This window comes from Acinetobacter haemolyticus (assembly GCF_900406815.1).
Lineage (GTDB): Bacteria > Pseudomonadota > Gammaproteobacteria > Pseudomonadales > Moraxellaceae > Acinetobacter > Acinetobacter haemolyticus_A.
The window spans coordinates 1-52,271 of record NZ_OVCN01000022.1; the positions used below are offsets into that span (position 1 = coordinate 1).

General features: G+C 39.8%; 49 protein-coding genes. 25 read left to right on the plus strand and 24 right to left on the minus strand.

Going from position 1 to position 52,271, the window contains the following annotated elements:
* Positions 1-271: 271 nt before the first annotated feature.
* Positions 272-1,504: a tyrosine--tRNA ligase gene (tyrS, locus tag DK207_RS13905; RefSeq protein ID WP_109441697.1), complete on the minus strand. Its 1,233-nt coding sequence runs from the start codon at positions 1,502-1,504 to the stop codon at positions 272-274.
* A 61-nt stretch (positions 1,505-1,565) separates the two neighbouring features.
* Here tyrS and DK207_RS13910 point away from each other — a divergent pair, with 61 nt between their 5' ends.
* A complete protein-coding gene (locus tag DK207_RS13910; protein ID WP_109441698.1) occupies positions 1,566-2,699 on the plus strand; it encodes an anhydro-N-acetylmuramic acid kinase in 1,134 nt (377 codons plus the stop codon).
* A 55-nt stretch (positions 2,700-2,754) separates the two neighbouring features.
* Here DK207_RS13910 and erpA read toward each other — a convergent pair whose 3' ends face one another.
* The 4 genes from erpA to DK207_RS13930 form a co-directional block, all read right to left on the minus strand.
* Entirely contained in the window at positions 2,755-3,090 is a 336-nt protein-coding gene (erpA, locus tag DK207_RS13915) for an iron-sulfur cluster insertion protein ErpA (RefSeq protein WP_005086061.1), read from the minus strand.
* Between the two features lie 122 nt (positions 3,091-3,212).
* Positions 3,213-4,217, minus strand: coding sequence for a putative solute-binding protein (locus tag DK207_RS13920; protein ID WP_109441699.1), 1,005 nt, complete (start codon positions 4,215-4,217; stop codon positions 3,213-3,215).
* A gap of 289 nt (positions 4,218-4,506) precedes the next feature.
* Entirely contained in the window at positions 4,507-5,517 is a 1,011-nt protein-coding gene (locus tag DK207_RS13925; protein ID WP_109441700.1) for a putative solute-binding protein, read from the minus strand.
* Positions 5,518-5,658: 141 nt separating this feature from the next.
* Positions 5,659-6,660, minus strand: coding sequence for a putative solute-binding protein (locus DK207_RS13930; RefSeq protein ID WP_109441701.1), 1,002 nt, complete (start codon positions 6,658-6,660; stop codon positions 5,659-5,661).
* A gap of 229 nt (positions 6,661-6,889) precedes the next feature.
* Here DK207_RS13930 and abc-f point away from each other — a divergent pair, with 229 nt between their 5' ends.
* Both abc-f and DK207_RS13940 read left to right on the plus strand, forming a co-directional pair.
* Positions 6,890-8,818, plus strand: a complete 1,929-nt coding sequence (abc-f, locus tag DK207_RS13935) for a ribosomal protection-like ABC-F family protein (RefSeq protein WP_109441702.1) — start codon at positions 6,890-6,892, stop codon at positions 8,816-8,818.
* Positions 8,819-9,150: 332 nt separating this feature from the next.
* Positions 9,151-9,708: a VTT domain-containing protein gene (locus DK207_RS13940; protein ID WP_109441703.1), complete on the plus strand. Its 558-nt coding sequence runs from the start codon at positions 9,151-9,153 to the stop codon at positions 9,706-9,708.
* 83 nt (positions 9,709-9,791) lie between these two features.
* Here DK207_RS13940 and gyrB read toward each other — a convergent pair whose 3' ends face one another.
* The 4 genes from gyrB to dnaA all read right to left on the minus strand — a co-directional run bounded on the left by gyrB (position 9,792) and on the right by dnaA (position 16,087).
* The gene (gyrB, locus tag DK207_RS13945) at positions 9,792-12,260 is read right to left on the minus strand and encodes a DNA topoisomerase (ATP-hydrolyzing) subunit B (RefSeq protein ID WP_109441704.1); all 2,469 of its coding nucleotides are present in this window, start codon (positions 12,258-12,260) and stop codon (positions 9,792-9,794) included.
* A 49-nt stretch (positions 12,261-12,309) separates the two neighbouring features.
* The gene (gene recF / locus DK207_RS13950) at positions 12,310-13,404 is read right to left on the minus strand and encodes a DNA replication/repair protein RecF (protein ID WP_109441705.1); all 1,095 of its coding nucleotides are present in this window, start codon (positions 13,402-13,404) and stop codon (positions 12,310-12,312) included.
* Positions 13,405-13,431: 27 nt separating this feature from the next.
* A complete protein-coding gene (gene dnaN / locus DK207_RS13955) occupies positions 13,432-14,580 on the minus strand; it encodes a DNA polymerase III subunit beta (protein WP_109441706.1) in 1,149 nt (382 codons plus the stop codon).
* A 112-nt stretch (positions 14,581-14,692) separates the two neighbouring features.
* Positions 14,693-16,087 (minus strand): chromosomal replication initiator protein DnaA, encoded by a 1,395-nt coding sequence (gene dnaA / locus DK207_RS13960; RefSeq protein WP_109441738.1) that lies wholly within the window; start codon positions 16,085-16,087, stop codon positions 14,693-14,695.
* Between the two features lie 671 nt (positions 16,088-16,758).
* Between dnaA and rpmH the strand changes: the two genes are divergently transcribed.
* The 7 genes from rpmH (at position 16,759) to DK207_RS13995 (ending at position 22,660) form a co-directional block, all read left to right on the plus strand.
* Complete coding sequence (gene rpmH, locus DK207_RS13965; RefSeq protein ID WP_000831329.1) at positions 16,759-16,893, plus strand: 50S ribosomal protein L34; 135 nt, start codon at positions 16,759-16,761, stop codon at positions 16,891-16,893.
* Positions 16,894-16,920: 27 nt separating this feature from the next.
* Positions 16,921-17,316 carry a ribonuclease P protein component gene (rnpA, locus tag DK207_RS13970; protein ID WP_109441707.1) on the plus strand — a complete coding sequence of 132 codons (396 nt, stop codon included), beginning with the start codon at positions 16,921-16,923 and terminating at the stop codon, positions 17,314-17,316.
* A 9-nt stretch (positions 17,317-17,325) separates the two neighbouring features.
* Positions 17,326-17,649, plus strand: coding sequence for a membrane protein insertion efficiency factor YidD (yidD, locus tag DK207_RS13975; protein WP_005086077.1), 324 nt, complete (start codon positions 17,326-17,328; stop codon positions 17,647-17,649).
* Positions 17,650-17,651: 2 nt separating this feature from the next.
* Positions 17,652-19,412, plus strand: a complete 1,761-nt coding sequence (gene yidC, locus DK207_RS13980) for a membrane protein insertase YidC (RefSeq protein ID WP_109441708.1) — start codon at positions 17,652-17,654, stop codon at positions 19,410-19,412.
* Positions 19,413-19,503: 91 nt separating this feature from the next.
* Complete coding sequence (gene mnmE / locus DK207_RS13985; protein WP_109441709.1) at positions 19,504-20,859, plus strand: tRNA uridine-5-carboxymethylaminomethyl(34) synthesis GTPase MnmE; 1,356 nt, start codon at positions 19,504-19,506, stop codon at positions 20,857-20,859.
* A 166-nt stretch (positions 20,860-21,025) separates the two neighbouring features.
* Positions 21,026-21,835 carry a DUF2310 family Zn-ribbon-containing protein gene (locus DK207_RS13990; RefSeq protein WP_109441710.1) on the plus strand — a complete coding sequence of 270 codons (810 nt, stop codon included), beginning with the start codon at positions 21,026-21,028 and terminating at the stop codon, positions 21,833-21,835.
* 126 nt (positions 21,836-21,961) lie between these two features.
* The gene (locus DK207_RS13995) at positions 21,962-22,660 is read left to right on the plus strand and encodes a DsbC family protein (protein WP_109441711.1); all 699 of its coding nucleotides are present in this window, start codon (positions 21,962-21,964) and stop codon (positions 22,658-22,660) included.
* A gap of 53 nt (positions 22,661-22,713) precedes the next feature.
* Here DK207_RS13995 and DK207_RS14000 read toward each other — a convergent pair whose 3' ends face one another.
* The 3 genes from DK207_RS14000 to guaD form a co-directional block, all read right to left on the minus strand.
* On the minus strand, positions 22,714-22,965 hold the full coding sequence (locus tag DK207_RS14000; RefSeq protein WP_109441712.1) for a GlsB/YeaQ/YmgE family stress response membrane protein: 252 nt from the start codon (positions 22,963-22,965) through the stop codon (positions 22,714-22,716).
* Between the two features lie 223 nt (positions 22,966-23,188).
* Positions 23,189-23,716, minus strand: coding sequence for a hypoxanthine phosphoribosyltransferase (gene hpt, locus DK207_RS14005; RefSeq protein ID WP_109441713.1), 528 nt, complete (start codon positions 23,714-23,716; stop codon positions 23,189-23,191).
* A 226-nt stretch (positions 23,717-23,942) separates the two neighbouring features.
* Entirely contained in the window at positions 23,943-25,259 is a 1,317-nt protein-coding gene (guaD, locus tag DK207_RS14010) for a guanine deaminase (protein WP_109441714.1), read from the minus strand.
* A 179-nt stretch (positions 25,260-25,438) separates the two neighbouring features.
* On the opposite strand from guaD, the gene DK207_RS14015 reads away from it, so the two are divergent.
* Complete coding sequence (locus DK207_RS14015) at positions 25,439-26,044, plus strand: nucleotidyltransferase family protein (RefSeq protein ID WP_109441715.1); 606 nt, start codon at positions 25,439-25,441, stop codon at positions 26,042-26,044.
* 46 nt (positions 26,045-26,090) lie between these two features.
* Here the strand turns inward: DK207_RS14015 and DK207_RS14020 are convergent, their stop codons facing one another.
* Together DK207_RS14020 and DK207_RS14025 are read right to left on the minus strand one after the other, a co-directional pair.
* On the minus strand, positions 26,091-27,041 hold the full coding sequence (locus DK207_RS14020) for a TerC family protein (protein ID WP_109441716.1): 951 nt from the start codon (positions 27,039-27,041) through the stop codon (positions 26,091-26,093).
* A 298-nt stretch (positions 27,042-27,339) separates the two neighbouring features.
* Positions 27,340-28,266, minus strand: a complete 927-nt coding sequence (locus tag DK207_RS14025) for a LysR family transcriptional regulator (RefSeq protein ID WP_109441717.1) — start codon at positions 28,264-28,266, stop codon at positions 27,340-27,342.
* Positions 28,267-28,371: 105 nt separating this feature from the next.
* Here DK207_RS14025 and DK207_RS14030 point away from each other — a divergent pair, with 105 nt between their 5' ends.
* From DK207_RS14030 to DK207_RS14045, 4 genes are read left to right on the plus strand one after another with little or no spacing between them, the layout of a single operon-like run.
* Positions 28,372-29,604: an acyl-CoA dehydrogenase family protein gene (locus DK207_RS14030; RefSeq protein WP_162540241.1), complete on the plus strand. Its 1,233-nt coding sequence runs from the start codon at positions 28,372-28,374 to the stop codon at positions 29,602-29,604.
* 12 nt (positions 29,605-29,616) lie between these two features.
* A complete protein-coding gene (locus tag DK207_RS14035; protein ID WP_109441719.1) occupies positions 29,617-30,738 on the plus strand; it encodes a phosphotransferase family protein in 1,122 nt (373 codons plus the stop codon).
* Complete coding sequence (locus DK207_RS14040) at positions 30,735-31,433, plus strand: histidine phosphatase family protein (protein ID WP_109441720.1); 699 nt, start codon at positions 30,735-30,737, stop codon at positions 31,431-31,433. Before DK207_RS14035 ends, DK207_RS14040 begins: the two co-directional genes overlap by 4 nt.
* A 19-nt stretch (positions 31,434-31,452) precedes the next feature.
* Complete coding sequence (locus DK207_RS14045) at positions 31,453-32,196, plus strand: SDR family oxidoreductase (protein WP_109441721.1); 744 nt, start codon at positions 31,453-31,455, stop codon at positions 32,194-32,196.
* Positions 32,197-32,673: 477 nt separating this feature from the next.
* Here the strand turns inward: DK207_RS14045 and mpl are convergent, their stop codons facing one another.
* Both mpl and DK207_RS14055 read right to left on the minus strand, forming a co-directional pair.
* Positions 32,674-34,035, minus strand: coding sequence for a UDP-N-acetylmuramate:L-alanyl-gamma-D-glutamyl-meso-diaminopimelate ligase (mpl, locus tag DK207_RS14050; protein ID WP_109441722.1), 1,362 nt, complete (start codon positions 34,033-34,035; stop codon positions 32,674-32,676).
* Between the two features lie 139 nt (positions 34,036-34,174).
* Positions 34,175-34,702: a hypothetical protein gene (locus DK207_RS14055; RefSeq protein WP_109441723.1), complete on the minus strand. Its 528-nt coding sequence runs from the start codon at positions 34,700-34,702 to the stop codon at positions 34,175-34,177.
* Between the two features lie 72 nt (positions 34,703-34,774).
* Between DK207_RS14055 and DK207_RS14060 the strand changes: the two genes are divergently transcribed.
* The 4 genes from DK207_RS14060 to DK207_RS14075 all read left to right on the plus strand — a co-directional run bounded on the left by DK207_RS14060 (position 34,775) and on the right by DK207_RS14075 (position 38,802).
* On the plus strand, positions 34,775-35,131 hold the full coding sequence (locus DK207_RS14060; RefSeq protein WP_265735797.1) for a DMT family protein: 357 nt from the start codon (positions 34,775-34,777) through the stop codon (positions 35,129-35,131).
* 138 nt (positions 35,132-35,269) lie between these two features.
* The gene (gene purE, locus DK207_RS14065; protein ID WP_005055397.1) at positions 35,270-35,782 is read left to right on the plus strand and encodes a 5-(carboxyamino)imidazole ribonucleotide mutase; all 513 of its coding nucleotides are present in this window, start codon (positions 35,270-35,272) and stop codon (positions 35,780-35,782) included.
* A gap of 11 nt (positions 35,783-35,793) precedes the next feature.
* Entirely contained in the window at positions 35,794-36,915 is a 1,122-nt protein-coding gene (locus DK207_RS14070) for a 5-(carboxyamino)imidazole ribonucleotide synthase (protein ID WP_109441725.1), read from the plus strand.
* Positions 36,916-37,503: 588 nt separating this feature from the next.
* Positions 37,504-38,802: a lytic murein transglycosylase gene (locus DK207_RS14075; protein WP_109441726.1), complete on the plus strand. Its 1,299-nt coding sequence runs from the start codon at positions 37,504-37,506 to the stop codon at positions 38,800-38,802.
* 43 nt (positions 38,803-38,845) lie between these two features.
* Here DK207_RS14075 and DK207_RS14080 read toward each other — a convergent pair whose 3' ends face one another.
* The 4 genes from DK207_RS14080 to DK207_RS14095 form a co-directional block, all read right to left on the minus strand.
* Positions 38,846-39,229 (minus strand): hypothetical protein, encoded by a 384-nt coding sequence (locus DK207_RS14080; protein ID WP_171293696.1) that lies wholly within the window; start codon positions 39,227-39,229, stop codon positions 38,846-38,848.
* Between the two features lie 102 nt (positions 39,230-39,331).
* Positions 39,332-40,135, minus strand: coding sequence for a matrixin family metalloprotease (locus DK207_RS14085; RefSeq protein ID WP_109441728.1), 804 nt, complete (start codon positions 40,133-40,135; stop codon positions 39,332-39,334).
* Positions 40,136-40,506: 371 nt separating this feature from the next.
* Positions 40,507-41,421 carry a matrixin family metalloprotease gene (locus DK207_RS14090; RefSeq protein ID WP_109441729.1) on the minus strand — a complete coding sequence of 305 codons (915 nt, stop codon included), beginning with the start codon at positions 41,419-41,421 and terminating at the stop codon, positions 40,507-40,509.
* A 432-nt stretch (positions 41,422-41,853) separates the two neighbouring features.
* Positions 41,854-42,765 (minus strand): matrixin family metalloprotease, encoded by a 912-nt coding sequence (locus DK207_RS14095; protein WP_109441730.1) that lies wholly within the window; start codon positions 42,763-42,765, stop codon positions 41,854-41,856.
* Positions 42,766-42,929: 164 nt separating this feature from the next.
* On the opposite strand from DK207_RS14095, the gene DK207_RS14100 reads away from it, so the two are divergent.
* Entirely contained in the window at positions 42,930-43,814 is an 885-nt protein-coding gene (locus DK207_RS14100; RefSeq protein ID WP_109441731.1) for an MBL fold metallo-hydrolase, read from the plus strand.
* 3 nt (positions 43,815-43,817) lie between these two features.
* Here the strand turns inward: DK207_RS14100 and DK207_RS15855 are convergent, their stop codons facing one another.
* The 4 genes from DK207_RS15855 to DK207_RS14115 all read right to left on the minus strand — a co-directional run bounded on the left by DK207_RS15855 (position 43,818) and on the right by DK207_RS14115 (position 47,828).
* Positions 43,818-43,994: a hypothetical protein gene (locus tag DK207_RS15855; RefSeq protein WP_171293697.1), complete on the minus strand. Its 177-nt coding sequence runs from the start codon at positions 43,992-43,994 to the stop codon at positions 43,818-43,820.
* A 104-nt stretch (positions 43,995-44,098) separates the two neighbouring features.
* Complete coding sequence (gene dnaK / locus DK207_RS14105; protein WP_005086107.1) at positions 44,099-46,042, minus strand: molecular chaperone DnaK; 1,944 nt, start codon at positions 46,040-46,042, stop codon at positions 44,099-44,101.
* A 187-nt stretch (positions 46,043-46,229) separates the two neighbouring features.
* On the minus strand, positions 46,230-46,775 hold the full coding sequence (gene grpE / locus DK207_RS14110) for a nucleotide exchange factor GrpE (RefSeq protein WP_109441732.1): 546 nt from the start codon (positions 46,773-46,775) through the stop codon (positions 46,230-46,232).
* Between the two features lie 159 nt (positions 46,776-46,934).
* Positions 46,935-47,828, minus strand: a complete 894-nt coding sequence (locus tag DK207_RS14115) for a LysR family transcriptional regulator (protein WP_109441733.1) — start codon at positions 47,826-47,828, stop codon at positions 46,935-46,937.
* Between the two features lie 107 nt (positions 47,829-47,935).
* On the opposite strand from DK207_RS14115, the gene DK207_RS14120 reads away from it, so the two are divergent.
* The 5 genes from DK207_RS14120 to DK207_RS14140 all read left to right on the plus strand — a co-directional run bounded on the left by DK207_RS14120 (position 47,936) and on the right by DK207_RS14140 (position 51,885).
* A complete protein-coding gene (locus tag DK207_RS14120; protein ID WP_109441734.1) occupies positions 47,936-48,790 on the plus strand; it encodes an MBL fold metallo-hydrolase in 855 nt (284 codons plus the stop codon).
* 389 nt (positions 48,791-49,179) lie between these two features.
* The gene (locus DK207_RS14125; protein ID WP_005086115.1) at positions 49,180-49,410 is read left to right on the plus strand and encodes a hypothetical protein; all 231 of its coding nucleotides are present in this window, start codon (positions 49,180-49,182) and stop codon (positions 49,408-49,410) included.
* A 283-nt stretch (positions 49,411-49,693) separates the two neighbouring features.
* Positions 49,694-49,891, plus strand: a complete 198-nt coding sequence (locus DK207_RS14130) for a hypothetical protein (RefSeq protein ID WP_109441735.1) — start codon at positions 49,694-49,696, stop codon at positions 49,889-49,891.
* A 241-nt stretch (positions 49,892-50,132) separates the two neighbouring features.
* A complete protein-coding gene (locus DK207_RS14135) occupies positions 50,133-51,203 on the plus strand; it encodes an alpha/beta hydrolase (RefSeq protein WP_213066243.1) in 1,071 nt (356 codons plus the stop codon).
* Between the two features lie 127 nt (positions 51,204-51,330).
* Positions 51,331-51,885, plus strand: coding sequence for a peptidylprolyl isomerase (locus tag DK207_RS14140; RefSeq protein WP_109441737.1), 555 nt, complete (start codon positions 51,331-51,333; stop codon positions 51,883-51,885).
* The last annotated feature ends 386 nt before the right edge of the window (positions 51,886-52,271 follow it).

The window sequence follows — 52,271 nt, forward strand, 5'->3', positions numbered from 1 at the left end:
AACAGGTAATTTAGATATTTTTAAAACTTATCAATCAAACCAAAAATCCAACCACTAAAGCCAAATCCTTGTTTATCAACAAGTTTTTATCTGCATCACCGCCGATGGATGTGCATTCTACAGCATTTCATATCCAACACAACCCCATTTCTTATTATTTCCTTTCGCATGGTTCTTTTTTCTACAAAACTGATGTTTTCGTTGTTTTTATCATCTATTTACGTATAAAAAGCAGGCTCTGGGCCTGCTTTTTATTATTTTTATTTTTGATTTAGTCAGTGAAAGTCACTCGTGCAATCGCTTTTTTGCCTGACTGAATGATTAAAGTGACATTTTCTTTGACAGAGTAGCTCATATCGACCACATTCCAATCAACTTTAACCGCACCACGACCTACCGCATCTTTTGCAGCAGCTGCATTCGGGTTTAAGCCCGCAACACGTAAAATAGTTGCAATAAATAATTCGCCACCAAATTCAGCACGAGAAATGGTCACTTCAGGGGTATCTTCTGGCACTTCACCTTCAGTTACACGGTTTCCTGCACTCTTATGTGCATTCTCTGCTGCTTCTGCGTCATGGAAACGCTCAACTAGCTCAAGCGCTAAGATACGTTTGATTTCTTGTGGATTGCGGCCCGCAGCCATCTCATCAAGTAGAACTTTGATTTCGTCTAATGACTTAAAGCTAAGTAAGTCAAAATAACGCTCAATCAGACTATCTGGCATCGACAGGATTTTTTGATACATCGCACCTGGGGTGTCGAACACGCCAATATAGTTGCCTAAAGATTTAGACATTTTATTGACGCCATCTAAACCTTCAAGAATTGGCACCGTGATGCACACTTGTGATTCTTGCCCATAACGACTTTGTAAAGTACGACCCATTAACAAGTTAAAAGTCTGGTCCGTACCCCCTAACTCAACATCTGCCTCAAGCGCAATTGAGTCATAACCTTGAACCAATGGATAGAGGAATTCGTGAATCGCAATCGGCTGATGGTTGTTATAGCGCTTGGTAAAGTCATCACGCTCCAACATACGCGATACGGTTTGTTGACTCGCCAATTGAATCAAATCAGCAGCTGTTCTTTGATTAAACCATTCTGAGTTAAAACGGACTTTGGTTTTATTTGGATCAAGGATTTTAAAAACTTGTTCCTGATAGGTCTTCGCATTGGCAATTACTTGCTCTTGTGACAACGGCGGACGCGTTGCGCTTTTACCTGTTGGGTCACCAATCATTGCAGTATAGTCACCAATCAAGAACGTGACTTCATGCCCTAAATCTTGGAAGGTTTTTAATTTATTAATCAGAACCGTATGTCCTAAGTGTAAATCAGGGGCCGTTGGGTCAAAGCCAGCTTTTACACGGAGTGGACGATTCTCTTTGAGTTTTTTCAATAAATCTTCTTCAGAAATAATCTCATGCGTGCCTCGTTGGATGAGAGCAAGCTGTTCTTCGGCGGGCAAGAAATTTGACATCACAAAACCTAAACACATCAGTTATTCAATTTGTGCGATATACTAACATTTTTTCAGCATCTTGCAGGGGAAGTTGTTTATGAGCGCAATCTATATTGGTGTAATGACTGGCACGAGCATGGATGGTGTTGATATTGTTGCAACTTCATTCGAACCTTTAACTTTGCACGCGACACTCACAGTCCCATTTGATCCAGAATTACGTGATGAGTTAATGGCTTTAACGCTACCAGACGATAATGAAATTGATCGGATGGGCAAAGCTGATGTCGCTTTGGCACAAATGATTGGGCATGGTATCAATCAGCTGATTGAAAAGAACAATTTAGACCGATCACAAATCAAAGCGATCGGTTCACATGGGCAAACTATTCGCCATCGCCCTGAATATGGTTTTACCTTACAAATTGGCGATCCGAACATTATTACTGAAATTACTCAACTTCCTGTCATTTCAGATTTCCGTCGTCGTGATATGGCGGCTGGTGGGCAAGGTGCACCTTTGGTTCCGGCCTTCCACCAAGCATTGTTCCAACATGACAGCATTCACCGTGTAATTCTCAATCTAGGTGGGATTGCCAATGTGAGTATGTTGCCTGCTGACAATCCACAAGCCGTTTATGGTTTCGATACTGGCCCAGCCAATATTCTTATGGATGCTTGGTGCCAACGTCATACTGGAAATCCTTACGATGAGAACGGTGATTGGGCAGCGTATGGTCAACCTATTCGTTCACTTTTAGATCGCTTACAAAACCATGAGTTTTTTGCTAAAGAACCGCCTAAAAGCACGGGGCGCGAAGACTTTAATCTAGAGTGGCTCGATGATCAAATCAGTGATTGGCGTAATGATCTGGACTATGAGGAACTGGAAGATACTCCAGAGAATGTGCAAGCCACTCTCATGAAGCTCACCACACGTGCCATTAAAAAGGCTATTTATCGAAGTAAGGATTTAATGCCAACTGGTGAAGTGTATGTCTGTGGTGGTGGCGCTTATAATTCTCATTTGTTAGAACAATTGCGCTGGCGTTTACGTAAACATAACTGGTCAGTCCAAACTACGGATGTTTTGGGTTTAGCACCAACATGGGTAGAAGCAACAGCATTTGCTTGGTTGGCGATGCGTTTTACTCAGCAACTAAGTGGTAATTTACCTACCGTTACAGGCGCATCTGGTGATCGTATTTTAGGAACAATTACGGCGGTCTAAACATAAAAAAAGCCTCTCAGACTTTTTCATCGAGAGGCTTTTTAACACATCTATTTTAGATTGAAAACGATGAACCACAACCGCAAGTAGTTGTGGCATTCGGGTTTTGCACCACAAAACGTGAACCTTCCAGTCCTTCAAGATAATCAACCACTGAACCCACCAAGTATTGATAGCTTAGAGAGTCAACCAAAACTTTGACATCACCATTGCTAAATTCTGCATCATCTTCATTGACTGTTTCAGCAAAATTAAAACCGTAAGAAAATCCTGAACAACCTCCCCCCGTGACATAAACACGTAGCATTAGGTCATTATTACCTTCACTTTCGCGCAGTTGGCGAACTTTTTTAGCAGCATTATCTGACAATTCGAGAGCTTGGGCGGTCATGGATGTTCCTCAGACTTCAATACGTCTTTCATAAATAAAAAGACCCGATATTTAGTATAGCATACCTAATATCGGGTCGGTCTTTGAACTTTTAAAGTGTCGTTACAGACTTTTTCAAAAGATTATTTGTAATTTTCGTCCTGTAAAGCGCACTCGAAATTCTTGGCATCCTCACGGCAACGGAATTGCCATAATAACTTCATCATACGTTTATCGTAGATGCCACGTTTGGTTAAATCAATACGTGCCTCACGCATTAATTTTTGATAACCAGGCTTGTCAGAAGCAGGGATTTCCATCCAATACTTTTGTGGAATATCTGCTTTCATTTTGCCTAAAATATCAAAGGCCCGTGGTAATTGCGAACTTACCCATTGTCTGGATTTTTGCCCGTAACCTGCTGGGAATTTATCAGAACGGATAATAATATTTCCTGTTACTTGCAAAATTGGATAATTTACAATCGCGCCCTTGGTTCCCAAACCTTTATGTAATTCTAGCGGTTTGAATGCAGCAGCTGGCGCACCGATAATATCAACTTGGCCATTGTTAAATTTTGCCCCAAAGTTAGTCACATCTGAGCTTACCGCTTGTGCGCCTACTTGAGCTGCCATAATTTTCTGAGCATCATCGTAATCCAGTACGGCGATTTTCTTGCCTGCAGCTTTCGCTACCGTATTAATATTACGATCATTGACCATCAAGTAAGCATCACCCACTGGAATAACACCTACCACTTCATATTGACCATTCACCATTGCTTTAGCAAAAGTTGGACTAGCTAAGCCTTGCATGACTTTGACTGCAAATTTTAGGTCGGTAATCGCACCGATCGCGTCGAGTGATCCTGTAAACTGGTTAAACTGACGACCACGCATCCCTGTGATACTGACAGCATCACATTTGCCAGCTTTAAAATCTTCTGCAAGTACGGCTTCATTTTGTCCCACACGTAACTCAATGTCCGCACCCCATGATTTAGCAGCAATCTGATAGTCCTTCATTAAAGCATAGACATCACCATTTCGACCTACTAAGTCAAACACACAAAGAGTTTGCTTTGCTTGTGTAGCGGCAGAAACAGTGGCGATGCTTGACGCAAGTAAAATTGTTTTAAACCATTGCATGTTATTTTTTCCTTTGCATCTAGTTTGAGTGTTGTTGCATAACTTTAAGTTTTAGAAGAACAAATGAAGTTCATCTGATAAAAGCTTTCAAATGAATATATGTTTAAATTCGGTCTTGTTTTCATCATCCTGATCAAACATATTTTTAAATCATCACGATTTCATCTGATTTTTATAGCTCTATGATTACGTGATTATGTCATTAAGACAATGACCTTAATGACATAATCAAAAAAACAAAAAGCCTAGATAAATCTAGGCTTTAAGTATACTTTTTTGCAATTCCGGATTATTCACCAGGTAATGCACATTCAAAGTTTGCTTTATCAACTGAACAGCGTGCTTTTTTCAGAACTGACATCATGCTTGCATCATAGATACCACGCTTGGTCAAATCCATACGACCTTCACGTAATAATTTTTGATATTTAAGTTTGTCTTCAGCACTTAAATCCATTCTGTATTTTGCAGGAATTTCAGCTTCTAAACGCTTGATCATTGCAAATGCTTTTGGCAATTGTTTCACATGCCAATCACGTGACTTTTGACCAAAACCTGCTGGGAATTTTTCAGGGCGGATCACTAAGTCTGCAGTTACGTGCAATACAGGGAAATTAAACATCGCACCATTTGTACCTAAACCTTTGCTTAATTCTAATGGCTTATAAGCATAAGCAGGCGCGCCCACCATATCTACCTGACCATTATTGAACTTAGCAGCAAAGTTAGAAATATCTGAAAGTACTGCTTGTGCGCCTACACGTTGAACCATGATTTTTTGTGCATCATCATAGCCAAGTACAGCAAATTTCTTACCTGCAGCTTTTTCAATTGAATTAATATTCTTGTCACGTACAAAAATATACGCAGAACCTAAAGGTGCAATACCAGCAATTTCGTATTTGTTATTTCCTAAGTTGGTGGTCATTTTAGCAGCATTACGACCATCTAAAACAAAGGTAATCGCACGTTGCGCAATTTCATTACTCGTTACACCACCTAACGAATCAATCGAACCCGCAAACTTATTGTATGGACGAGCGCGCATCGAAGTCATCGCAACAGCATCACACTTACCAGCTTTGAAGTTATTATCTGCAACAGCTTCATCAGTCAATGCAACCAAGTTTACATCAGCGCCCCAACCCTTAGCAGCCAATGCCCAATCCTGCATCATTTTGAATGACTCACCAGATTTACCTAATAAGTCAAATACACATACGTCTACTTTGTTTGCTTGAGCTGACGCAGAAAAACCAACGATAGATGCGGTGATCGCAGCGAATGCAATTTTTTTCATTTTTTCTTCCTTCTACAAACTTATGTCTGTCTCCTTGTACAAGGCAAATATTAATCATGTTTTGTGGAAAAAAATAGAGCTAGTACTCTATTTTTTGTGTCAATATTGCTACATTTTGTCAATTTTTAACCAATATATTGCTTATTCACCGCTTAAAGAACACTCAAAATTGGTTCGTTCAACCGTACAGCGCGCACGTTTGAGTACGTTCATCATGGTCGCATCATAAACGCCATCTTTGGTTAAATTCATCCGTCCTTCACGTAACATTTTTTGATAACGAACTTTGTCTTCATTCGATAAATTGATACGCGCTGCATCCATACCTGCTTCTAAGCGTTGTACCATCGCAAAGTTACTTGGGAGTTTTCCAATGAACCACTGACGCGATTGAGCACCAAAAGAGGTAGGAAACTTTTCTGGGCGAATAATCAAATCTCCTGTGATGTTCACGACTGGAAAATTAAACAAAGCTCCATTTGCTAAACCTTTGTTAATTTCTAAAGGTTTATAGGCATAGGCAGGCGCAGCAATAGCGTCTACTTGTCCACGGTTAAATTTTTGCACGAAATCTGAAATATTGGATGGCACTGCCACTAGATCAATACTTTCTACAATTGCTTTTTGCGCTTGATCATAATGTAAATATGCGAATTTTTTGCCTTTGGCCTTTTCAATGGTATTAAGGTTTTTATCACGTACGAAAATATAGGCCAAACCGACTTGAATAATCCCTGCAACTTCAAATTTCTCACCATTGAAATTTGCTATTAAACGATGTTGATTACGTTTATCGAGCACAAATGAAATCGCTTTTTGTGCAATTGCGTTACTGGTCACTGCGCCTACAGCATCAATTGAACCTGCAAATTTATTATATTTTCGCGCACGCATAGAGGTCATATATACTGCATCACAGCGCCCTTGGTCAAAATCGCGTTCTGCTTTTTCTTCATCCTGATAAGGAATCAATTCAACATTTGCTTTCCAGGTTTGCGCAGAAAGGCGCCATTCTTCAAGAAGCTTATAAGACTCACCCGCTCTCCCCAATAAATCAAATACACAAACTTTTTGTTTTGCTTGTACTTGTGAGCTCATCGCAAATAAAGCCGCAGCCCCCAATAACCAAAGTCCTTTTTTCATCTTGTTTTCCCTTCTGTACTGTTCTGCATGTTTTTCCTTCACTGCAAAATCAATATAGTCAAATTTTGATCAAATTAACAGTATTTTTATATACATACATCGGATTATTATCAGTTTTAATCATATTCGTCACACTTTTTAAAAGCTGTTTTTTGATTGCTGTAGAAAAATTTGCATTCACAAGTAGAGCCCTTAAAATGCTGCTATCTATTCGCTATGCTGCATACCCATGATCCAGTTTGACCAAGTTTCATTACGCCGTGGTGGCCGAGTTCTATTTCAAAAAGCCTCTATGCAACTTCATCCAGGTTGGAAAATCGGTTTAACGGGCGTAAATGGCGCTGGTAAATCGACCTTATTTGCAGCGTTTTTAGGCGATTTAATGGCAGACGAAGGTAATTTAGTTCGTCCTGCGGTTTGGACAGTTGCTCACATGGCACAAGAAATTAAGGCGTTGGAAATGCCAGCACTTGATTTTGTCTTGTCAGGCGATGAGGAATACTGGTCTATCAAAGATAGTTTGGCTCATCCTGATCAATTGAGTAATGATGATTTAGCCAAACTACATGGCCGTTTTGATGAAATTCATGGCTATGTTGCTCCTGCAAAAGCTGCTCAGTTAATGGCAGGTTTAGGCTTTTTAGATCATCAATTAAGCTTGAATGTCGCTAGCTTCTCTGGGGGTTGGCGTATGCGTTTAAACTTGGCGCGTACGTTGATGAGTCGCTCAGATCTGTTGCTATTAGACGAACCCACCAACCATTTGGACTTAGATGCCATCTTGTGGTTAGAAGATTGGTTAAAAGCTTATGAAGGAACATTGGTTCTTATTTCCCATGACCGTGACTTCCTTGATGCAATTACCGATCATATTCTTCACATCGAGAACCAAGAGCTAACACTTTATACCGGTAATTATTCAACTTTTGAAACCACCCGTAGTGAACGTTTAGCTCAGCAGCAGCAAGCTTTTGAGAAACAGCAAGAAACACGTGCACATTTACAAAAATTTATTGATCGATTTAAAGCCAAAGCCACTAAAGCACGTCAAGCACAAAGCCGAATTAAACAACTTGAGCGAATGCAGCAACTCGCTCCAGCACATGTTGATACACCCTTTACATTTAGCTTCCGAGAACCTACCAAAATGAGTTCTCCGCTGTTGAGCTTGGATGCAGCAAGTATTGGCTACAACGATAAAATCATTGCTGAAAAAATTCGTTTGCAAATCACACCTAGCTCACGTATTGGGTTATTGGGGATGAATGGGGCTGGTAAATCAACGCTCATCAAAACCTTAGTGGGTGATTTAGCGTTATTGTCTGGTGAACGTAAAGCATCAGAGTTACTCAATATCGGATACTTTGCACAGCATCAAATGGATGCCTTGGATGCCAATGCCAGTCCAATGTTACAACTCGCTCGTATCGCGGATAAACAAATCAGTGAAGCCTCATTGCGTGCTTTTCTGGGCGGTTTTGGCTTTAGTGGCGAACGTATGGATACACCATGTGAAAGCTTCTCTGGGGGCGAACGTGCGCGCTTAGCTTTAGCCCTCATCGTTTGGCAACGTCCAAATGTTCTAATTCTGGATGAACCAACCAACCATTTAGATTTAGATATGCGTCATGCACTCAGTATGGCATTACAAGATTTTGAAGGCGCGGTGGTATTGGTTTCACATGAACGCCAACTTATTGCCAGCGTTTGTGATGAGTTGCTATTAGTACATGCAGGTCGTTGTACTGAATTTGATGGTGATCTCCAAGACTATGCCAAATGGTTGCGTGAAGCACGTCAGCAACAAATTAATGCACAAAATGCATTACAACAACAAACGATCAACAATCAAGTAAGCGCAGTAAAAGTTGATAAGGAAGCACAACGTAAAGAGGCTGCACGACGTCGTGAAGTCACTCGTCCACTCCGTAAAAATATTGAAAAAGTTGAAGGGCAAATCGAGAAGGTTCAACCTCGCTTAGTTGAGATTGAACATTCATTGGCAGATAGTGCTTTGTATGAAGCCCATCGCAAAGATGATTTAATCAAGCTTATGAATGAACAAAATGAGTTGAAAAATAAACTAGAGCAATATGAAGAACAATTGCTCACCTTAATGATGGAGCTAGAAGAATTAGAGGCATCATTTTCTGATTAACCCGGAAAAAGATCCATATATTTACCATCTGGCGATATATGGATCTTTTATAGGTATAGATGGTAAAACCTGCTTTTATACTGCTCTCCGGCTCTAAGTCACTTCCTCGTAACATAAAGCTGTATTGAATAATGTTATTCTTTTATCTCGCTTTTTAATCAAAATTGAAATTTGAATTTACTCAAAAAATTGAGCTTTGGCTTCAGGCTAGATATACTCAAGCCCCATTATTGTAATGTTATTACCTACGAATGAATCTTGAGGGTTAGATTCATTTAATATTTTTTGTACTGCAATTTGCTGCGTACGTTATTTGGGACACTACAAACTGAATGAACTCTTTAGACTTTATTTTTAATTTCGAGCATTTCCTTCCAATCCTAGTTCAAGAATATGGTTTATGGATTTACGCTATTCTTTTTTTGATTATTTTTTCTGAAACTGCTTTTGTTTTCATGTTCTTCTTACCAGGTGATAGTCTATTACTTGCTGTTGGTGCATTGTGTTCAGTCGTTGAGATTATGCATCTGGGTTATATGATTATTCTGCTTTTTTTCGCTGCAGCATTGGGCTACATGGTGAATTTCCATATTGGTCGCCATTTTGGTGATCGAATATTTAACACAGAATCTCGCTTCATCAAACAAGAATACCTACAAAAAACCAATGTATTCTTCTTAAAGCATGGTGGAAAAACCATCCTCCTTGCCCGTTTTATCCCTTTTGCACGCTCATTTGCACCGCTAGCAGCGGGTTCAAGCAATATGAATTATACTCACTTTGTGCTTTACAACATTCTAGGCGCGCTCTTGTGGATCAGTGTTTTAGTCACTGCCGGTTATTTATTTGGTCATGCCATTATTCAAGTCAGTGATTTGGTAGACAGTTAATCTTTTAGTGTTCCACGTGAAACCTTATCCACAATAAAAAAGACGATGCACCAAGGCATCGTCTTTTTTTTCACATCAAATATTTATGCATCAATATCTGCATTAAGGGCATTTTCTTCAATAAATGCACGGCGAGGTTCAACATCATCGCCCATGAGACATGAGAACATACGATCTGCTTCAATCGCATCATCAATCGTCACTTGCAACATATTACGGTTTTCAGGATCCATCGTGGTTTCCCAAAGTTGCTCAGCATTCATCTCACCCAAACCTTTATAGCGTTGGATCATCATGCCACGGCGTGAATCTTGCAAAATATGTTGCCAAACCTGATGGAAACTACCCACTTGAATACGACGTTCACCTTTTTGCAGATAAGCCCCTTCTTCAAGTAATTTAAACCAGCTCTTCGAGTTTTTAAGCAATCGTGCATATTCCGCAGAGTTTAACAAACCCGCATCCAATAGATACGAATGCGGCAAGTTGTGCACATACACGGTCACGCGTGGCCAGTAATGCGCTGATTTCTCACCTTGCGCATTTTCACGCTCGAATGCTTCTAAACTGATTTCAGGGCGGAGGCTTGGTTGCAATGTTTCAATCGCTGAACGCAATTGCTCTGACCATGCTTCTACATAATCACGTTCGTGATTGTGATCCGCTTTAAAAGCATCCAACTCAAGTAGACCATCGAGCAAACTTGCTGGATAACGTTGTGTTAAGCGTTGTAAGCTTTTTTGTGAGACTTGATAATCTGAGATCACACTCGCCAATGCCTCCCCACTGATTGCAGGTGCATCTGCGCTAATATGTAAAGCCAACTCATCAATTGCATTTGAAATCAGGAAAGTTTCAAGCGCTTCATTATCTTGGAGATACTGCTCTTGCTTGCCTTTTTTCAATTTATACAACGGAGGTTGAGCAATATAGATATAACCGCGCTCAACCAACTCAGGCATTTGACGGAAGAAGAAGGTCAATAACAAAGTACGAATATGTGAACCATCCACGTCCGCATCGGTCATGATAATGATTTTGTGATAACGTAATTTGTCTGGATTGTATTCTTCACGCCCGATACCACAGCCCAAAGCGGTAATTAAAGTTCCCACTTCTTGACTGGAAATCATCTTGTCAAAGCGCGCACGCTCAACGTTCAGGATCTTACCTTTCAGCGGTAAAATCGCCTGCATTTTACGGTTACGACCTTGCTTGGCACTTCCACCCGCCGAGTCACCCTCGACCAAGTACAGTTCAGATAAAGCAGGATCTTTTTCCTGACAGTCTGCCAACTTACCTGGTAAACCTGCGATATCCAGAGCACTCTTACGACGTGTCATTTCGCGGGCTTTACGTGCGGCATCACGCGCACGGGCCGCATCAATAATTTTACCAGCGATCGATTTAGCCGCTTGTGGGTTTTCTAACAAATAGGCAGAAAACTCTTTGTTCATGGCCTGCTCAACTGCAGGTTTCACTTCACTCGACACCAACTTTTCTTTGGTTTGTGAAGAGAATTTAGGATCAGGCACTTTAACAGAGATAATCGCAGTCAAGCCTTCACGGGCATCATCACCAGACACCGCGACTTTTTCTTTTTTGAGTAGGTTCTCATTTTCCATGTAGCTATTTAAGCCACGGGTCAATGCTGCACGGAAACCCGCTAAATGCGTACCACCATCTTTTTGTGGAATGTTGTTGGTAAAACAACGAACATTTTCTTGATAGCTATCATTCCATTGCAATGCCACTTCCACACTAATGCCATTATCCGCATCGGTAGTGAAATGAAAGATTTCGTTGAGATGTGTTTTACCTTCGTTGATGTACTTAACGAACTCGGATAAACCACCTTCATAATCATAGACATTTTCAAGATTGACACGTTCATCACGTAATACAATACGGACGCCTGCATTCAAGAAAGATAACTCACGTAATCGACGTGCTAAAATATCAACATTGAAAATGGTTTGGCTAAAGGTTTCAGCACTTGGCCAAAAACGCACAATCGTACCCGTACGATCAGTTTCACCAATTACACGTAATGGGTATTGCGGATCACCATGATGATATTCTTGCTGGTGTTCTTGACCTGCACGATGGATCGTAAGTTGCAATTTACTTGATAAAGCATTTACAACTGAAACACCTACACCATGCAAGCCACCTGAGACTTTATAACTATTGTCATCAAACTTACCGCCTGCGTGCAGAATCGTAAGAATTACCTCTGCGGCAGAAACCCCTTCTTCAGGGTGAATATCGGTTGGAATACCACGACCATTATCCGAAACACTCACAGATTCATCTTCATGAATCGTGACTAAAATTTCATCACAGTGGCCTGCTAATGCTTCATCGATGGCGTTGTCCACCACCTCAAACACCATGTGATGTAAACCTGTACCGTCATCAGTATCCCCGATGTACATGCCAGGACGTTTACGAACCGCGTCTAATCCACGTAATACTTTAATACTAGAGGAATCATAAGCCTTTTCATTTGTTTGTTCTGTTTGAGAGACTGATTGAGACTCTGAACTCATGGTTACTCCCTAGTAAATATCTAATCTATCCAAAGATGAGGAAATAAAATTATGGCGCAGCAGGACTGACTTGACCGTGAACAACGTGGAACAATTGAAAAGAAATCGACAAATCATGTAAGTGTTTTAATACCGACGTATGGTCTAAGGTGGTCATAAAAACCTGACTTCCTAATTGACTCAATCGCTCCATTAAACGTTGTTGTGCAGCTACATCTAACTCTGCTGTCAGATCATCTAATAATACCACAGTTTCCTTATTACTCGCATGTAGCATTGCAATTTGTGACAGTTTTAATGCCATGATTAACAACTTTTTTTGTCCACGTGATAACACATGTGCCGCATCGCTACGTAAGCCATCTCCCCTCACTTTTAAACGCAAATCTGCACGATGAGGTCCATACTCGGTATAGCGCCGATCCAAATCTTTTTGATGCTGTTGCTCTAAATCTTGCAATAGCCCTTGTTCGGTATGGAAACCCGCATGGTAGTCCAGTTCAATTTCAATATCAGGCAAAAGTTGCTTTAAATCATCCTGAAAAAACACATTCCATTGCTCTAAAATACTGACCCGCTGAGAATGTAAAATTTCACCATAATCGCTGAGCATTTTGTTCCATGGCTCTAAATCAGACAATGCCAAATTACGCCGTGTTTTCAGCAAACTATTACGTTGTTTAAGTGCACGAGAATAATATTGCCAAGCAAAGTAGAACTCAGGTTCCACGTGGAACATTAACCAATCTAATAACTGTCGCCTTGGCTTGGCACCTTGATCAATAATATCAGTACTTTGTGGATCAATATGCTGCAATGGCAGTCGCTTGGCTAACTGCCCCTGTGTTGCGATGGTATCACCATTGATTTTAATCAATTGCTCACCAGAAGCTAGTTTTCGCATCCCCATCCGTTCATGACCTGATTGGGCAAAGACAATCGCGTCTTCAGCCTCATACTGAATGTAATGCTTTGGAATATGAGTGCGAAATGAACGACCAGTGGCCAATAAATGGATGGATTCCAGAATTGAAGTTTTTCCAGAACCATTGGCTCCGTAAAAAATATTAAACGGTTGCAACTCAGTGAGTGCAACCGCTTTTAAATTTCGTACACGCTCGATATTTAAACGCGTAATTTGCATGCTTTAAACTCAAATGATCAATGCTGGTTAAACACGCATTGGCATCACAACATAAGTTTGATCAGGATGGGCAGGATCTTGCACAAGCACCGATTGATTGGCTTCAGTCATGCTCATTCTTACATCATCCCCATCAAGAACACTCAATACATCCAAAATATATTGAGCATTAAAAGACATCTCTAAAGGCGCATCTTGATATTGGATTGCTAAATCTTCAACGGCTTCATCTTGTTCTGGGTTATTGGCGCGTAATTGCAATGAATCTTGATTGAAGTTTAAGAAAACACCACGCAATTTTTCATTACTCAAAATCGCCACACGTTGTAAGGATTGTTTAAACACGTCGTGCGCGATGAGAACGTGCTTATCGCCACCTTTTGGAATCACACGACGATAGTCTGGGAACTTGCCATCGATCAGTTTCGTGGTAAAACGCACCGTGATGTCGCTCTGTTCTTTGTCTCGGCTCGGCGTGTTGATGGTCACATTTAACAATTCACGGCCAATCAACAAAGTCAATTGTTCATCTTCGATACTCAGCAAACGTTGTAATTCACCAACGGCTTTGCGTGGCACAATTGCTTGCATTGGCGCGGAGGCGGTCGAAGAAGCGAGAACTTCACACAATGCCAAACGGTGCCCGTCAGTTGTTACGGTACGTAATTGATTTTGATCAATTTCCAACAAAGTACCCGTGAGATAAAAACGCACATCCTGAACCGCCATGGCAAACGCTGTTTTTTCAAATAAGCGTTTTAGCTCACGTTGGGTCACTTGAACTTGTGTCCCCTGACTATTTTCAGTGGTGAGCAAAGGATAATCTTCAGCAGGCAATGTACCTAAGACAAAACGACTATTTCCTGATTTTAAAATACAGCGCTGATCTTCCGTAATTTGAAGATCAATCAAGGCTGCTGTAGGTAAAGATTTACAAATTTCGACCAATTTACGTGCTGGAACAGTTGTTTCACCCGGCTCTAAACACGCACCTTCGGCTAAATTTGTACTTGCCACCAACTCAACTTCCAAATCAGACCCCGTAATGGTTAACGCATGCGGAGTAGTTTGAATTTTGACATTGGAAAGAATATTCAATGTATGACGGCGTTCTACAGCCCCCACAACATGAGATAAAACATTGACTAAACTTTCTTTAGCGATTTTCAAACGCACGGTTTATTCCTCTTACAACGGAAGCTGATTATGAATCTTAGCAGTGTACTATGCTGCACTTAAAAGTAGTTTGCAACTACGAAAATAAAGTCAGTTGTATTAACAACCAAAACTAACTTTGTAACAAGCGCAGTAGATTTTTATAGTCTTCATTAAAAATTGGATCTTCTTCGCGCAAACTTACAACTTTTTCGCATGCATGCATGACGGTACTGTGATCGCGACCGCCAAAAGCCATCCCAATCTCAGGGAAACTATCCCCTGTCAGCTCACGCGCCAATCCCATCGCCAATTGACGTGGTCGTGCATAAATACGCGTACGCTTAGGTCCAATCAATTCTTTTAATGGAATACGGAAATATTCACTGACCACTCGCTGGATATTTTCCACACTAATGGTCCGCGCACGAATCGCCAAAACATCTTTTAAGGATTCTCGCACTACATCTAAATCGATTGCAGTCCCTTTAAAACGAGAGATCGCTACGACTTTATTTAATGCACCTTCAAGTTCACGTACATTGGCAACCACTTGTTGAGCAATGAATAATGCACAGTTCCGAGGTAAATCCACACCGCTATTTTCGGCTTTTTTAAGTAAAATTTCGATACGAGTTTCAATATCAGGGGGTTCAACACCGACCGATAGTCCCCAAGAAAAACGAGAAACAAGACGAGGGTCAAGTTCAGTTAACTCTTTTGGATAACGATCTGAAGTTAAAATAATTTGCTTGGATTCATCTAACAGAGCGTTAAACGTATAGAAGAACTCGACCAGACTTGCTTCTTTACCTGCCAATAAATGAATATCATCGACCAATAATAAATCTAAAGAGCGACAATTCTTTTTAAATTCTTCAACTTTTCCTTTTTGCAATGAACTCACAAAGTCTTGGACAAAACTTTCAGAAGTCATATACATCACACGAGCATTCGGTTTGGCTTGTAATAAAGCATTCCCCACAGCTTGCATGAGATGTGTTTTACCCAAACCAGTGGGTCCATATAAAAATAATGGATTATGTTGAGAAGCACCCAATTGCGTTAAAACTTTACGGCAGGTTTCTGCTGCCATTTGGTTAGAGCGACCTTCAACAAATAGTGAAAAGGTAAATAATGGATTTAACTGTTTTTTCTTAGGAATCTTGTTGGCATTTTGACTTGGCTGTACCAAATCAGCCTCTTTCTTGATTTTTGTCGGAATCGGGGTGTTGGTATTCAAAGCAGCGGTTGTTGTCGCAGGTTGTTCACTACTCGATAAAATGGTACCAGGACGCGAATCGACCAAAATCTCGACTTGGCGCACGCGGCCTTCCGATAATTGCTCAGCCAAAATAGAAATCAACTCAAGATGATTATCTTGGATATAACGCGTCCAATAGGGATTAGGTGCGTATAAACGCATCACATCATCAACTTCTTCAGCAACCAAAGGACGAATCCACATCGCAAAGACGTTATCAGATAGCTCTTGTCGCAAGCGAGTTAAGCAGTCTGTCCAGAGCATGTGCATCCCCTATTTATCCATTTTTAAATTTAAAAAACAAAAAATCTCTACCCTTCCATTTCGAAGGGGTCGCCATTCTAACCAAGTTATCCACATCTGTCAGGAAAATTTCAGTCACTTTCGATGAAAAAGAAAGCATCCGTGAATTAAATTTAAATTCAAAGCACTTGTGAATAACTTTTAGCACATCCTGTGGATAGTTTTAACCACTAAGTTATCCACAATCTGTAAAATCAATAAAAACAGAGTTACCCACAAGATAACTACATGTTTAATTATAAAAATATGTGGTTCTCCACAGAAAATATCCACCCTAATAGTAATAAATTTAAATTTTAAAATTTGAATTTATTTATAAATCGCAACCCTAGTGTGGATAACTGAGCATATCGAAATTTAAATTCAAAATCCAAAGAATAAATTTAAAACATTTGCTTTGTTGTGGGTAACTCTATGGATAGGCTGTGAATATATCTTATTCCTGATATAATTTAAATAGATAGCTTGTGTATGTTTTTTGTTTTCAATAATGGAATAGAAAGATGCATTTCCTTCATAGGCAAGAAAAAGCACAAGATAATATGTAAAGTTTTTGATTTTTGATTGACAGCGTAAACATTGCACAATAAAATCGCGGACCTTTATAGAAAGATCATTTTGGGAGTTTCGATATGAAACGTACTTTCCAACCATCTGAATTAAAGCGTAAACGCGTTCATGGTTTCCGTGCTCGTATGGCAACTAAAGCTGGTCGTCAAGTTTTAGCTCGTCGTCGTGCGAAAGGTCGTCATAGCTTAACTGTTTAATACTGTTAAGCTGACCAGATTTGGGTGATGGCACTTTACAGTTTTGGCACTGAATTTCGTATTCGTTGTGCTGCAGATTACAAAAGTGTATTTGATGGTGCGCTTTTTAAAGTGCATCAGCCCCATTTCCTTTTTTTAGCAAAATTAACCGAACAGCCAAATAGCCGTTTGGGTATTGTCGTTGCTAAAAAAAAGGTGCGTCGTGCGCATGAACGAAATCGGGTAAAACGTCTTGCTCGTGAGAGCTTTCGTTTACATCAAGCACAATTTAATGCTGATATTGATATTGTGGTAATGCCTAAAGTTGGTATTGACGCAATTTCAAATCAAGAATTACATCAACAATTAGATTTTGCTTGGCAAAAATTACAACGTTTAGCAAAAAAGCATTCCAAAGTCGTTGCCACTTCCCTCCAAAATTAGAGATCTCCAATGGTACGTATTCTGCATTGGTTGATAAGATGCTACCAAATCGCAATAAGTCCATTATTGGGGCCTCGTTGCCGCTATATTCCAACTTGTTCTCAATATGCTATAGAAGCTTTACAGACGCATGGAGCAGTTAAAGGAGTTTGGCTATCAACTAAACGCGTTTGTCGATGTCATCCTTGGGGAGGATCTGGTTACGATCCAGTGCCACCTAAAGCAGTTCGTTTTATTTCGTTTCATCAAATAGATTCTCAAATGCATCACGTTGCTGTACCCTTTCGTGATCGTTTATGTAAGCAAAATTTCTCTAATCATTTGGGATATTAGTTATGCAACAATGGGCCAGATTTGCAATTCTTGGAGCCATGTTTGTTACCGCATATTTGCTTATTTTGGCTTGGCAAAAAGATTATGGTCATGCTGCACCCGCTCCGCAACAACAAGCGGCAGTGGTAAGTGCACATGATGTATCTGCAGATTTGCCAAATGCTCAAAATGCAACAGCGGCTTCAGACTTGCCACAAGCAAATGTGACTGCATCACAACAAGCCACAGAAACTACCTCTGTGAATCAGCAACTGATTTCAGTACAAACCGACCTTTATCATCTTTGGATCAATCCAAAAGGTGGTGACATTGTTCGTATTGAGTTATTGAGCCATGATAAAAGCAAAAATGGTGATCAACCATTTGTTATGCTGGAAAATGATGCGAACCGTACTTACGTCGCTCAGTCAGGTTTAATCGGATTAAATGGACCAGATAGCAGCCGTAACGGTCGTCCTACGTATGATGTTGAAAAAACAACATATACCATGGAAGATGCCAAAAAAATGGCGACTACAGATGGCGCAACCAGTCAAGTTTTGACCGTTCCATTGGTCTTTAAAACACCTGAAGGTGTGGAAGTGATTAAAACTTTCACTTTCACTCAAGGTGAATATCCAATTACGGTAAAACACCAAGTCGTTAACCGCAGTCAGCAAAACTGGCAAGGTCAGATGTTTGGTCAGTTAAAACGTGATAATTCTGATGATCCAGGTAAATCTGACCAAGGTATCTTTACCCTAGGGACCTTCTTGGGTGGCGCATGGGGTACGCCTGATGCACATTACAATAAACTCAAGTTTTCTAATTTCTCTGATGAGAAGTTAAATCTTGATGCGAAAAATGCTTGGGTTGCGATGGTTCAGCACTATTTTGTCAGTGCATGGATTCCAGGTAACTTAAAACTGACGCAGGCGGATGGTCAACCATATACCGCTAAATTAGAATCACGTCAGTCTGCAGACAAGATGAATATCATTGGCTTTACCTCTCCGACGATTAATGTCCCTGCGGGTACGTCGATGGAAGTTGATGCGAAATTCTATTCAGGTCCAAAAATTCAGTCTGAACTGAAAGATTTAGCTGTAGGCTTAAACCAAACTGTAGATTATGGTTGGTTATGGCCGATTGCAAAACTATTATTCCTTGGCTTGCAATTTTTCCATAACATCGTAGGGAACTGGGGTTGGTCAATTATTCTTTTGACAATCTTAGTGAAGCTGATTTTGTGGCCACTTTCTTCGAAAAGCTATCGCTCGATGGCAAAAATGCGTGTGATTGCACCTGAAATGCAACGCATGAAAGAAGAGTTTGGCGATGACCGTATGCGTTTCTCTCAAGAAATGATGGCATTGTATAAGCGTGAACAAGTGAATCCATTGTCAGGTTGTTTACCGTTGTTATTGCAAATGCCGATTTTCCTTGCCCTGTATTGGGTATTGATGGAAAGTGTGGAATTACGTCATGCACCTTGGTTGCTGTGGATTCAAGATTTATCGGCGATGGATCCTTGGTTTATTTTGCCGTTACTCATGGGTGTCACCATGTATGTGCAGCAAATGCTAAATCCACAACCGACTGATCCAATGCAGGCAAAAGTTTTCCGTTTGATGCCAATCATCTTTACGGTATTTATGTTGTTCTTCCCAGCAGGTTTAGTCCTTTACTGGATCGTCAACAACGCCATTACGATTCTGCAACAGTCATTTATCAATAAGAGTGTAGAGAAAGATCGTCTCAACAAGGTTGAGTCAGCGTCTTAATTCTCCAACTTTTACTGAATAAATCCGCTTAAGATGGTAATCTTAAGCGGATTTTTATTTGGCTGAATTTTAGGGCTGTGAAGTGAATAATATGCAACATCAAACCACAATTGCTGCGATTGCTACACCGTTGGGTCGTGGAGGTGTGGGAGTCATTCGTCTCTCTGGACCGAAGGCTTATATGATTGCCGAAGAACTTACACAAAAACAACTACCTACTGCAAGAATGGCGGCTTTTCGCCAGTTTTATGATGCGGATAATTCAGTGATGGATGAAGGCATTATCTTATGTTTTCCAAATCCCCACTCGTTCACGGGTGAGGATGTGGTGGAAATCCAAGGACATGGTGGTCCAGTCATTCAAAATGCATTGTTGGCCCGTTTACTTGATTTAGGCGCGACAGCTGCAAAGGCGGGTGAGTTCTCCATGCGCGCTTTTGAAAATGGCAAAATGGATTTGGTTCAAGCGGAAGCGATTGCTGATTTGATTGATGCCACTTCACAGGCAGCAGCCCGTTCGGCAGTGCGTTCTTTACAAGGCGCTTTTTCAACCAAAATTAATACCGTTTTAGAAAAACTGATCCACTTGCGTTTGCATGTGGAAGCAGCGATTGATTTTCCAGAAGAAGAAATTGATTTTTTGGCGGATGGTAAAATTCTGGCGTTGTTGGATGATGTACAAGATTCAGTTAAAGCGGTACAACAATCAGCACGTCAGGGGCAATTGTTACGTGAAGGTTTGCAAGTGGTGATCGCAGGTAAACCGAATGCTGGCAAATCAAGCTTATTAAACGCATTGGCAGGACATGAACGTGCCATTGTGACTGATATTGCAGGTACCACACGTGATGTTTTGCATGAAAAAATCAGTTTAAATGGCTTGCCGATTACATTAACGGATACAGCGGGTTTACGTGAAACGGGTGATGTTGTTGAACGTGAAGGTATTCGCCGAGCGATCAAAGAGATTGAGCAAGCGGATTTATTACTGTTGGTCTATGACTTAAATCAAGGTGATGAACCGTTGCAATTGGCCCATGAATATTTTGCAGATCATCTAGAACCGAAACGGTTATTGTTGATCGGCAATAAATGTGATTTAACAGGTCAACATGCAGAAATGACAGATTATCAGGGCTTCCGCCATATTCGTGTTTCAGCTAAACAGGACATGGGGGTTCAGGCGCTTATAGATGCGATTATAGCGCATGCAGGCTTCCAGCCCGAAGAAGATACCTTTATTGCCCGTACACGTCATTTAGACGCAATGAAGCGCACTCAGCGCTATTTAGCAGAGGCACGTGAGCAACTGGTGGTGTTTAATGCAGGTGAACTGGTTGCTGAGTCATTGCGATTGGCACAAAATGCCCTTGGTGAAATCACCGGTGATTTTAGTGCGGATGATCTGCTTGGAAAAATTTTTGGTTCGTTCTGTATTGGGAAGTGATCAAGAATTTTAGCTATTCTTATAATCATAAAATAATACTAAGGTACTAATTTATAGTAAGTTAGTACTTTTTGTTCTGAATTATATCGATAATATAAGTTAGTATAACTATTATATTTTTATTGTGTGGCTATTTTCTTATTACAAAACTTCTGATGAGTTAAAAATGATTGCTTATAAAGTGATTTTTGGGTCAATTACAAAAACAAATCGAGAACAAGCCGAATGGTTGGTTGAGGATTATCTTTCTGTTTTATTACATAATGGTCAAGTTTGTGGTGAGTATTATTTAATCGTACATAATGGGCTACTTTGTACGTATATTAATTTGCAAGGAATTAATGCAAATTTAAAAGAATATCACTGCAAATATGGCATAGAGCGACTGAAAAGCGTTATTGAGTTATTTGGTTGTGAACCATTATGGGAATGCATTGATGATGATGTTCCTGAACAAAATACCCATTGGAAAAACGCTGGTTTTCTTTATCTCTATACTCAAATGGATGATTGGCAGTCTCCCGTGTGTCGAGGGGATAGTGGTCACCCAATTCCCATTTTTCTTCTTTCAGGAGAGCATCAGCAACGAGAAGAAATATATTTTTGGCAACAAGAATATAAAAACTGTGATCAAGCTTGGATGCGTAGTGGTGCTTTGGAAAAAGTAGCTTATAAACAATTAGCAACTCCAGATAGTGAGTTGGCAAAAGCTGGTCAAAAAATATGTAAATATGTAGAAAAAGTTACAGGTATACCTACCTATTATTACCTGATGCGTTATTGGGGGCGTAGGAAAAATGAATATGCTCGGCTTTGTCCATCATGTGGTCAAAATTGGAGTGCAGGATTAAATTCTAGGGATTTTCAACATTTTACCTTCAAATGTGATCCATGCCGTTTAGTCTCTCATCTTGCTGTCTCTTATGAAGATGAGCGGCATGCGATCATTGGTGAATGGCATGGTTCAAACAAGTAATTAAGAATGTTCCACGTGAAACATCGGGTGTATTGGTTTGAATTTGGTTACCACTCCGTAAGTCGAGCTGTATCGGTTGGTGAGACGGATTACAATAGCGACTGATTTTTGATTCGAGTGTCAGTCATGTTAAAAAAAATTGGGATATTCTCATTGTTGAGCTGTGTTTCTATGATGAGTTTAGCCAATATAGAAACCTTAAAAAGTAATCTAAATAAAAACTATCCTAATATCCAAGTGACCAATATCCAAACCACTGAAATGACGGGTTTATATAGTGCAAGTCTAGATAATCAAATCATCTACCTCGATGAAAATGCCGAGCATATGTTTATCGGTTCAATGGTGCGTTTAAAAGATCAAAAAAATCTCACGAAAGATTTAGTACTCAAGCAGAACTCAGTTGATTGGCAACAACTTCCTTTACAAGATGCGATCAAAACGGTCAAAGGGAATGGTAAACGTCAGCTCGCTATTTTTTCAGATCCAAATTGTCCGTACTGTAAGCAATTAGAAGCAGAACTCGACAAACTCAATGATGTAACGATATATACTTTTATTTATCCTTTAAAACCGCAATCAATCGCTGTATCTAAGCAAGTTTGGTGTGAGGCGAATCCATCATATGCATGGAAAAATTTGCTGCAAAAAAATGTTCAGCCGAAAGCAAAAACATGTGCCAATCCGATTGATCGAAACCTAACTTTAGGTCGTAAATTAGGTGTAAATGGCACTCCCACTTTGATTTTTTCAAATGGTTTGAAAATGGTTGGGGGACGTAGTGCCGAAGATATTCAAATGATTTGGAAAGAATTGGGTCTATAAATATTATCCTCCCAATTCATGCAAAATAATGAATTGGGAGTGATTTTAAGAGATTAACTTTTCTTGGTAACAAGGTTATAGATAAATAAAATAATCACGGCACCGATCACGGAAGCAATAAATCCTGCCGCCGAATTTTCACCATATAAGCCGAGCAAACGACCACCATAGGTTGCCAATAATGAACCTGCGATACCCAATAAGGTGGTTATGATGAAACCTGCTTTGTCATCACCCGGATGAAGTGCTCGCGCAATTAAACCTGCAAAGAAACCAACGATAATTGCTACAATTAGAGACCACATTGTTATTTCTCCTTGTTTTAAAAAAAGTATTTATTGTTATCCTGCTTGATCGTATAAGCTTTTGTCTGTAGTGGATTGCTTAGTTATGTCGTATTTTTGTGCAGAGTTTAAATGTTTTTAATTCAGATACTGAAATAAAAAAGCGACGAAATCGCCGCTAAATAGGTGCCTGAACTACTTTGCGTGACAGTTCAAGCACCATTGATACAGAGGGGTTTATTGATTAAAGCCCAATTTCACCAATGTATGGAAGATGACGATATTTTTGATCAAAATCGAGACCATAGCCCACAATAAATCGATCTTCGACTTCAAAACCTAAAAATTTGACTTCTAAATCAATCTCACGGCGGGATGGTTTACTGACCAGCGTACACAGTTCAATTGAGTTTGGTTTACGCGTTTGCAGCATTTGTATCACTTTGTTGAGTGTATTGCCTGAGTCAATAATATCCTCAACCACCAATACATCTTTATCGTGAATTTCACCATCCAAGTCCTTTAGGATTTTTACATCACGGCTAGAAGTGGTACCGCCGCCATAGCTTGAAACGGTCATAAAATCGAGTTCATGTGGTTTTTCTATGGCACGGCATAAATCTGCCATGAAGATGACTGAGCCACGCAGTAAACCAATCAATACCAGTTCTTTATCACTTTGAGCATAGTGTGCATTGATTTTTTCACCCAGCTCTTTCACTTTGGCTTGAATCTCTTCACTGGAAATCATAATGCGCATTGCAACGGTCATTGGCAGATTCCTAAAACGTTAAAAAATGGGAAAATAAAAAAGGTGTTGACCTGCAACACCTCGAAATCTTGAGTTAATGTGGGAATTTTAAAACAAAATCAGCATTCATGCACCTTTTGATGATGAAGAATATGTATCATTTTGCCGAGAAGCGCTGTCTCGTTTCAACAAAAATGCGCAGCTCATGGCAAATATGATTATTCCAATCCTACGTGTATTGAATACTTTAGTTGGCGCTATAGGCTTTTTGTCCATAGATATAGGTTGCCTCAATATTACGGTCATCGCCCATGGTAAACAGCGCAAATAAGCTGTCATCAATTGATTTGGAACGTGACTGACGCAGTTGTTGTAAAGCAGTTGGTTGAAGGTTAAGTACGACAAAATCAGCTTCTTTACCAACACTGAAATTACCGAGCTTATCATCGAGATCGAGTGCTTTTGCCCCACCTAGAGTGGCATGATACAGCGATTCGAAGGCTGATAATTTATCACCTTGTAACTGCTGGACTTTGTAAGCTTCATTGACAGTTTGCAATAAGCTAAATGAGGTCCCTGCCCCAATATCTGTACCCAAGCCGACTTTGACTTGTTGTTCCCACGTTTTCTTCAGTGGAAATAAGCCGCTGCCTAAGAATAAGTTTGAAGTCGGGCAGAATGCGATGGCTGAATTTGTCTCATGCATACATTTCCATTCGGTATCTTCTAAGTGAACACAATGCGCAAATACCGAACGTTGACCCGTTAAGCCATAGTGATGATAAACATCAAGATAGCCTTTTTGTTCAGGGAATAAATCTTTGACCCATGCGATTTCATCTTTATTTTCACTTAAATGGGTATGTACATAAACATCAGGGTATTCTGCTTTAAGCTGCCCTGCTTTCTCCAGTTGTTCTGGTGTAGACGTTGGCGCAAAACGTGGCGTAATTGCGTATAAAGCACGTCCCTGTCCATGCCACTTCTCAATTAAGGCCTTAGAATCTTCATAAGCGCTTTCTGCAGTATCACAAAGGGCTTCAGGTGCATGACGATCCATCATCACCTTACCTGCGATTAAGCGCATCTGATGCTGTGCTGCAGCTTCAAATAAAGCATTCACGGATGCGGGGTGTACAGTACAGAATACCAGTGCTGTCGTGGTTCCATTTTTAAGCAGTTCATTAACAAAGAACGCTGCAATTTCTTGCGCATACGTTTGGTCTTTAAACTGAATTTCAGTCGGAAAAGTATAAGTATTGAGCCAACTGAGTAATTGTTCACCGTAGGCACCGACCATTTCTGTTTGTGGAAAGTGGATGTGGGTGTCAATCATTCCTGGAATGATCAATTGATCTGGATAATGTTGAATCTCAACATCTGTAGGCAAGTGATTTTGTGCTTCATCCCAAGTCCCAAACCAGCGGATTTTTCCATGTTCAGTAATGAGAACACCATCTTCGATATAACGCACTTGGTCTGCGATTTCATTCGCTTGGGAAACAGTTTTTTGAATATCTAAGAAGCGACCACGGACAACCGTGATCGGAGTAGCCAACGTCATAACAACCTACAGTTTTACTTTTTTCGGTTGATTGTACCTGATTTTGCCAAATTTACTGGATTATTCGGCTAATTAACGTGCTAAAAAAGTATATAAATGTGAGTGATTTTTTTGAGTCAATTTTCTTTAATTTTGTGAAATAGGAATGCGGTTTGGCTAATTTAAGGATTTAAATAACAATGACGCTGTATCAAACAGACTATCAAAAACTTCTTTTGAATGTGATCCTAAATCGCCCTGAACTTTATGCAATATTAAAACAACTTGTTCTGATTGAACCGCGTGCATATTTAAGTGCAGGTGTACTTCGCAATACGGTCTGGGCATTTTTGCATGGTCAGACTTTTGACTTAACAAATAGCGAAATTGATGTGATTTATTACGATGAGCAGGAGAGCAATCACCATCTACAGCAGCGATTAAGACAAAAACTAGAAGGCTTTTTCCCTCAACAGCAATGGGATGTGGTAAATCAGGCTTTGGTACATACCTGGTATCGTAAGGAAAATGGTGAACCAATTCAGCCCATATCATCGATTGAACATGCTTTATCGTTATGGCCAGAGACGGCGACTGCTATAGCGGTTCGATTGAATTCATCTGGAGAATTAGAGCTGATTGCTCCCTTTGGATTACAAGATTTATTTGAATTAAAACTGCTTTGGAACTCTGCACTAGTGAATTATGGAACTTTCAAGCAGCGTGTAAATTCTAAAAAATGGTTGCAACGATGGTCAAAATTGCAATGGGTTGATCCAACGACAAAAGATGGGATACTAGAATAAAAAAAAGGGACTTCATGGAAATCCCTTTATGGTGTTCAACGTGTGATTACGCTTGAATCTTATTATGTCGGAACGACAAATACGCCGTAATACTCAAGACCAAGATGATAAAGCCGAGAGAGATCCAAATCGGCATATGGAACACATCCAACAACAACATTTTCGTACCGATAAACAATAAAATAATACCTAAGCCATAAGGTAAATAATGCATTTTAGTTGCTGCGCCAGCGAGTAAAAAGAACATCGCACGTAAGCCCAAAATCGCCATTAAGTTTGCAGTTAAAACGATAAATGGGTCAGTGGTTACAGCAAAAATCGCAGGAATTGAGTCTACAGCAAAAATGACATCAGAAGCTTCAACCAATACTAATACCAAAAATAGCGGTGTTGCCCATAGAAGTCCATTTTGGCGGACAAAGAACTTATTGCCTTCAAGTTGAGGTGTGATGCGAAGGTGTTTACGTAACCATTTAAGTAAAGCATTGTCTTCGATATCACGCTCTTCCTCCTGCCCTTTTAGAAATTTAAAGCCGGTATAGACAAGGAAAGCACCAAAGATATAAAGAATCCATGAAAACTCTTGAATGAACCAAGCACCAATAAAAATGAAGATGGTTCTAAGTACAATGGCACCGAGAACACCATAGAGCAAAATTTTGCGTTGCAATGCAGGAGGAATCGCAAAAGCAGCAAAGATCATCAGCCAAACAAAGACATTATCAATCGCCAATGATTTTTCGAGCAGATAGCCCGCGAAGTACTCCATGGTTTTTTGATTGGCAATGGTTGCACCTACTGTTTGCTGTAGATAAAACCATAATCCGCCACCAAATATGATTGCCGCAGTAACCCACGCTACACTCCAATAGGCCGCTTGCCGAATTGGCACGTCTTGGTTTTGTTTCTGTTTAAAGCCTAAAAAATCGATTAATAGCATCACGGTGACGATGCCAAAGAATGCAAGATACAACCCTAGGTTGCCAATAGATTCCATTACCACTCCCAATCTGGCAAATGGAAGCGGCATAAAAAAACCTTGACCAGTTGCCAGATGAATTAAAAAAACATCTGTTTCAACATGATCAAGGTCTTGCCTACATCACCACGAGGGATGATGCTCAGAGTCCGACTTTTTGCAAAGTGTAATGACGGAGCTCTGACACCTGAGCTTTAATTACAGCATTCAGGTTTGGAGGAGGCTACTCCCCTTGTCAAACGAATTTCGTATGGATGAAGTCATCCAAATCTGCGCGTAGCATTACATAGTTTGAGCAAATCTGCAAACTTATGCTTCAGGATTCAGCATTAAAAATGTTCAGAATTTCATGCCGTAAAAATTGATGGCGAGGATTTTGTTTAACATGATCGTGCCAATATATCCCCATGGTGATTTTAGGCAATTCGATGGGTAAGGCATGAATTTGTAATGTTTCCGCATAATACAGATGATTCAGGATGCTTTGTGGAATGGTTAATATCGCATCGGGGTATTGTGCCAAAACTTGCAGTGCGGTTGAGTAATGCTGACAACGCAGAAAAACTTGGCGAGATAATTGTTGGCGATTCAAATAAATATCTTCAAGTAAAACCCCAGTGCGACGAGAAGATACCCCAATATGTGGAGAAGATAGATAGGTTGCTAAATCCATTTTGCTTTGCTGGGTACACACCACAAAATGATCTTGAATGAGATGTTCAAATTGCAAATGTGCTTGATAAGGCTGTACCAGATCAATCACAAAATCGATCTGCTGAGCTGAAAGATCTGCCAGCATATTTTTACGATCGAGTTTGGAGCTAAGAAATTGAATATCGAGGTTAAGCCGTAAAAAGTGTTGGATTAATCGAGGAAAAATAATCGGTTCAATTTCATCATGAATGGCGATCTTAATACTTTGCAACATGCTGGGAACAAAGTCTTGTGGTGGGATGGCAATCCGTTGAATCGTCAATAACGCCTCTTGGATGGGATGATAAATTTGCTCTGCATAAGGTGTTGGAAGCATCTTTTGTCCACTTCGCACAAACAATTCATCATTTAATTGTGTCCGTAATCGTTGCAAGGCATGACTGACGGCAGATTGGCTAATACAAAGTAATTGCGCAGCTTTAGAAATGCTGTTTTGTTCAAAAATCGCAATGAAAAGTGGGTATAAATTAATATCGATTCGATTGAATTGTCCGACTTCAAGTGGATTGCTATTATGAATCTGATTCATAGTTTTGAATAAAATAAAATCATTTCATTCATAATAAATTTTCGCTTATGGTGATGTAAAGCAGTGAATTGATATTCGCCAAATTTTACCGTGAGGGAAATGATGATGTTTGCATTATCTGAACGTGCACAGGATTTTATTGCACGAACGCAAGCCTTTATACAACAAGAAATAGAACCGATTGAAAAAGCCTTTTGGGATGAAGTGCATCGTCTCAATGTCGATGGAGATTGGACCCAATGGCAATGGCCTGCTCAACTTGAACACTTAAAAAGTAAAGCCAAAGCGGCTGGCTTATGGAATATGTTCTTGCCAGATGCTGAACTCGGCGCAGGTTTATCGGTTCAAGAATATGCGCATATTGCTGAACTCACAGGTCGTAGCCTTCTCGCCCCGACGGTATTTAACTGTAATGCGCCTGATAGTGGCAATATGGAAGTGTTATGGCGTTATGGTAGCGATGCACAAAAACAACAATGGTTGCAACCTCTACTGAATGGTGAGATTCGCTCCGTATTTTGTATGACTGAACCTGCGGTTGCGTCGAGTGATGCCACCAATATGCAAGCTACGGCGGTGATTGATGGCGATGAAATTGTCCTGAATGGACGTAAATGGTGGTCATCTGGTCTGGGTGATCCGAATGCTAAAGTGATCATTTTTATGGCCTATACACCAGATCCAAGTAAAGACCGTCATCATCAACATTCGATGGTTTTAGTACCGATTGAGACCCAAGGTGTGACCATTGAGCGTATGTTGCCAGTATTTGGTGATTATGATGCACCGCATGGCCATGGTCAGGTCAGTTTTGACAATGTGCGGGTCCCTGTCAGCAACTTCATTGGTGGTGCTGGACAAGGCTTTGAGATTGCTCAAGGACGTTTAGGGCCAGGGCGAATTCATCATTGTATGCGTTGTATTGGGGCTGCTGAAAAAGCCCTAGAGTTGATGATTGATCGTGGGATGTCCCGCAAAGCCTTTGGTAAAGAAATTCTTAAACTTGGGGGCAATTTAGAACGTGTTGCTGAAGCGCGTGTACAAATCGATCAAGCCCGTTTATTAACGCTATATGCCGCTTATAAGATGGATACCTTAGGTAATATGGCAGCGCTCACCGAAATTTCTGCAATCAAAGTGGTTGCCCCTACTGTATTGCAAAACGTCGTTGATATGGCGATCCAGATTCACGGCGGGGAAGGTGTTTCCCGTGATACGCCGTTAACTGCATTTTTCAATCAGGCACGAAGTTTACGTTTAGCCGATGGACCTGATGAAGTCCATAAGGGCATGATTGCCAAATTAGAACTGAAAAAACGTGGCTATGGTCGTGGATAAGGATATAAGAAAATGACAATGATTGATGTGGGTGGTCAGGTTCGTTCTGGCGAAGAACTGGATATTTCTGCTGTTGAAACATGGTTAAAAGATCAAGGTGTAGATTTGCAAGGTCAAGCACGAGTCACTCAATATTCAGGAGGTGCATCGAATTGGACTTATCGTATTCAATATGAAAATACCGATTTAATTTTACGTCGTCCGCCAAAGGGAACCAAAGCTAAGTCAGCACATGATATGGCGCGTGAATACAATGTGCAGAAGCATCTTGCGCCGTTCTACCCTGTCCTGCCTGAAATGGTTGCGTTATGTCAGGATGAAAATGTGATTGGTTGTGATTTCTATGTAATGCAGCGAATTGAAGGGATCATTCCCCGTGCCAATTTACCTAAAGAATTACAACTCGATGAGCAACAAGTTCAACAACTTTGCATAAATGTTTTGGATAAATTAATCGAACTGCATCAAGTTCCTTATCAAGGCACAGAACTTGAAAAACTGGGCAAGGGCGAAGGCTATTGTCGTCGTCAAGTTGAAGGTTGGGATGCACGTTATAGCAAAGTCCTTACACCCAATGTACCGGATTTTGCCTTTGTGCGGGAATGGCTACAGCAACATATTCCAGCCGATACAAAAACTTGTGTGATTCATAATGATTGGCGTTTTGACAATGTGATTTTAGACCCACAACAGCCAACTCAAGTGATTGGTGTACTTGACTGGGAAATGGCGACATTGGGTGATCCACTGATGGATTTGGGTAGCGCCCTCGCCTATTGGATTCAAGAAGATGACGATGCTTTGATGAAATCTAGCCGCCGTCAACCAACCAATCTAAAAGGCATGCTGACACGTCAACAAGTCGTGGACTACTACTTAGAGAAAACTGGGCTGAAACCTGACAATTGGGCATTTTATGAAGTGTTCGGTTTGTTTCGTTTAGCCGTGATTGCTCAGCAGATTTATTATCGTTATTACCATCAACAAACTGATAATCCAGCCTTTAAAGATTTTTGGATCATGATTCATGCCTTACATATTCGGGCACTCAAATTAATTGCAGAAAATAATGCCGAAGCTCAGCAATTAATTCCTGAATATGGCGCAAAGCTAAAGGAAATTTTAAAAGGATGAGCACAATTTATTTGGTGCGACATGGACAGGCGTCTTTTGGGGCAGCCAGTTATGACCTGCTCTCTACAAAAGGAGAGCAACAGGCACAAGCGGCGGGTGAATTTCTCAATAAAACTTTGAAAGCTTCACCTTTAGTAGTGGCTGGGTCAATGCAACGCCATCAACAAACAGCGCAACTGGCTTTAGCGCAAGGTTTTACCGATGTATCGGTTCAAACTGAATCTACTTGGAATGAGTTTGATCATCAGTATGTGTTTGCACAATACGAACCACGGTTTAATCAGCCTGAATTATTGAAGCAGGATATTGCTCAAGTGGCAAATCCACGTGCTTATCTGGCCCACATCTTTGATAGTGCGATAGATCGTTGGATTGGAGAACAATATGACCACGAATATCATGAAACGTGGTTAGGCTTTCAATCACGTGTAGAAAATGCGCTATATACCTTATGTCAGCAGCTTGACGCCACACTACACCGTCAAGCGGTGGTGTTTAGTTCTGGTGGAGTGATTTCTGTGGCGGTGGGTAAGGTTTTGGGACTGAATGCGAAACAAATTTTTGCACTGAATTGGTCAATTGCCAATGCCAGTATTACCACGTTACGCTGGACCGATGGACGTTTGCAATTACTCAGTTTTAATGAGCATCATTATTTAAAAGCACGTGATGCAGAACTCTTAACATGGATCTAAATAAAAATAGGTGGCGGAAATGACAAAGACGATTTTAATAACAGGTGCAAGTTCAGGTTTAGGTGCAGGTATGGCGCGTGAATTTGCAGCCAAAGGCTATAATCTTGCATTGTGTGCACGCCGTTTAGAACGTTTGGAAGCATTACAACAAGAATTGCAAAGCCAGTTTGCCATTCAGGTCAAAATTAAGACGCTTGATGTGACCCATTATGATGAGGTCTTTAAGGTATTTAAGGCTTTTCAACAAGAGTTCGGTACGATTGACCGGATTATCGTTAATGCGGGCGTAGGCGAAGGTCGCCGTATTGGTAAAGGGCATTTTGAAGTGAATCGTGCCACGGCTGAAACCAATTTTATTTCGGCATTGGCGCAATGTGAAGCTGCTGTAGAGATCTTTAGAGCACAAAACAATGGGCATTTGGTGATGATTTCTTCCATGAGTGCGATGCGTGGTTTGCCAAAACATTTATCGACTTATGCCGCCAGTAAAGCCGCAGTGGCGCATTTGGCAGAAGGGATCCGTGCGGAGTTGTTGGGTACACCAATTAAGGTCTCAACCATTTTCCCTGGTTATATTCGCACTGAATTGAATGAAGGCGCCAAGAAGCTGCCGTTCGAAGTGGATGAGAAAACGGGTAGTCAGGCGTTGGTGAAAGCGATTGAGAAAGAACCTGTGAAGGCGTATGTACCGCAGTGGCCGTGGTTGCCAATGGGCATAGCAATGAAGATTTTGCCGTTAAAATTGGTAAATAAACTGAGTTAATTGCTATTCAAAATAGATCGGAGATATCTCTATTTGGAAAGTTTGACAGCCTCATATAGGCTGAATCATTGACCTGTTTGGATATAGGCGTTTCCTTACTTTTCAGGGATGAAAAGTAACAAAAATCCTTTGTTGGACTGATGGTATATCCCTATACCACAGTCCAACGGGCGACATCCATGCCGCCGTCACAATAGTAAATATCAGCAAGAAATTAATTTAATCTGAGTTCGACAAGAAAGATGATACGCGTAAACGTCATCCACAACCTGCGTAATATCAGCAAAATGCTGTTTCTGCGAAGCATTAATTAAATACAAGAAGTGACCAGGTTTTGTGGATGACAATGGTTTTGCCTACTTTTCCAGAAAGAAAAGTAGGGCGAGCCGCAGGCTGATCCAGAAATTAGATAAGAACTTGCAAGACTCCGTTAAGACAATATTTTTTTCAATTTGTTAGAGACAGTGTTGACTTTAATTACGACAAAGCCGTAATCAACTTTTGGTGTAAACCACCAAAACCACCATTAGACATGATCACCACAGCATCACCCTCACCTGCTTCATTGACCACACGAGCAATGATCTCATCCAGAGAACGACTCACTTCAGCTTTGTTTGATGAAGCTGCAATCACAGGTTGTAAATCCCAATCCAAACCTTCTGGTTGATACCAAATCACCTCATCCGCCAAACGTGCCGAATGCGCCAAACCATCTTTGTGGCTGCCCATACGCATGGTGTTAGAGCGTGGTTCAATGATTGCCCAAAGTTTACGTTCGCCCAAACGTTTACGTGCACCGTCGAGTGTGGTTTCAATCGCAGTTGGATGATGAGCAAAGTCATCATAGACTTCAATACCGCGTACTGTACCTAACAGCTCCATACGACGCTTCACCCCACCGAAGTTAGATAAGGCATCACAGGCCTGTTCAAGACTGACACCGACATGCTGTGCGGCAGCAATGGTTGCTAAGGCATTAGCAACGCTATGTTGTCCAGTCATAGACCATTTCACTTCCCCGATCACTTTGCCATTTTCAAGGACTTTAAAATGACTACCATCCGCACTGATCAGTTCAGCAGACAAAGCAGCTTGGTCATTTGGCTCAAGACTGGTACGAACCACAGGTGTCCAGCAGCCTTGTTCCAAGACTTCATCAATATTGGTTTCGGTGATCGGTGCAATAATACGACCTTCACTTGGAATGGTACGTACTAGATGGTGGAATTGTTTTTGAATCGCAGCAAGGTCATCAAAAATATCGGCATGGTCAAATTCAAGATTATTTAAAATCGCGGTTTTTGGATGATAGTGGACGAACTTAGAACGTTTGTCGAAGAAGGCTGAATCATATTCATCAGCTTCAACACAGAAGTATTTACCGCCACCTAAGCGTGCGCTTTCGCTAAAACCGAGTGGTACTCCACCGATCAAGAAACCAGGATTTAAACCCGCTTGATCCAAGACCCAAGCCAACATTGTCGTGGTGGTGGTTTTACCATGTGTACCTGCAACACCCAATACATGTTTGCCTTGCAGCACATGATCTGCCAAAAATTGTGGACCAGAAATATAAGGTAGACCTTCATTCAGCATATATTCGATCGCATCAATGCCACGTTTCATGGCATTGCCGACGATGACAAGATCAGGATGCGGTTGCAAATGGCTACGGTCATAGCCTTGCATCAACTCAATACCTGCATTTTCGAGTTGAGTAGACATCGGGGGATAAACATTGGCATCTGAACCTGTGACTTTATGTCCTAAATCTCGTGCTAATAGAGCCAAAGACCCCATAAATGTGCCACAAATACCCAAAATATGCAGATGCATCGTGCTTCTCTCTTTATTCAGTCACGCAATAAACGTGTGTAATGCAATTAAAAATTTGCTTGAAAAGATAGCAAGGCTGTTATGGAAAAGATAGTCAAAATTCGTTGTTGTTCTTTACTTAAAATTAAAGTCATAAATGTTAAAATTTCAGCGCTGTAGTTGCAAAAAAATATAAGCTATCCTCTTCACCATTTTTTAGAAATTTAACAACTTTATTCAATGGAAAGATGAAACGTTCACCATCTGTTAGTATTGCAGCAAGTTCAATTGAGTGATCCAAATTATTAAAAAGTTCAGGATTTAATTGCTTAGCTGTTTCATAATCAACCCAATACCAATTTCTATTTTTATCATTTTTTCTGATCGTTTCTCCTACATATGCACCTGTACGGAGAATGGTTTTAAATCTTTGGTCATCAGAGACCTGATCTAAATTAATTTTCTTTAAATCTGACAAATATTTATCGATAAATTTCAAACTTTCTACAGAATAATCTAGTTTTTGAGGATCTAAGGCTTCAAAACGATATACAGGGTCATTTTTTTCACTATAGAACATGTTGGCTAAATCAGATAGGGCTTCATTTTGGTTATCTAAATCTAATTCTATCGCGTGGTTTGTGCTCATCGAAAACAGTAAAATAGTCAGTAGAAATAACTTTTTCATAATCCTTATGTTTCTCAAATCTTATTCAAAAACGGATTTTACTATAAAATTATTACAAAATTTTTAGAGTAAATACAATTGAGCCCTACTCTTTTAGCGCTGTGTTTATTGGTTATTTCCAATTGTTTTATGACTTTGGCATGGTATGGTCATTTAAAATACTTACATGATGCACCGATTTGGCAAGCGATTTTACTGAGTTGGTGTATTGCTTTATTGGAATACAGTTTTATGATTCCTGCGACCAAATTGTTCAGTCAACATGGCTGGAGTTTGGGTGAAATGAAAATTACCCAGGAAGTTGTGACCCTATTGGTGTTCGTGCCGTTTATGCTGTTTATGTTTAAACAACCATTTAAGTTGGATTATGTCTGGGCAATGCTCTGTTTATTGGGCTGCGTCTATTTTGTTTTTCGTAATCAGAGCTAATTTTTCTGCGATCAGTTCAAGCGTTCTGTAGTTGGGGATGCTTGAAAAAACCGCTATAATATCTGCCAATTTATTCCTTTGTGTTTGGCGTAAGTCGAGACACTGCCCTCTTTTTTTTATCAAGTTTTGGAAAAGCCAATGAATGCGGTCGCAACAGATAGCCAACCTTTAGTCGGGATTATCATGGGTTCTCAATCAGATTGGGCAACGCTAGAACACACCGCTAACATGCTCAAACAATTGGGTGTGCCTTTTGAAGCTGAAGTGGTTTCTGCGCATCGTACACCAGACCGTTTATTTGAATATGCTGAAACAGCACGTGATCGCGGAATCCAAGTGATTATTGCAGGTGCTGGCGGTGCGGCGCATTTACCAGGAATGTGTGCAGCAAAAACCGATTTGCCTGTGCTGGGTGTACCGGTTAAATCGTCGATTCTCAATGGTGTAGATTCATTGCTTTCGATTGTGCAAATGCCTGCGGGTATCGCGGTAGGCACATTGGCAATTGGTCAGGCGGGTGCGACCAATGCAGCGATCATGGCAGCGCAAATTCTTGGTTTAACACGTCCTGAGATTGCCAAAAATGTTGCGGATTTCCGTACTGCACAAACGGAGAAAGTGTCGAGCAAAAATATTCCTGGTCAAGTGTAACGAGGCCAATCATGAATAAAACCATCGGTATTTTTGGTGGCGGACAACTTGGACGCATGATGGCGCAAGCAGCTTTGCCACTTAATATTCAATGTAGCTTTTTTGAAGCAGAAACAGATTGTCCAGCAGCGATTCTAGGTCCAGTCTTTTCAAATAAAAATGAGCATGCCTTGCAAGACTTTATTGCCAGTGCGGATGTCTTCAGCCTTGAATTTGAAAACACACCAGTTGCAGATGTGGATGTTTTAACTCAAAGCAAGACCTTGCATCCCCCTCGCCTCGCACTGGCTACGGCTCAAAACCGTTTGGCCGAAAAAGGCTTGTTTGATGAATTGGGAATTCCTGTTGCGCCGTATCGTGCAGTAGATAGCCTAGACAGTTTAAAACAAGCGGTTGCTGAACTTGGTTTGCCTATCGTCTTAAAAACTGTGACAGGTGGCTATGATGGTAAAGGACAGTTTGTTCTAAGATCAGAAGACCAAATTGATATGGCTTGGGCTGAGCTTGGTCCTGCAAAAAGCTTGATTGCTGAAAGCTTTGTGAAATTCAGCCGTGAAGTCTCGATTATCGCGGTACGTGGTCAAGATGGTGATGTTAAAACTTGGGCATTGGCAGAAAACCACCACCACAATGGTATTTTGTCACACTCAATTGTTCCTGCGCCAAATAGCGTGGATTTACAACCTGTTGCGCAAGATTATATTACCCGCTTATTAAATCATTTGAACTATGTCGGTGTATTGACGCTTGAATTGTTTGTGACAGAACAAGGTTTATATGCCAATGAAATGGCATGTCGTGTCCATAACTCGGGTCACTGGTCGATTGAAGGTGCGATGTGCTCGCAATTTGAAAACCACATTCGTGCGGTTGCGGGTTTACCACTTGGAGCAACGGATGTAGTACGTCCGACAGTCATGGTGAATATCATTGGTCAACACCCTAAGTCTGAGGATGTTTTAGCACTCAAAGGTGTACATTTGCATCTTTATAATAAGTCTGAACGTGAAGGTCGCAAGCTAGGCCATATTACCTTGATGCCGAATAATAGCGATGAATTAACGTCATTGTGTCGTCAGTTAGCCAAAATTCTACCTGTACCATTGGCATTAACAGATGAGATGACCATCTAACTTATCCACAGCACATGAAAAGCGATCTTCTGATCGCTTTTTTTTATCACTTTTATTTTCTGAATTCAGAAAATAAAAAGACGTGGCGGAATGTGGGTGTGGATAACTTTATTTTTAGACTTTGAATTTAAATGGTGGGTATTTATTTTGAATTTAAAACTTAGGTTTGGACGAGCGTGCTGTTTTAAATTCAAAAACGCCAAGGATTTTTTAAATTTAAAAGTTCGCATGTTGGTGCTGTTTTGAATTTAAAGTCATGGTTTGCTGATAGTAATTAGGATTAAAACGATAAAATTTAGGAATTTTTACTTATTTTTATGTAGATGTATGATGTGAAATGAATTCAAAAGCAGGTGTTGTTTTTGAATTTAAATGAGGATGAGTGCTGTGCATCTACTTTTGAATTCAAAAATATAGTCGCAATCTGTTTTAAATTTAAAAAGAACGGATACTTTTGAATTTAAATCGTATGTTTTAAATTTAAAAACTCGATTATGAATTCAAAAATTACGATTTCAAACGTTGTAACATCAATGATCGTGTTATGTTAACCCTGAAATTTAAATTCAAAAATATGGTTTAGACATCATGTACCGTTTTCCTCTTTTTCTAGGCACTGCCTTATTGACCTTATCTTATAATGCTCATGCTGAGTTGATTATCAATGGCGCAAAAGTTTCAACCACGACAACGACGCCAGCGGTAAGCAATACCAGTACATTTAATCCGACACGTGATTTCCAAAGTTGTCTAGCAGGTTTACGATCTCAAGCGATTACTTCTGGTGTTTCTGGTGCAACTTATGATCGTTATACCCAAAATCTCAGCGCGGATTATTCAGTGATTGATCGTTTAAATTATCAGCCAGAATTTTCTACACCGATTTGGGATTATTTATCTGGTTTAGTTGATAATGAGCGAGTACAGGCAGGACAACAAAAACTTGCGCAACATCGTGATGTGCTGCGACGTGTAGAACAAGCCTATGGGGTACCTGCCGACATGGTGGTTGCAGTTTGGGGTGTAGAAAGTAATTATGGCGATATTTCTGGTCGTTATCCTTTACTACAAGCCTTAGGCACTTTGAGTTGTGAAGGTCGTCGACAAAGTTATTTCCGTGGCGAGTTTTTCGCGACCATGCGTATTTTGCAACGAGGTGATGTAACCCAAGATCAACTCTATGGTTCTTGGGCAGGAGCGTTTGGTCATACCCAATTTATGCCATCTACTTATGAGCGTTTAGCCGTAGATTTTGATGGTGATGGTCGTCGTGATCTTGTATCTAGTATTCCAGATGCTTTGGCATCAACAGCAAACTTTTTAAAACGTGCTGGATGGCAAACCGGGATGCCTTGGGGCTTTGAAGTGAAAATCCCACAAGGTATGTCGATTTCTGAGGAAAGTCGCCGTAATAAAAAGTCGCTCAATCACTGGATTGCACAGGGTGTAACACGTGCAGATGGAACGGCGTTAATTCAAGGAAATTTAACTGGAAGTATTCAAGCAGGTTTGATTTCGCCAGCAGGTGCGAATGGTCCATTATTTTTAGTATTTAGAAACTTTGATGCGATTTATAGCTATAACGCTGCTGAAAGTTATGGTTTAGCAATTGCGCATTTATCTGACCGACTGCGCGGTGGTACACCATTTTTAACAGCATGGCCAACAAATGATGCGGGGACATCAAGAGCGGAACGCCGTGAAATTCAACAATTTTTGATTCAACGCGGTTATGACATTGGCGCAGTCGATGGTTTAATCGGCGATAAAAGTCGTCAAGCAATTCGTCAAGAGCAAACTCGCTTGGGTTTAAATCCAACAGGACGTGCAGGACAGCAAATTTTAGGTGCTTTCCGTCAGGAACAAGCACGCAAAATGATGCAATAAAATAATAATGTGGAAAGGTCTGCCAAGTGCAGACCTTTTTTATTTATGGAGCAGGGTCTAATTTAACGGCTTCTAAAATATCAAAAATAACCGCAGTGACATCTTGGCTCAGATCACGATCATTAAATATTTCATAAGCAGTAATCGTGACATCAGTATCACTTGGAAGTTGTTTTTGTTCTTCTTCGATTAAATGCTCAATCGGCAGTAAAGTTTGTTTTACTTCCAAATGTAAAATCTCGTCATAAGGGACATTTTCATCTTCTAATTCAACAATTTGTTCGTTGAAATAAGGAATCAAAATCGAATGAAGAAAAGGGCTAATATCTTCAATATTTAGGATTTCGATATCACGAGTCTGCTCAATCGTACTGATGTGGTCGTTCACTTCAATGAGGATATGATAATAACTCATGCTGATCTCCATTTAGATTAAGATGATGTTTTCACACCACAATAACATGAATAAATCAAAACAATCGACCCATTCTTGTTATGTCACAAAAACATCAGCTTAATCGATCTATCCTCAGTGAGACAAGCCTAATAACGCCAAATCCGTATCGGTTAATTTAAAGTTTTTCGCATCTTGTAGTTTGATTCTTGGATACATTAAAGATTGCGGATCTTGAGTATGTTTCAGACCCAAAGCGTGGCCGAATTCATGTGCCAAGGTGAGACGTAAGTCATCAATTGAAGAAAACTCATAAATAAAGATTTGTTTTCCTTGAAATTGTCCTTTGTGTAAGACTTGCGGAGCAAAAGTTTGATTAAATTGCTCAATGGCCTGTGTCAGCTTTTGATAGAGTTGTTTAGATTTTTGAGTTTGCAAATCCAGTTGTTGGGTGAGTTGCTGATGCTGTTCTAGATGTTGTTGATAGATCAGTGTTTCCATTGAGTTTTCATGTTGCATGGACTCCAGATGGGCTGCTGAAAAAGCGAACTGTCTTTTAAGCTCTTGTAGTTGTTTGTTTTTATTCAACCAAATCTGTTGTTGCTGTTCAAGTTGTTGTAAATTTTCTGAACGTTTTAAACTCCGGATTTGGCGCTGATCCATCACCAAGTGAATCGAAAATTCAGCATTCGGATCATAAACGAAATAGTTCTGACCTGTATCTTTTTCCCAAATCGCTGCTGCTTGCTTACTTATTTCAATCATTTGCTGATGAGTGATATTTAAGCGAGGATCAAAATCAGCAATACGATAATGTAAGGGGTGACCAGTACCATATTTTATAGGTGTGAGGTTTTGCACAGTGGAAATCTGAGCAAAGGCGGCTACATGGCCAAATATGTAAGCACAAATTGCCAAAAAAAGAGGAAATAAACGCATAATAGGGGGAGATAAAACAAGAAAAAGGGCGTATTTTAATCAGCTTTTATGATTAGTCAATTTGAAAAAAAAGCATTTAGATATATGAAGTTAATAAAAATTATTGAAAATAAATAAAGATACAAGTGTATAAAAATTCAGCTCATAAATATAAATTAGACGTACTGGGAATAATGATTCGATTAAAAATAACACGAGAACAGAGATTTATTTTTATAATTTGAAATGTGAGAAAGCGATTAGCAGTTAAAAATTAGATCATGCGATTACTTACTCAAGTTCTAAAATTATTTTCCATTTCATTTAATATAAAAAACTGTTTGTTTGAAAAATAATCAAAATGCATTGGAGCATTGCAGTGCTATCAATGATTAATACATGGCTTTAACTAAGGCTTTATCGCTATGAGTAAGTGCAAATCGCTGTAGGTTTTGTTGTTGAATCACAGGATACATGAGTGAAGTTGGATCATCGGTATGTGGCAAGCCTAAAGCATGCCCAAATTCATGTGCCAATGTTAAACGAAGATCTTCTGCTGAACTAAACTCATAAATCGTGATTTGTTTGCCATTAAAATTTCCTTTGTGGAATAGGCGAGGTTTGAATACCTGATTAAATCGTTGCGCTGTCGAGACAAGCTGCTGATTATTTTCATTTAATTTATTAATTTCTTGGTTCAGCTGTTGGGTTTTTAGATTGTGTCGATTCATTTCTTGCTGTAAAGCATTGGATTGTTGATGTAATGCTTGTTGACGTTGCGCAAGCTGATCAGCTAAGGATTTTGATGATGAACGTTGTTGGTTGAAGCGTTGTACATCTGCATTATATTGTTGAAATTGGGTGGTGAGTTGATTTTGTTTGATGGCAAGCAACGCATTATTTTTTTCAAGTTCTGCTCTAGCTTGTTGCAACTGTTGATTTTGGTGTTCCCATCGTTGCTGTTGTTGATGAATTTCATCGAGACTTTGAAGACGATGACTGCTTTGTTTTTGACGTTCATCATAAATCAAATGGATGCTAAAACTCGCTTCCGGATCATAAATAAAATGTTGTTTTCCCGTTTCTTGATGCCAAATGTCCGCAGCTTGTTGGGTGAGCTGAATCACTTGCTGCATACTTAAATTGAAGCGGGGATCAATCTCTGCTACACGATAAAATATAGGTGTTTGAGTGGTTTTATGATGATGTGTATGAGCGTTATGTGAAGTATTTTGGGCATGACTAGCGTGCGATATACCGAGGCATACACATGTAACAATACGGAGTGCTACAGCTAAATTTCGCATGAACTTTTCCCCAAAATAAAACTTATTTTTGGGTAATTTTTTAGGCGGGTCAAAAAGCTATCTAATTAATAAATAAAATAAAAAATGTGATTTTATTTGGATAAATAAAATAATAGATCGAATAATAGGCAAAATATAAAATCAATCATTCGACTTGTTCTACGTCATTAAATTTATAAATATCAGTCTATTAATGTAAAAGAGGAGAGGGTTAAGAAAAAAATGCCAAAAAAACAGCCATTTGTTAACTTTTGTAAAAAAATTCAGAAACTGAAAAGCTTTATACATTTAGATGAAAAATTGTTTATTTGTGACATTAAAGGTCGCTCGTTTTTTTAGCTATAAAGTCTATTTTGCTTAAATTTCCGCAAAAAAGCGCAGCTAAAATTTCTCATATCTGCTCTAAAAAAACGATCTATGATTTTATTGTGTCTATCGTGCCATGAGTAAATCAAGATCTGTCTGAGTCAGGCGAAAATCAGTGAAATTTTGTTCCTTCAAAATAGGATGCATCAAGGCTTTCGGATCATCAGTATGTTGTAATCCTAAAGCGTGACCAAATTCGTGGGCCAGCGTTAAACGCAAATCATCTTTGGACTCAAACTCATAGATCATAATTTGCTTACCATTAAATAAACCTTTATGAAATAAATGAGGTTGAAAGCGTTGCTTATATTCTTTCACCGCATCGTGTAATTGCTGGTCAAGCGCATTCAGCTCATCAACCTTTTGATTTAAGTTACTGATTTTTTGATTAAAACTCGTAATTTCTTGTTTTAATACTTCCATGTTGTATTGTAAATTTTGTTGTTTTTGCTGTAGATGTTGTTGATATGCACCTGTTACTGGGTTGAGGTGTGCGATTCTTTTCTCTTGATTATATTGTTGAATTTGCTGATCTAATTGTTGTCGTTTTAAGTTTAAATCTTGTTTAGTCTCAACAAGCGCTTGTTCGATATGATCAAGTTGCTGTTTTTTATCACGCCATTGTTGTTGGTTGAACTCTAATTGGCTCAAATGAGCACGTCGTTGTTCACTTTCAATTTGACGTTGATCGTAAACCAAATGAATGGCTAGTTGAGCATTCGGGTCAAATACTAAGTAATCTCTACCCGTTCCATCTTTCCAAATTTGAGCCGCTTGTTGGCTAATTTCTTGTACTTGCTCTAGGCTAAGTTTAAAGCGAGGGTCAACTTCGGCGATACGATAACGAAGACGTGTATCCAAAGGATGCGTAATGCGATCGAGTAGGGAATTAAATTTAAGCTGAGGGTGCTGATGGCTTTGATAACCTGACCATAAGATAAGGAAGAGTAATCCTGAAAAAACCAACAGACGAATCATTTTACTTTCTTCTAAAATACGGCGCTCAATGTATATGAATAATCGTGCTTGCAGGACTGACTATAACAAAAAATAGCGGGTATCGGGAAATGATATCATCAGACAACTGATTTTGTTTTAATGCCTTATATGAAAGGGATAAATAAAAAGACCAAGGAATAAAAATGCTCAAATATTTACTCAAAACACCTGATCCGACCTGGACAGTTTGCTCTCCAGCCGAAGCGAAAAACGAAAACTTAAAAATCAAATATTTAGGCACGGCGGGGTTTATAATTTCGGATCAGCACCGTACGGTGGTACTGGATCCTTTTATCAGTCGTCCCACTCTATGGCATACACTGACTCAAGCTTTACCCAGTGATCCAGAATTAGTCAGACAACATATACCAAACGCAGATGATGTGTTAATTGGACATGCGCATTATGATCATATTCTGGATGCGCCTGAAGTATGTAAACAAACTGGCGCACGGTTAATTGGTTCGAAGGCTACCTTAATGTATGGACGATCAGCAGGTTTGTCTGAATCGCAAATGTTTGAAACAAAGGGGCGAGAAGTCATTGATTGTGGTAAATGGCACGTTGTTGGTCTGCCTTCAATTCATGGCAAAGCCCTTTTTGGTCGTGTGCCTCTACCAGGTGATATGACCACACCACCACCATATCCACCGAAATTTCATCATCTAAGACATGGGCAAGTGTTTAACTGGTGGATTGATACAGGCAAACTCACAGTAGTTCATATTGATTCTGCTGACTTTATTGAACAAGAATTGCAGGGTAGACAGGCAGATATCGTTTGCTTATGTGCAATTGGTCGTAAATATCGACCCAACTATGTTAAGGATGTCGTAAGACTCCTAAAACCAAAATATATTATTCCGTGTCATTGGGATACGATGGTGACACCGATTGATCAACCACCACAATTATTACCTGGTGTGAATATCCCTGAGTTTCTAGACGAAATTAAAGCTTGTGGAGTAGAGCCATTATTTATGCCGATCTTGGGTGAACTTTATTTCGATCAATCTAAATCTACCTAATAGTTACTTTCTATCAATAAGATTTAATTCATTTATGAAAGTCACAGCCTCAAATTTTATGTAAAGTTTAAATGTTTTGCGCAGGTAAGATCCTACTTTGTTTTTAGACAAAGTAGGCAAAACCATTTGTTGGGCTGACAGTACATCCATGTTACCGCAGCCCAACAGGGCGGCTTCCATGCCGCCTCTACTGTAGCTAAAACTAATTTGAATTTAAGTATGGATATAAAAATTTAATGCAAAAAAAAACCGCGCTTTCGCGCGGTCTTTTTTAAAGAGACAAATTATTTTTTGTCATCTTTAACTTCTGTGAACTCAGCATCTACAACGCCATCGTCCGCTTTTTGTTGTTGACCAGCATCACCACCTTGGAATGCATTTGGATCAAAACCTTCTGCGCCGCCAGCACCTTGTGCTTGTTCATAAGCACGTTGAGTGATTGGCATTAAGATGTTTTGTAAAGCTTCAGTTTTCGCTTTGATGTCTTCAACATCATTTTCTTTAGTTGCTGCTTCAAGCTCAGAAACCGCAGTAGCGATTGCAGTTTTTTCATCTTCAGTCACTTTGTCACCTAGATCTTTAACTGCTTTGTTAGAGCTAGACACTAAAGCATCCGCTTCGTTACGCGCTTTCGCTAACTCTTCAAACTTACGATCTTCTTCAGCATTCGCTTCAGCATCTTTAATCATTGCTTCGATTTCAGCATCAGACAAACCTGAGTTTGCTTTAATCTGGATTGATTGCTCTTTACCAGTGCTCTTATCTTTAGCAGATACTTTCAAGATACCATCCGCGTTGATGTCGAACGATACTTCAATTTGCGGTACACCACGTGGAGCAGGTGGGATATCGCCTAATTGGAAGTTACCCAACAATTTATTTTGTTGAGCCATTTTACGTTCACCTTGGTAAACCGAAATGTCTACTGCAGGCTGGTTGTCAGCAGCAGTAGAGAACACTTGTGATTTCTTCGCAGGAATCGTGGTGTTTTTCTCAATGATTGGTGTTAATACACCACCCATTGTTTCGATACCTAAAGTTAATGGTGTTACGTCTAATAAAAGAACGTCAGTTTTGTCACCAGACAATACCGCACCTTGAATCGCAGCACCGATTGCAACTGCTTCGTCAGGGTTTACGTCTTTACGTGGCTCTTTACCGAAGAATTCTTGTACTTTTTGTTGAACCATTGGCATACGAGACTGACCACCAACCAAGATCACGTCAGAGATGTCTGAAGTCGAAAGACCAGCATCTTTAAGTGCGATTTTACAAGGCTCGATTGTACGCGCAACTAAATCAGCAACTAAACCTTCAAGTTTCGCACGTGTTACATTGATCACTAAGTGTTTAGGACCAGTTGCATCAGCAGTGATGTATGGAAGGTTGATTTCAGTTGCATTTGATGAAGAAAGCTCGATTTTTGCTTTTTCAGCAGCTTCTTTCAAACGTTGTAACGCAAGTGGATCATTTTTCAAGTTCACACTTTGTTCTTTCTTAAATTCTTCAACCAAGAATTCAATTAACGCGTTATCAAAGTCTTCACCACCAAGGAAAGTATCACCATTGGTTGATAACACTTCGATTTGTTGGTCGCCATCAAGGTCTGCGATTTCAATGATTGATACGTCGAATGTACCACCACCTAAGTCGTAAACTGCAACTTTACGGTCGCCTTCTTTTTTGTCCATACCGAACGCAAGTGCCGCAGCAGTTGGTTCGTTAATGATACGTTTAACGTCTAAGCCAGCGATTTTACCTGCATCTTTAGTTGCTTGACGTTGCGCATCGTTAAAGTAAGCAGGAACAGTAATAACAGCTTCAGTCACTGTTTCACCTAAATAGTCTTCTGCAGTTTTCTTCATCTTTTTCAAGATTTCAGCAGAGATCTGTTGAGGTGCAAGTTTTTTATCGTTTACTTCAACCCAAGCATCACCATTGTCTGCTTTGATGATTTTGTAAGGGACAAGACCGATATCTTTTTGTACGGCTTGATCTTCATAACGACGACCGATCAAACGCTTGATCGCGAATAATGTATTTTTCGGGTTGGTTACAGCCTGACGTTTTGCGCTTTGGCCAACAAGGATCTCGCCATCTTTATATGCAATGATCGATGGAGTTGTGCGTGCGCCTTCAGCGTTTTCGATTACTTTTACTTTATCGCCTTCGAGTACAGCAACACATGAGTTGGTAGTACCTAAGTCAATACCAATAATTTTTGCCATTTGGGATGTTCCTCTAAAATTTTGTGAATCCCCTAATTTCCTCTTTAGTAGGGAGGAGTAAAAGGGAATTTTCTTGTTATTCGATATGAGAGTTAATCGGTTTTTTTCAAGCATTTTTATGAAAAAAAACTGAAAAAACTCTCAAATTCTTACCTTTCTGAGCAAATAAATACTTTGCTGCTACAAATTATTGACCGACCATGACCATTGCGGGGCGAAGGAGGCGACCATTTAAGGTATAACCTTTCTGTAACACTGTACCGATTTCATTGGCTTTGGCATTTGGATCGATACCCACGGCTTGGTGCAGATCAGCATTGAAACCATTTTGTGTATCTGCTTCGACTACCCCAAATTTCTCAAGTGTAGTGAGAAGTGATTTCAACGTCAGTTTGACGCCTTCAAGTACAGGTGTTTGTTCTTCGCCAGCAGCTTGAATCGCACGTTCAAGATTGTCGACAGAATCCAATAATTCTTTGGCAAATTTTTCTAGCACAGTATCTTTGTGCTTTTCAGACTCACGTTGAATACGTTCTACACTTTTTTGTGCTTCGTACACTGCATTGGCTGTACGTGCTTTTTCGAGTTTCAAGCTTTCTTCAAGTTGGGTGATGTGCGCTTGTAAATCTTCAACGCTAAGCTCGTTAGCTTGCTCTACACCTTCAGCTTGAGTTTGTTCAGCTTGTTGCTCATTTTGAATGTCTTGAGCTTGCTCGTTGTGCTCATTAGCCATTGATGATCTCCGTTTAAAAAAGTTCTCAAACATGTACAGTCCTTTTGGCGTGAATGCTCATCGGGTTAAACCTGAACTGCCACATCTTGGTCATTCATTGATACGGATGAGGTATGGGCAAGGCGACAAAATTCAAGCGTTCAGGTGAATTTAAATCTTTTAATTTTGCTGATTTAAGTAAAAATTTAAGTTTTCGATCACAAATGCAATAAATTCTTGGGTGATTTTGGGTAAATGTTGTCTTGATGCATAGACTAACGACAAGGTCAGGTCAGGCGCTGAAAAATCGGTAAATACCTGTTGCAAGCGTTGTTGAGCAATATCTTGGCGCACCAGCAAGGTCGGAAGCATGGCAATCCCTTCAGCCTTGAGGCACATTTGATACAGTGCAATCACATCATTGCTTTTAAACGTAACATTTAAAGGATAGTTCTGTGGTTGCTGATCTGTATCAAATAAGGTCCAGTACTGATTATGGGTATGGTGGGCAATGCAGTCATGTTGAATCAACTGGCTCGGATGTGACAGGGGAGGGTGATCTTGTAAATAATGTGGATGCGCACAAAAGATCGATTCGATTTGACAGACAGGACGTGCGATTAAACCATCAGCGACTTTCTGGGTAATACGCAAAGCCAGATCAACATGTGCATCGATTAAATCAACAGTATCCTCTGTTAAATACACATCAAAATGAATGCGCGGATAATGTTTTTTGAACTGTTTGATGCATTCATTGACACCAAGCTGAAATAAAAACAAACCACAGGTAAAGCGAATCGTGCCACTATGCTGTTCAGGCGCGGCTAAACCTTCTAGAAGCTGTTGTTGTTGCAAAATATTTTCACAATACACCAAGGCTTTTTCACCTGCAGGGGTAAGTGAAACTTTGCGGGTATTACGTTGAAACAGTCGCGTTGAAAATGTGGCTTCAAGATGCTCTAAATAGCGCGAAACCATCGCTTTTGAATAGTCTAAATGTTCTGCTGCTTTACTTAAATTGCCTTGTTGAGCAATACAGACAAACACTTGGATGGCTTTTAAGGTATCCATGTTTATTATCATTGTTGCAAGATATGCAACATTTTATCTTAATTTAGGGTGTTTATTCAGCAATAATTGCAATTTAAAGTGTTTCCTATCAGATTGGAGACGATAAGATGAATACCAAACCTTATATCCTTGCTTTATCAGCTTTAGCAGCAACATCGACTGCCTTTGCCCAAGAACTGAAAATCCAGAACTATCTAGCTCAGCCTGAACATTTTGGCGTGACTTCAACCTTGATTGAAGGCGATAAAGAAGTGTTATTGGTCAATGCTCAATTTTCTAAATCAGAAGCTTTGCGCATTGCTGCTGATATCCTAGACAGCGGTAAAACTTTAAAAACAATTTTTGTCAGTTACGGTGATCCTGACTTTTATTTTGGCTTAGATGTATTTAAACAATATTTCCCAAACGTACAAATCATTGCAACGCCTGAAACAGTAAAGCACATTCAAGATACTCAGGCGCTAAAAGTGGCGTATTGGGGTCCGAAAATGGGGGCTAATGCACCGAGTAAAATTATTGTTCCGCAAGTATATACGGCTAAAAACTTAAAATTCGAAAATGAAAATATCGAAATTAAAGGTAAGAAAGAACTCACTTACTTATGGATTCCGAGTGCTCAAGCGGTCGTTGGCGGAATTCCAGTTTCATCAGGTATCCATCTGTGGACCGCCGATACTCCAACAGCCAAAGATCGTGCCGAGGTGGTACAGTCTTTAGAAAGTATAAAGGCCTTAAATCCAAAAATGGTGGTGCCTGCACATATGAAAGCAGGGGCGGCAGAAGGACTGGATGCGGTGAATTTCTCGATTGATTATTTGAAGCAATATGAGAAAGCTGTGAAAAGCACAAACAACTCGGCTGAGCTGGTGAAAATGATGCAAAAACAGTATCCAACTTTAGGTGAGTCAAGTAGCCTTGAGCTAGGTGCTAAAGTGGTTAAAGGTGAAATGCAGTGGCCTTAATCTAGCAGTGGAGATTAGAAAAAAGCCGTGGTTTTCCACGGTTTTTTATTTGTTCTACATTTATTTTTAACCAAAATTACGTAATTGTAATGTTATGAGAGGATTGTGCGGTGTTTCTATGAATTATAAAAACATAAGCTGATGGCCTTATTGTGTCATTCAGAATTAAGCTACATTCATTAAGTAACTAAATTATTGGTGATTTATGACAATCAGGTAAATACCCTAGAGCGTGAATAATAAAGTGAACTGATTTAATAAAAATTGCAAAAACATCCTGCATAAATAACAAACTGCAACTAATCCTCATCACGTCCTAGAAAAAAATTGTGAATCATAGGCAACGCAAAGACAACTTTGCTTTTAGTCATAATGAAAGGAAATACGTAATGAAAAAGTTAGCATTGATTTCTATGGTTGTATCTGGTGTTGCGTTAACAGCAGTAGGTTGCTCAACTCAAGGTGGTTTAGAAGCATCAGGCTCAGCGCAAACAAGTGCAAGTCCAACAGGAGTTCAAGGTGGTGTTGGTATTCAAGCGGATACATCTATGGGAGTTGATCATAGCGGCGCATCAGCAGATGTATCTGGCGCAGTTGATGCAGAAGCTTCAGCACAGTAATGCATAGTGACCTTCAAACACAATAGATCATCATATTGATGCCAATAGATCGATCGAATCATATACTGCTATATATGCTGTGTTCGGGATGTCGAATGAATTGAAAAAACTAGAATCATTGGTTTGATTCTAGTTTTTTTGTTCTCATCTAGCGCCTTATTTAGTGAGAAAATTTGCCAAACTGACAATAAAAAAATCCAATCCTGTCTATACATTAATTCTTAAAATCGTAATGATGAGGATGCACAACAAAAGTGTATATAGAAATAGTCAAGGAAAATATATGAAGCAATTTGCTTTAGTCTCTGTATTAAGTCTCATCATCACTAGCATGATTGGCTGTGTTTCTGTTGAAGCAACAGGTTCGACCAATGTTGGCGTTGGCTCTCATGGCGTTCAAACAGGAGGAGTCAAGGCACAGGTTCAACCTGGACAAGTTGGTGTCAATATCTCAGGTTCAGCCGCCGCGGGTCGCAAATAAATTTGCATATCCACTCTGGCAAGAACTCAAAAGTGCTGAATGATGACTTTGGGGTTCTTTAAATAGGCCTTAACTGAGTTAATTGACTTAAATAATAGTCATTGATAAGCATAATGGTTAATGACTTTTGAAAACCAACGCTATAGCGTACAAAATATTTTGAAATTCTTGATCTATCGCTTTGGATAGGCATATAGTCGAGAGGAAAAGAACGATGGATAGCGTAAATAGGGGACAAAAAGTGACAGCAATACCTCAAAAAATACAAACCATTTTAGATCATGGACAAGGTCCTGCTGCACGAGCGCTCGATAAGTTACCTACATTTGTGCAAGAGTCTTTAGCCAAGATTCTCGGATATTCACATCAATATCCGGATTTGGATGCATTTACCAAATGTTTGATGGCGGTTCAGATTAAACAAGGACGCATTGGCTTCATTGGTGATGATCCAATCGAGTCTCGACGTCAATTTGATGCACAGATGCTTGCCATCCTCAATAAATCGACATTTATCGAATCTGTGGAAGATATTCGTTTACCTTTGCAAAGTGGTACTGTTTTCGCAAGACATTATCATCCTGCACCCAGTAAAAAACTGCCGATGATCGTGTTCTATCATGGTGGCGGTTTTGTGGTAGGTGGTTTAGGTACACATGATGAAGCATGTCGTCTAATTGCCAAGTATGCAAAAGTTCAAGTCATGAGTATTGACTATCCATTGGCACCAGAAGCCTCACCTAAACAGCTGATTCAATCCTGTGAAGATGCGTTGGCATGGGTATATCAAAATCGCCGTCAGTTAAAGATTTATAAAAATCGTATCGCAGTTGCGGGTGATAGTGCTGGCGGAAACATTAGTACTGTGGTTGCACAGCATTCGGTGGGTAAGGCCTATGCGCCTCAAGCACAACTACTTTTCTATCCTGTAGTCGATTTTAAAAGCAGACATCCATCATTTTATGCATATGGTGAAGGCTTGGTGCTGACCAGTAAAGATGTGGACTATGTGACAGATTATTATGCGACTCAACACAATGTTGCTTTGGATGATCCATTAATTTCTCCAACCTATGGTGGTCTAAGAAAACTTGCACCTGCTTATGTAATTACTGCAGGGCATGATTTACTCCATGATGAAGGTGAAATTTATAGCCATAAACTTAGACAAAATGGCGTTAAAGTGAAGTATATGGACTATCCAGATCAAACCCATGGCTTTATCAATCTAACGCCTATTTCCTCCAAGGCAAGACGCAACACTATCGAAATTGCACGGAACTTCAGAAAGTTCTGGGATAAGCATAGTTAATCAGATGACAGGAGTGCTATGTTTCACGTGGAACATAGCACTTAACAAATAAAAATAGTAAAGATGAGTGTGCAAAACTAGAATTACACTTCACGGTTAAATCTATTTTTAGACTGAGAATATAAAGATGAAAAAGTTATTTATTACGGCTAGTTTATTACTCGCAAGCAGCCCTTTATTTGCAAATACAATGGTTGAAATGAAAACCAGTATGGGGAATATCGAAATTGAACTTTTTGATGATAAAGCGCCAGTTTCAGCAAAAAACTTTGAAAGTTATGTGAAAAGCAACTTTTACGCAGGTACTATTTTCCATCGCGTGATTCCTGGCTTTATGGTGCAAGGGGGTGGATTAGATGCCAATATGGTGGAAAAGACAACCAAAGCACCAATCGTAAATGAAGCAAGTAATGGCTTGAAAAACACGCGTGGTACTTTAGCAATGGCGCGTACACGTGATCCTAATTCTGCAACGAGTCAATTTTTTATTAATGTCGCAGATAATCACTTTTTAAACCGGTCAGCAATGGATGCAGGTTACGCCGTCTTTGGTAAAGTGACGAAAGGCATGGAGGTCGTTGATAAAATCGTAAATGTACCTACAGCGAATCAGGGATTGCATCAAAATGTGCCTAAACAACCGATTAAAATCATTAGTGTTCAAATAAAAAACAAAAAATAGAAAAACGAAGCAGAAATGCAAATAAAAAATTTCTGCTTCTATTTCATATGGTTGTTGTGTTTTTTGTATGAATAAAATCATTTTTATGCACAAAAAAAGAACATTTGAGAATACAGTGATTTAAAAAAGCTTGCACGCTTTTAAAAAACTCCTATAATGCACCTCATCCCGACGCGATACACGAAAATATCTTAGCTCACAGGGTTAAGGTTGTAGGTAGTGTTTTGCGTTAATTTCTTGCTGACGAGGTAAGAAATTAATCATTAAGAGAATAGAAGAACAACTTGTGTGGATTTTTACTGGTTGATCGATCGAAAATATTTCATTGATTAATTGGTTTAAATTTCTCGAAGTTTATTTGAGCGAATATATAAGTCAGTAATTGA

Excerpts from the sequence above, each read along its gene's own strand:
- tyrS (WP_109441697.1), bottom strand. The coding sequence starts at position 1,504 with ATGTGTTTAGGTTTTGTGATGTCAAATTTCTTGCCCGCCGAAGAACAG.
- DK207_RS13910 (WP_109441698.1), top strand. The coding sequence starts at position 1,566 with ATGAGCGCAATCTATATTGGTGTAATGACTGGCACGAGCATGGATGGT.
- erpA (WP_005086061.1), bottom strand. The coding sequence starts at position 3,090 with ATGACCGCCCAAGCTCTCGAATTGTCAGATAATGCTGCTAAAAAAGTT.
- DK207_RS13920 (WP_109441699.1), bottom strand. The coding sequence starts at position 4,217 with ATGCAATGGTTTAAAACAATTTTACTTGCGTCAAGCATCGCCACTGTT.
- DK207_RS13925 (WP_109441700.1), bottom strand. The coding sequence starts at position 5,517 with ATGAAAAAAATTGCATTCGCTGCGATCACCGCATCTATCGTTGGTTTT.
- DK207_RS13930 (WP_109441701.1), bottom strand. The coding sequence starts at position 6,660 with ATGAAAAAAGGACTTTGGTTATTGGGGGCTGCGGCTTTATTTGCGATG.
- abc-f (WP_109441702.1), top strand. The coding sequence starts at position 6,890 with ATGATCCAGTTTGACCAAGTTTCATTACGCCGTGGTGGCCGAGTTCTA.
- DK207_RS13940 (WP_109441703.1), top strand. The coding sequence starts at position 9,151 with ATGAACTCTTTAGACTTTATTTTTAATTTCGAGCATTTCCTTCCAATC.
- gyrB (WP_109441704.1), bottom strand. The coding sequence starts at position 12,260 with ATGAGTTCAGAGTCTCAATCAGTCTCTCAAACAGAACAAACAAATGAA.
- recF (WP_109441705.1), bottom strand. The coding sequence starts at position 13,404 with ATGCAAATTACGCGTTTAAATATCGAGCGTGTACGAAATTTAAAAGCG.
- dnaA (WP_109441738.1), bottom strand. The coding sequence starts at position 16,087 with ATGCTCTGGACAGACTGCTTAACTCGCTTGCGACAAGAGCTATCTGAT.
- rpmH (WP_000831329.1), top strand. The coding sequence starts at position 16,759 with ATGAAACGTACTTTCCAACCATCTGAATTAAAGCGTAAACGCGTTCAT.
- rnpA (WP_109441707.1), top strand. The coding sequence starts at position 16,921 with ATGGCACTTTACAGTTTTGGCACTGAATTTCGTATTCGTTGTGCTGCA.
- yidD (WP_005086077.1), top strand. The coding sequence starts at position 17,326 with ATGGTACGTATTCTGCATTGGTTGATAAGATGCTACCAAATCGCAATA.
- yidC (WP_109441708.1), top strand. The coding sequence starts at position 17,652 with ATGCAACAATGGGCCAGATTTGCAATTCTTGGAGCCATGTTTGTTACC.
- mnmE (WP_109441709.1), top strand. The coding sequence starts at position 19,504 with ATGCAACATCAAACCACAATTGCTGCGATTGCTACACCGTTGGGTCGT.
- DK207_RS13990 (WP_109441710.1), top strand. The coding sequence starts at position 21,026 with ATGATTGCTTATAAAGTGATTTTTGGGTCAATTACAAAAACAAATCGA.
- DK207_RS13995 (WP_109441711.1), top strand. The coding sequence starts at position 21,962 with ATGTTAAAAAAAATTGGGATATTCTCATTGTTGAGCTGTGTTTCTATG.
- DK207_RS14000 (WP_109441712.1), bottom strand. The coding sequence starts at position 22,965 with ATGTGGTCTCTAATTGTAGCAATTATCGTTGGTTTCTTTGCAGGTTTA.
- hpt (WP_109441713.1), bottom strand. The coding sequence starts at position 23,716 with ATGACCGTTGCAATGCGCATTATGATTTCCAGTGAAGAGATTCAAGCC.
- guaD (WP_109441714.1), bottom strand. The coding sequence starts at position 25,259 with ATGACGTTGGCTACTCCGATCACGGTTGTCCGTGGTCGCTTCTTAGAT.
- DK207_RS14015 (WP_109441715.1), top strand. The coding sequence starts at position 25,439 with ATGACGCTGTATCAAACAGACTATCAAAAACTTCTTTTGAATGTGATC.
- DK207_RS14020 (WP_109441716.1), bottom strand. The coding sequence starts at position 27,041 with ATGGAATCTATTGGCAACCTAGGGTTGTATCTTGCATTCTTTGGCATC.
- DK207_RS14025 (WP_109441717.1), bottom strand. The coding sequence starts at position 28,266 with ATGAATCAGATTCATAATAGCAATCCACTTGAAGTCGGACAATTCAAT.
- DK207_RS14030 (WP_162540241.1), top strand. The coding sequence starts at position 28,372 with ATGTTTGCATTATCTGAACGTGCACAGGATTTTATTGCACGAACGCAA.
- DK207_RS14035 (WP_109441719.1), top strand. The coding sequence starts at position 29,617 with ATGACAATGATTGATGTGGGTGGTCAGGTTCGTTCTGGCGAAGAACTG.
- DK207_RS14040 (WP_109441720.1), top strand. The coding sequence starts at position 30,735 with ATGAGCACAATTTATTTGGTGCGACATGGACAGGCGTCTTTTGGGGCA.
- DK207_RS14045 (WP_109441721.1), top strand. The coding sequence starts at position 31,453 with ATGACAAAGACGATTTTAATAACAGGTGCAAGTTCAGGTTTAGGTGCA.
- mpl (WP_109441722.1), bottom strand. The coding sequence starts at position 34,035 with ATGCATCTGCATATTTTGGGTATTTGTGGCACATTTATGGGGTCTTTG.
- DK207_RS14055 (WP_109441723.1), bottom strand. The coding sequence starts at position 34,702 with ATGAAAAAGTTATTTCTACTGACTATTTTACTGTTTTCGATGAGCACA.
- purE (WP_005055397.1), top strand. The coding sequence starts at position 35,270 with ATGAATGCGGTCGCAACAGATAGCCAACCTTTAGTCGGGATTATCATG.
- DK207_RS14070 (WP_109441725.1), top strand. The coding sequence starts at position 35,794 with ATGAATAAAACCATCGGTATTTTTGGTGGCGGACAACTTGGACGCATG.
- DK207_RS14075 (WP_109441726.1), top strand. The coding sequence starts at position 37,504 with ATGTACCGTTTTCCTCTTTTTCTAGGCACTGCCTTATTGACCTTATCT.
- DK207_RS14080 (WP_171293696.1), bottom strand. The coding sequence starts at position 39,229 with ATGGAGATCAGCATGAGTTATTATCATATCCTCATTGAAGTGAACGAC.
- DK207_RS14085 (WP_109441728.1), bottom strand. The coding sequence starts at position 40,135 with ATGCGTTTATTTCCTCTTTTTTTGGCAATTTGTGCTTACATATTTGGC.
- DK207_RS14090 (WP_109441729.1), bottom strand. The coding sequence starts at position 41,421 with ATGCGAAATTTAGCTGTAGCACTCCGTATTGTTACATGTGTATGCCTC.
- DK207_RS14095 (WP_109441730.1), bottom strand. The coding sequence starts at position 42,765 with ATGATTCGTCTGTTGGTTTTTTCAGGATTACTCTTCCTTATCTTATGG.
- DK207_RS14100 (WP_109441731.1), top strand. The coding sequence starts at position 42,930 with ATGCTCAAATATTTACTCAAAACACCTGATCCGACCTGGACAGTTTGC.
- DK207_RS15855 (WP_171293697.1), bottom strand. The coding sequence starts at position 43,994 with ATGGAAGCCGCCCTGTTGGGCTGCGGTAACATGGATGTACTGTCAGCC.
- dnaK (WP_005086107.1), bottom strand. The coding sequence starts at position 46,042 with ATGGCAAAAATTATTGGTATTGACTTAGGTACTACCAACTCATGTGTT.
- grpE (WP_109441732.1), bottom strand. The coding sequence starts at position 46,775 with ATGGCTAATGAGCACAACGAGCAAGCTCAAGACATTCAAAATGAGCAA.
- DK207_RS14115 (WP_109441733.1), bottom strand. The coding sequence starts at position 47,828 with ATGGATACCTTAAAAGCCATCCAAGTGTTTGTCTGTATTGCTCAACAA.
- DK207_RS14120 (WP_109441734.1), top strand. The coding sequence starts at position 47,936 with ATGAATACCAAACCTTATATCCTTGCTTTATCAGCTTTAGCAGCAACA.
- DK207_RS14125 (WP_005086115.1), top strand. The coding sequence starts at position 49,180 with ATGAAAAAGTTAGCATTGATTTCTATGGTTGTATCTGGTGTTGCGTTA.
- DK207_RS14130 (WP_109441735.1), top strand. The coding sequence starts at position 49,694 with ATGAAGCAATTTGCTTTAGTCTCTGTATTAAGTCTCATCATCACTAGC.
- DK207_RS14140 (WP_109441737.1), top strand. The coding sequence starts at position 51,331 with ATGAAAAAGTTATTTATTACGGCTAGTTTATTACTCGCAAGCAGCCCT.